53 protein-coding genes and 1 pseudogene are annotated in these 56,410 nt (G+C 63.4%); 23 read left to right on the forward strand and 31 right to left on the reverse strand.

Annotated elements, in window-relative coordinates; all coding sequences use genetic code 11:
• From katG to glyA, 3 genes are all read left to right on the forward strand, one after another.
• On the forward strand, window positions 1-2,042 hold a 2,042-nt coding region (gene katG / locus ACTJKX_RS29155), incomplete at its 5' end, for a catalase/peroxidase HPI (RefSeq protein ID WP_440727389.1).
• 429 nt (window positions 2,043-2,471) lie between these two features.
• Window positions 2,472-5,165 (forward strand): phosphoenolpyruvate carboxylase, encoded by a 2,694-nt coding sequence (locus tag ACTJKX_RS29160; protein WP_440727390.1) that lies wholly within the window; start codon window positions 2,472-2,474, stop codon window positions 5,163-5,165.
• A 45-nt stretch (window positions 5,166-5,210) separates the two neighbouring features.
• Window positions 5,211-6,515 carry a serine hydroxymethyltransferase gene (gene glyA / locus ACTJKX_RS29165; protein WP_440727391.1) on the forward strand — a complete coding sequence of 435 codons (1,305 nt, stop codon included), beginning with the start codon at window positions 5,211-5,213 and terminating at the stop codon, window positions 6,513-6,515.
• Between the two features lie 79 nt (window positions 6,516-6,594).
• Here the strand turns inward: glyA and ACTJKX_RS29170 are convergent, their stop codons facing one another.
• Together ACTJKX_RS29170 and ACTJKX_RS29175 are read right to left on the reverse strand one after the other, a co-directional pair.
• The gene (locus ACTJKX_RS29170) at window positions 6,595-7,716 is read right to left on the reverse strand and encodes an AbrB family transcriptional regulator (RefSeq protein ID WP_440727392.1); all 1,122 of its coding nucleotides are present in this window, start codon (window positions 7,714-7,716) and stop codon (window positions 6,595-6,597) included.
• Window positions 7,713-8,282, reverse strand: a complete 570-nt coding sequence (locus ACTJKX_RS29175) for a hydrolase (protein WP_440727393.1) — start codon at window positions 8,280-8,282, stop codon at window positions 7,713-7,715. The genes ACTJKX_RS29170 and ACTJKX_RS29175 overlap by 4 nt, the downstream gene beginning before the upstream one ends.
• Before the next feature lie 119 nt (window positions 8,283-8,401).
• Between ACTJKX_RS29175 and ACTJKX_RS29180 the strand changes: the two genes are divergently transcribed.
• Together ACTJKX_RS29180 and ACTJKX_RS29185 are read left to right on the forward strand one after the other, a co-directional pair.
• Window positions 8,402-9,016 (forward strand): TetR/AcrR family transcriptional regulator, encoded by a 615-nt coding sequence (locus tag ACTJKX_RS29180; RefSeq protein WP_394311995.1) that lies wholly within the window; start codon window positions 8,402-8,404, stop codon window positions 9,014-9,016.
• A gap of 150 nt (window positions 9,017-9,166) precedes the next feature.
• Window positions 9,167-10,024: a MipA/OmpV family protein gene (locus ACTJKX_RS29185; protein ID WP_440727394.1), complete on the forward strand. Its 858-nt coding sequence runs from the start codon at window positions 9,167-9,169 to the stop codon at window positions 10,022-10,024.
• 76 nt (window positions 10,025-10,100) lie between these two features.
• On the opposite strand, the gene arsH is transcribed toward ACTJKX_RS29185, so the two are convergent.
• From arsH to ACTJKX_RS29215, 6 genes and pseudogenes are all read right to left on the reverse strand, one after another.
• A complete protein-coding gene (gene arsH, locus ACTJKX_RS29190; RefSeq protein WP_440727395.1) occupies window positions 10,101-10,814 on the reverse strand; it encodes an arsenical resistance protein ArsH in 714 nt (237 codons plus the stop codon).
• On the reverse strand, window positions 10,811-11,866 hold the full coding sequence (arsB, locus tag ACTJKX_RS29195) for an ACR3 family arsenite efflux transporter (RefSeq protein ID WP_440727396.1): 1,056 nt from the start codon (window positions 11,864-11,866) through the stop codon (window positions 10,811-10,813). The genes arsH and arsB overlap by 4 nt, the downstream gene beginning before the upstream one ends.
• 1 nt (window position 11,867) lies before the next feature.
• Window positions 11,868-12,329 carry an arsenic resistance N-acetyltransferase ArsN2 gene (gene arsN2, locus ACTJKX_RS29200; RefSeq protein WP_440727437.1) on the reverse strand — a complete coding sequence of 154 codons (462 nt, stop codon included), beginning with the start codon at window positions 12,327-12,329 and terminating at the stop codon, window positions 11,868-11,870.
• Window positions 12,312-12,698 (reverse strand): annotated as a pseudogene (gene arsC / locus ACTJKX_RS29205) (arsenate reductase (glutaredoxin)); the annotation flags it as partial. The pseudogene arsC and the gene arsN2, both read right to left, overlap by 18 nt.
• A gap of 8 nt (window positions 12,699-12,706) precedes the next feature.
• Complete coding sequence (locus tag ACTJKX_RS29210; protein WP_440727397.1) at window positions 12,707-13,249, reverse strand: arsenate reductase ArsC; 543 nt, start codon at window positions 13,247-13,249, stop codon at window positions 12,707-12,709.
• Entirely contained in the window at window positions 13,242-13,604 is a 363-nt protein-coding gene (locus ACTJKX_RS29215) for an ArsR/SmtB family transcription factor (protein ID WP_367624330.1), read from the reverse strand. The genes ACTJKX_RS29210 and ACTJKX_RS29215 overlap by 8 nt, the downstream gene beginning before the upstream one ends.
• Window positions 13,605-13,651: 47 nt before the next feature.
• Between ACTJKX_RS29215 and ACTJKX_RS29220 the strand changes: the two genes are divergently transcribed.
• Window positions 13,652-14,179 carry a DUF6428 family protein gene (locus tag ACTJKX_RS29220; protein ID WP_440727398.1) on the forward strand — a complete coding sequence of 176 codons (528 nt, stop codon included), beginning with the start codon at window positions 13,652-13,654 and terminating at the stop codon, window positions 14,177-14,179.
• A 287-nt stretch (window positions 14,180-14,466) separates the two neighbouring features.
• On the opposite strand, the gene ACTJKX_RS29225 is transcribed toward ACTJKX_RS29220, so the two are convergent.
• From ACTJKX_RS29225 to ACTJKX_RS29275, 11 genes are all read right to left on the reverse strand, one after another.
• Window positions 14,467-16,023 carry a DUF4070 domain-containing protein gene (locus ACTJKX_RS29225; RefSeq protein ID WP_440727399.1) on the reverse strand — a complete coding sequence of 519 codons (1,557 nt, stop codon included), beginning with the start codon at window positions 16,021-16,023 and terminating at the stop codon, window positions 14,467-14,469.
• A gap of 114 nt (window positions 16,024-16,137) precedes the next feature.
• The gene (locus ACTJKX_RS29230) at window positions 16,138-17,400 is read right to left on the reverse strand and encodes a class I SAM-dependent methyltransferase (RefSeq protein ID WP_394312006.1); all 1,263 of its coding nucleotides are present in this window, start codon (window positions 17,398-17,400) and stop codon (window positions 16,138-16,140) included.
• 24 nt (window positions 17,401-17,424) lie between these two features.
• The gene (locus ACTJKX_RS29235; protein WP_149249678.1) at window positions 17,425-18,807 is read right to left on the reverse strand and encodes a sigma-54-dependent transcriptional regulator; all 1,383 of its coding nucleotides are present in this window, start codon (window positions 18,805-18,807) and stop codon (window positions 17,425-17,427) included.
• The gene (locus ACTJKX_RS29240; RefSeq protein WP_440727438.1) at window positions 18,782-20,584 is read right to left on the reverse strand and encodes an ATP-binding protein; all 1,803 of its coding nucleotides are present in this window, start codon (window positions 20,582-20,584) and stop codon (window positions 18,782-18,784) included. Before ACTJKX_RS29240 ends, ACTJKX_RS29235 begins: the two co-directional genes overlap by 26 nt.
• 2 nt (window positions 20,585-20,586) lie before the next feature.
• Window positions 20,587-20,982 carry an EamA family transporter gene (locus tag ACTJKX_RS29245; RefSeq protein ID WP_440727400.1) on the reverse strand — a complete coding sequence of 132 codons (396 nt, stop codon included), beginning with the start codon at window positions 20,980-20,982 and terminating at the stop codon, window positions 20,587-20,589.
• Window positions 20,979-22,115, reverse strand: a complete 1,137-nt coding sequence (locus ACTJKX_RS29250) for a GNAT family N-acetyltransferase (protein WP_367624336.1) — start codon at window positions 22,113-22,115, stop codon at window positions 20,979-20,981. The genes ACTJKX_RS29245 and ACTJKX_RS29250 overlap by 4 nt, the downstream gene beginning before the upstream one ends.
• Window positions 22,112-23,014 carry an alpha/beta hydrolase gene (locus ACTJKX_RS29255; protein ID WP_311945001.1) on the reverse strand — a complete coding sequence of 301 codons (903 nt, stop codon included), beginning with the start codon at window positions 23,012-23,014 and terminating at the stop codon, window positions 22,112-22,114. The genes ACTJKX_RS29250 and ACTJKX_RS29255 overlap by 4 nt, the downstream gene beginning before the upstream one ends.
• Window positions 23,011-23,373 carry an EamA family transporter gene (locus tag ACTJKX_RS29260; protein WP_311945002.1) on the reverse strand — a complete coding sequence of 121 codons (363 nt, stop codon included), beginning with the start codon at window positions 23,371-23,373 and terminating at the stop codon, window positions 23,011-23,013. Before ACTJKX_RS29260 ends, ACTJKX_RS29255 begins: the two co-directional genes overlap by 4 nt.
• On the reverse strand, window positions 23,370-24,284 hold the full coding sequence (locus tag ACTJKX_RS29265; RefSeq protein WP_311945004.1) for an arginase family protein: 915 nt from the start codon (window positions 24,282-24,284) through the stop codon (window positions 23,370-23,372). Before ACTJKX_RS29265 ends, ACTJKX_RS29260 begins: the two co-directional genes overlap by 4 nt.
• Window positions 24,281-24,997 (reverse strand): HAD-IB family phosphatase, encoded by a 717-nt coding sequence (locus tag ACTJKX_RS29270; RefSeq protein WP_394312009.1) that lies wholly within the window; start codon window positions 24,995-24,997, stop codon window positions 24,281-24,283. Before ACTJKX_RS29270 ends, ACTJKX_RS29265 begins: the two co-directional genes overlap by 4 nt.
• A complete protein-coding gene (locus tag ACTJKX_RS29275) occupies window positions 24,994-25,209 on the reverse strand; it encodes a hypothetical protein (protein ID WP_440727401.1) in 216 nt (71 codons plus the stop codon). The genes ACTJKX_RS29270 and ACTJKX_RS29275 overlap by 4 nt, the downstream gene beginning before the upstream one ends.
• A 223-nt stretch (window positions 25,210-25,432) precedes the next feature.
• Here ACTJKX_RS29275 and ACTJKX_RS29280 point away from each other — a divergent pair, with 223 nt between their 5' ends.
• Window positions 25,433-26,287 (forward strand): fatty acid desaturase family protein, encoded by an 855-nt coding sequence (locus ACTJKX_RS29280; protein WP_440727402.1) that lies wholly within the window; start codon window positions 25,433-25,435, stop codon window positions 26,285-26,287.
• A 62-nt stretch (window positions 26,288-26,349) separates the two neighbouring features.
• Entirely contained in the window at window positions 26,350-27,696 is a 1,347-nt protein-coding gene (locus tag ACTJKX_RS29285) for an aspartate aminotransferase family protein (RefSeq protein WP_311945123.1), read from the forward strand.
• A 66-nt stretch (window positions 27,697-27,762) separates the two neighbouring features.
• Here the strand turns inward: ACTJKX_RS29285 and ACTJKX_RS29290 are convergent, their stop codons facing one another.
• On the reverse strand, window positions 27,763-28,707 hold the full coding sequence (locus ACTJKX_RS29290) for an NAD(P)/FAD-dependent oxidoreductase (RefSeq protein ID WP_440727403.1): 945 nt from the start codon (window positions 28,705-28,707) through the stop codon (window positions 27,763-27,765).
• 204 nt (window positions 28,708-28,911) lie between these two features.
• On the opposite strand from ACTJKX_RS29290, the gene ACTJKX_RS29295 reads away from it, so the two are divergent.
• Window positions 28,912-29,376, forward strand: a complete 465-nt coding sequence (locus ACTJKX_RS29295) for an RrF2 family transcriptional regulator (protein WP_440727404.1) — start codon at window positions 28,912-28,914, stop codon at window positions 29,374-29,376.
• Between the two features lie 26 nt (window positions 29,377-29,402).
• Here ACTJKX_RS29295 and ACTJKX_RS29300 read toward each other — a convergent pair whose 3' ends face one another.
• On the reverse strand, window positions 29,403-29,876 hold the full coding sequence (locus ACTJKX_RS29300; RefSeq protein ID WP_440727439.1) for a winged helix-turn-helix transcriptional regulator: 474 nt from the start codon (window positions 29,874-29,876) through the stop codon (window positions 29,403-29,405).
• Between the two features lie 118 nt (window positions 29,877-29,994).
• Here ACTJKX_RS29300 and ACTJKX_RS29305 point away from each other — a divergent pair, with 118 nt between their 5' ends.
• Both ACTJKX_RS29305 and ACTJKX_RS29310 read left to right on the forward strand, forming a co-directional pair.
• On the forward strand, window positions 29,995-30,915 hold the full coding sequence (locus tag ACTJKX_RS29305) for an alpha/beta fold hydrolase (RefSeq protein ID WP_440727405.1): 921 nt from the start codon (window positions 29,995-29,997) through the stop codon (window positions 30,913-30,915).
• A 316-nt stretch (window positions 30,916-31,231) separates the two neighbouring features.
• Complete coding sequence (locus ACTJKX_RS29310) at window positions 31,232-31,531, forward strand: I78 family peptidase inhibitor (protein WP_440727406.1); 300 nt, start codon at window positions 31,232-31,234, stop codon at window positions 31,529-31,531.
• Between the two features lie 50 nt (window positions 31,532-31,581).
• Here ACTJKX_RS29310 and ACTJKX_RS29315 read toward each other — a convergent pair whose 3' ends face one another.
• Together ACTJKX_RS29315 and ACTJKX_RS29320 are read right to left on the reverse strand one after the other, a co-directional pair.
• Entirely contained in the window at window positions 31,582-31,830 is a 249-nt protein-coding gene (locus ACTJKX_RS29315; RefSeq protein WP_245196957.1) for a hypothetical protein, read from the reverse strand.
• A 41-nt stretch (window positions 31,831-31,871) separates the two neighbouring features.
• Entirely contained in the window at window positions 31,872-32,591 is a 720-nt protein-coding gene (locus ACTJKX_RS29320; protein WP_311945111.1) for a DUF3053 family protein, read from the reverse strand.
• 261 nt (window positions 32,592-32,852) lie between these two features.
• Between ACTJKX_RS29320 and ACTJKX_RS29325 the strand changes: the two genes are divergently transcribed.
• The gene (locus ACTJKX_RS29325) at window positions 32,853-34,280 is read left to right on the forward strand and encodes a CoA transferase (RefSeq protein ID WP_440727407.1); all 1,428 of its coding nucleotides are present in this window, start codon (window positions 32,853-32,855) and stop codon (window positions 34,278-34,280) included.
• Window positions 34,281-34,459: 179 nt separating this feature from the next.
• Here ACTJKX_RS29325 and ACTJKX_RS29330 read toward each other — a convergent pair whose 3' ends face one another.
• Window positions 34,460-34,666 (reverse strand): hypothetical protein, encoded by a 207-nt coding sequence (locus ACTJKX_RS29330; RefSeq protein ID WP_367624347.1) that lies wholly within the window; start codon window positions 34,664-34,666, stop codon window positions 34,460-34,462.
• 234 nt (window positions 34,667-34,900) lie between these two features.
• Window positions 34,901-36,529, reverse strand: coding sequence for a chaperonin GroEL (gene groL, locus ACTJKX_RS29335; protein WP_440727408.1), 1,629 nt, complete (start codon window positions 36,527-36,529; stop codon window positions 34,901-34,903).
• A gap of 736 nt (window positions 36,530-37,265) precedes the next feature.
• On the opposite strand from groL, the gene ACTJKX_RS29340 reads away from it, so the two are divergent.
• Both ACTJKX_RS29340 and ACTJKX_RS29345 read left to right on the forward strand, forming a co-directional pair.
• Window positions 37,266-37,730, forward strand: coding sequence for a hypothetical protein (locus ACTJKX_RS29340; RefSeq protein WP_440727409.1), 465 nt, complete (start codon window positions 37,266-37,268; stop codon window positions 37,728-37,730).
• Between the two features lie 133 nt (window positions 37,731-37,863).
• Entirely contained in the window at window positions 37,864-38,793 is a 930-nt protein-coding gene (locus ACTJKX_RS29345) for a cation diffusion facilitator family transporter (RefSeq protein ID WP_440727410.1), read from the forward strand.
• Between the two features lie 109 nt (window positions 38,794-38,902).
• On the opposite strand, the gene ACTJKX_RS29350 is transcribed toward ACTJKX_RS29345, so the two are convergent.
• Window positions 38,903-39,625 (reverse strand): class I SAM-dependent methyltransferase, encoded by a 723-nt coding sequence (locus ACTJKX_RS29350; protein WP_440727411.1) that lies wholly within the window; start codon window positions 39,623-39,625, stop codon window positions 38,903-38,905.
• Window positions 39,626-39,993: 368 nt separating this feature from the next.
• Between ACTJKX_RS29350 and ACTJKX_RS29355 the strand changes: the two genes are divergently transcribed.
• Window positions 39,994-41,253 (forward strand): NAD(P)/FAD-dependent oxidoreductase, encoded by a 1,260-nt coding sequence (locus ACTJKX_RS29355; protein WP_440727412.1) that lies wholly within the window; start codon window positions 39,994-39,996, stop codon window positions 41,251-41,253.
• 35 nt (window positions 41,254-41,288) lie between these two features.
• Here the strand turns inward: ACTJKX_RS29355 and ACTJKX_RS29360 are convergent, their stop codons facing one another.
• Entirely contained in the window at window positions 41,289-43,079 is a 1,791-nt protein-coding gene (locus ACTJKX_RS29360) for an ATP-binding response regulator (RefSeq protein WP_440727413.1), read from the reverse strand.
• Window positions 43,080-43,694, reverse strand: coding sequence for a response regulator transcription factor (locus ACTJKX_RS29365; RefSeq protein ID WP_311945098.1), 615 nt, complete (start codon window positions 43,692-43,694; stop codon window positions 43,080-43,082).
• Window positions 43,695-44,053: 359 nt separating this feature from the next.
• Here ACTJKX_RS29365 and ACTJKX_RS29370 point away from each other — a divergent pair, with 359 nt between their 5' ends.
• Entirely contained in the window at window positions 44,054-44,770 is a 717-nt protein-coding gene (locus tag ACTJKX_RS29370) for a response regulator transcription factor (protein WP_311945096.1), read from the forward strand.
• A gap of 60 nt (window positions 44,771-44,830) precedes the next feature.
• Here the strand turns inward: ACTJKX_RS29370 and ACTJKX_RS29375 are convergent, their stop codons facing one another.
• The 3 genes from ACTJKX_RS29375 to ACTJKX_RS29385 form a co-directional block, all read right to left on the reverse strand.
• Window positions 44,831-45,265 carry an SLOG family protein gene (locus tag ACTJKX_RS29375; protein ID WP_440727414.1) on the reverse strand — a complete coding sequence of 145 codons (435 nt, stop codon included), beginning with the start codon at window positions 45,263-45,265 and terminating at the stop codon, window positions 44,831-44,833.
• Between the two features lie 588 nt (window positions 45,266-45,853).
• Complete coding sequence (locus tag ACTJKX_RS29380) at window positions 45,854-46,456, reverse strand: TVP38/TMEM64 family protein (protein ID WP_440727415.1); 603 nt, start codon at window positions 46,454-46,456, stop codon at window positions 45,854-45,856.
• A gap of 375 nt (window positions 46,457-46,831) precedes the next feature.
• Window positions 46,832-47,515: a GntR family transcriptional regulator gene (locus ACTJKX_RS29385; protein WP_311945093.1), complete on the reverse strand. Its 684-nt coding sequence runs from the start codon at window positions 47,513-47,515 to the stop codon at window positions 46,832-46,834.
• A 188-nt stretch (window positions 47,516-47,703) separates the two neighbouring features.
• Here ACTJKX_RS29385 and ACTJKX_RS29390 point away from each other — a divergent pair, with 188 nt between their 5' ends.
• From ACTJKX_RS29390 to ACTJKX_RS29420, 7 genes are all read left to right on the forward strand, one after another.
• Window positions 47,704-48,828, forward strand: a complete 1,125-nt coding sequence (locus tag ACTJKX_RS29390) for a sugar ABC transporter substrate-binding protein (RefSeq protein WP_394312031.1) — start codon at window positions 47,704-47,706, stop codon at window positions 48,826-48,828.
• 149 nt (window positions 48,829-48,977) lie between these two features.
• On the forward strand, window positions 48,978-50,528 hold the full coding sequence (locus ACTJKX_RS29395) for a sugar ABC transporter ATP-binding protein (RefSeq protein ID WP_440727416.1): 1,551 nt from the start codon (window positions 48,978-48,980) through the stop codon (window positions 50,526-50,528).
• Window positions 50,525-52,600: an ABC transporter permease gene (locus ACTJKX_RS29400; protein WP_440727417.1), complete on the forward strand. Its 2,076-nt coding sequence runs from the start codon at window positions 50,525-50,527 to the stop codon at window positions 52,598-52,600. The genes ACTJKX_RS29395 and ACTJKX_RS29400 overlap by 4 nt, the downstream gene beginning before the upstream one ends.
• Window positions 52,601-52,625: 25 nt before the next feature.
• On the forward strand, window positions 52,626-53,405 hold the full coding sequence (locus ACTJKX_RS29405) for an SDR family oxidoreductase (RefSeq protein WP_440727418.1): 780 nt from the start codon (window positions 52,626-52,628) through the stop codon (window positions 53,403-53,405).
• Window positions 53,406-53,433: 28 nt separating this feature from the next.
• Window positions 53,434-54,378 carry a 3-hydroxyacyl-CoA dehydrogenase gene (locus ACTJKX_RS29410; protein ID WP_440727419.1) on the forward strand — a complete coding sequence of 315 codons (945 nt, stop codon included), beginning with the start codon at window positions 53,434-53,436 and terminating at the stop codon, window positions 54,376-54,378.
• A gap of 9 nt (window positions 54,379-54,387) precedes the next feature.
• Window positions 54,388-55,314, forward strand: coding sequence for a 3-keto-5-aminohexanoate cleavage protein (locus tag ACTJKX_RS29415; RefSeq protein WP_440727420.1), 927 nt, complete (start codon window positions 54,388-54,390; stop codon window positions 55,312-55,314).
• 55 nt (window positions 55,315-55,369) lie between these two features.
• Window positions 55,370-56,248 (forward strand): SMP-30/gluconolactonase/LRE family protein, encoded by an 879-nt coding sequence (locus tag ACTJKX_RS29420; protein ID WP_440727421.1) that lies wholly within the window; start codon window positions 55,370-55,372, stop codon window positions 56,246-56,248.
• The last annotated feature ends 162 nt before the right edge of the window (window positions 56,249-56,410 follow it).

Raw genomic sequence — 56,410 nt, forward strand, 5'->3', positions numbered from 1 at the left:
ACTATGCGCAGGAATTCAAGAAGCTCGACTTGGCGGCGCTGAAGCAGGACCTTTTTGCGCTGATGACGGATTCGCAGGAATGGTGGCCGGCCGATTTCGGCCATTACGGCCCGCTGTTCATCCGCATGGCCTGGCACAGCGCCGGCACCTACCGCACCGGCGACGGGCGCGGTGGCGCGGGTGCGGGCCAGCAGCGCTTCGCCCCGCTCAATTCCTGGCCCGACAACGTTAATCTCGACAAGGCCCGCCGCCTGCTCTGGCCGATCAAGCGCAAATACGGCAACGCGATCTCCTGGGCCGATTTGATGATCCTGACCGGCAATTGCGCGCTGGAATCGATGGGCTTCAAGACCTTCGGCTTTGCCGGCGGCCGCGAGGACGTGTGGGAGCCCGAAGAGGACGTCTACTGGGGCAGCGAGAACGTCTGGCTCGACGACAAGCGCTACAGCGGCGACCGCAATCTGGAGAACCCGCTGGCCGCCGTGCAGATGGGCCTGATCTATGTCAATCCGGAAGGCCCCAACGGCAATCCCGATCCGCTGGCGGCGGCGCGCGACATCCGCGAGACCTTCGCCCGCATGGCGATGAACGACGAGGAGACGGTGGCGCTGATTGCCGGCGGCCACACCTTCGGCAAGACCCATGGTGCCGGCGATGCCGCCAATGTCGGGCCGGAGCCGGAGGCGGCCGGCATCGAGCTGCAGGGCCTTGGCTGGCACAACCAGTTCGGCAGCGGCAAGGGGGGCGACACCATCGGCTCGGGGCTCGAGGTGACCTGGACCTCGACGCCGACCAAATGGAGCAACAACTTCTTCTGGAACCTGTTCGGCTATGACTGGGAGCTGACCAAGAGCCCGGCCGGTGCCCATCAGTGGCAGCCCAAGCATGGGGCGGGTGCCGGCTCGGTGCCGGATGCGCATGACCGCTCCAAGCGCCATGCTCCTTCCATGCTGACCACGGACCTGGCGCTGCGCTTCGACCCGGCCTATGAGAAGATCTCCCGGCATTTCTTCGAGAACCCGGACGCCTTCGCCGATGCCTTTGCCCGGGCCTGGTTCAAGCTGACCCATCGCGACATGGGTCCGCGCGCCCGCTATCTCGGCCCGGAGGTTCCGGCCGAGGAGCTGATCTGGCAGGATCCGCTGCCGGTCGTCGACCATGGCCTGATCGACGACAAGGACGCGGCCGAGCTCAAGGCCAGGATCCTGGCTTCGGGCCTGTCGACCGCCGAGCTGGTCTCCACCGCCTGGGCTTCGGCCTCGACCTTCCGCGGCTCCGACAAGAGGGGCGGGGCCAATGGTGCGCGCATCCGCCTGGCGCCGCAGAAGGACTGGGCGGTCAATCAGCCGGCGCAGCTGGCCAAGGTGCTCGGCGTGCTGGAGGAGATCCAGCAGGGCTTCAACGCGGCGCAGGCCGGTGGCAGACAAGTCTCGCTGGCCGATCTGATCGTGCTGGGCGGCAATGCCGCGGTCGAGCAGGCGGCCAGGCAGGCCGGGCAGGACGTGGCGGTGCCCTTCGCGCCGGGCCGCACCGATGCGAGCCAGGAACAGACGGATGTGGAATCCTTTGCCGTGCTGGAGCCGGTGGCGGACGGCTTCCGCAACTATCTGAAGACGACCTACAGCGTGCCGGCCGAGGGGCTGCTGGTCGACAGGGCCCAGCTCCTGGGCCTGACGGCGCCGGAACTGACCGTGCTGGTCGGCGGCCTTCGGGTGCTCGGCGCCAATGCCGGCGGCAGCCAGCACGGCGTGCTGACCGACCGGCCGGGGGTGTTGACCACCGACTTCTTTGTCAACCTGCTCGACATGGGCACGGCCTGGAAGGCGACCTCGGCAGCCGAGGACGTGTTCGAGGGTCGCGACCGCGCCACGGGCGAGGTGAAGTGGACCGGCACCCGCGCCGACCTGGTGTTCGGCTCCAACTCCCAGCTGCGCGCCCTGGCCGAGGTCTATGCCAGCGACGATGCCAAGGCCCGCTTCGTCGCCGACTTCGTCGCCGCCTGGACCAAGGTCATGAACGCCGATCGCTTCGATCTCGTCTGATCTTCGGGTAATCGGTGGTTTCAATCATGCGGGGGCGGCCTTGGCCGCCCCCGTTTTCTTTTGCAGGCTCGCCACACATCCTTCGCCTGCACGTCCGGACGGAGGCGACGGCCCGTCATTGCTCGGCAGGGCAATCGGTGTCATCCGGGCGGCCAGTCTTTCCACCACCCGAACGAGCAGGATTTCTACCCGTCCGGGCGTTTCCAACCGGGGCAAAACGCGGTCTGCTAAGCCAACCAAAAATCCCCAGAACCAAGCATTCGGGGGAACAGGCGAAAGGCCGGTATCGGGCCGCCTGCGGGATCGTGGCTAGAGCGTTTTGCGATGAGATGGGGTCACCTCGAATCGCAAAGGCGCGTCGAAACAAAGAGCGAGAGCAAACGAGCGGTCACACTCGAACGCGCTTTGCTCCAGCGAACGGGGGACGCCTTGGACGAGAGCAGGCCACTCAGTTTCCGCGAGGATGTACGCAGCCTGCTGTTCAGGCTGCTGCTATCCGTCGTTAGCGAACGCGAACCATCCCTGGCTGCGGTGCTGGTCGGCACCGAACCGCTGGATACGCTCGACAAGAAGCAACGCATCTGCGCCCTGCAGGCGACCGGGATCTGGTTCCAGCTGGTCACCATCGCCAACGAGCTGTTGGCCATGCGCGCCCGGCGTGAGCTCGAGCAGGTCGGCGGCGCCGACGAGATCGTCGGCTCCTTTTCCAATGTGATGGGGGAGATCGCCTCCGCCGGCTATCCGGCCGAGGAAGTGCAGGCCGCGCTCGATCAGTTGTGGGTCGGGCCGACGATGACGGCCCATCCGACCGAAGCCAAGCGCGTCACCGTTCTCGAGATCCACCGCCGCATCTATCGCAAGCTCACCGAACTGGAGCAGCATCGCTGGGCCCCGCGCGAGCGCGAGCAGCATGTCAACGATCTCGCGAGCGAGATCGAGCTGTTGTGGATGTCCGGCGAATTGCGGCTCGAACGCCCCTCGGTCGAGCGCGAAATCGCCTGGGGCCTCCACTTCTTCCGCGAGGTCATCTTCGAGGCGACACCCCGGATCTACGAGACGGCCCAGGAGGCGCTGGCACGCCACTATCCGGAATATGACCTCAAGGTGCCGTCCTTCCTGCATTTCGCCTCCTGGATCGGCGGCGATCGCGACGGCAACCCCAATGTCACGGCCAAGACCACGGCCTATGCGCTGGATGCCTGCCGCCAGGCCATCATCGGCTGGTACATTCAGCAGGTGCGCCGTCTGGTGACCTTGCTCAGCGTCAGCGCCAATGTCGTCGACATTCCCGAGGATTTCGGCAAGGCCCTCGAGCGCCTCCTGCGCTCGACGGGTGCCGCATCGGCCGTCATGGCCCGCAACCCGGGAGAGCCGCTGCGTCAGTTCGCGGCGGGCATGTTGGAGCGCCTGCGTGCCATGCGCAGCGAGTCCATGGCAGAGCCCTATGTTCGCGCGGACACCTTCAACGCCGATCTCAGCGAGCTGGAAAACGTCCTCGTCCGGCTTGGCGGCTCCCTGACGGCACGGCGCCTCATTCGTCCCCTGCGCCAGCAGGTCGAGAGTTTCGGCTTCCGGACCGTCTCGCTCGACATCCGGCAGAATTCCACCGTGGTCAATCGCGTGCTGGCCGAGCTGTTCGGCCAGATCGCGGGAGGCGACTCTCCGCAGCCGGAAACCGGCCCATGGAGCGCGCGCCTGCGGTCCGAACTGCAATCGGGCCGGAGACCGGTTTTTGACCGGGCAACCTTGTCCGACGAAGCCCGGGAATTGCTCGATCTCTTCGACGTCATCCGCGAGGCTTCTGCCGATCCGGGTGCAGGCGCGATCGGCGCCTTCATCCTGTCGATGACGCGCTCCTGTGACGACCTGCTCGCCGTCTATCTGCTGGCGCAATATAGCGGTCTAGCCACGGCCGCCGACGGCAGCGGCACCATCAATCTGCGGGTGGTGCCGCTGTTCGAGACCATCGCGGACCTGCGGGCTGCCCCCGACATTCTCGACCAGCTGCTGGGCCTTTCCATCGTGCGCCGATCGGTGCGCGAATTCGCCAACCGCCAGGAAGTGATGCTCGGCTATTCCGACTCGAACAAGGATGGCGGCTTCCTTGCGTCCAATTGGGAGCTGAGCAAGGCCCAGCGGCGCATCACCGCCCTCGGCGTCAAGCGCAAGGTCAAGATCAGCTTCTTCCATGGCCGCGGCGGTTCGGTCAGCCGCGGCGGGGCGCCGACCGGCCGAGCCATCGCGGCCCAGCCGGCCGGCACCATCGACGGCGTGATGCGCGTCACCGAGCAGGGCGAGGTGGTATCGTCGAAATTCGCCAATCGCGGCACCGGCCTCTACCAGCTCGAGATCCTGGCCGCGAGCGTGTTCGCGCATTCGGTCAAGTCGCGCAACGAGAGCCAGCTCAAGGACAACCCCGAGTTCAACGAGGCGCTGGAAGCGCTGACCGGCATGTCGCAGGCAACCTATTCCGGCCTGATCCGCGAGTCCGGCTTCATCGACTATTTCAACCAGGCGAGCCCGGTCGAGGAATTGTCGCTGCTCAAGATCGGCTCGCGCCCGGCTCGGCGTTTCGGGGCCCGTGACATTGCCGACCTGCGCGCCATCCCCTGGGTCTTCGCCTGGAGCCAGAACCGGCACCTGATCACCAATTGGTACGGCATCGGCAGCGCGCTCAACTCCTTTGTCGGCGTCCGCGGCGAGGCCGGGCTCGATCTCCTGCGCCAGATGTTCGAACGCTCGCGCTTCTTCCGTCTCGTCGTCGACGAGGTCGACAAGGGGCTCTACCAGACCGATATGGAGATCGGGCGTCTCTATGCCTCGCTGGTGCAGGACAGCGAGGTAGGCGAGCGCATCTACCGCAAGATCGCGGCCGAATATGAGCTGACCCGCAAGATGATCGCCGAGGTCAATGGCGGACTAGCCCTTTCGGAGCGGTTTCCCTCGTTCAAGCGTCATTTCGACCAGACCCGCCCGCAGATGGATGCGATCCACCGCCTGCAGGTCCAGCTCTTGCGCGAAGTCCGCGCCCAGGACGGCAAGTCCGCCAGCCCCAAGCGGGCGGTCAATGCCCTGCTGCTTTCGATCAACTGCATCTCGGCCGGGCTCGGTTGGACCGGCTGACGATGGTCATATCAGCGCCTTCGGGCGCCATAAGGGAGGAGTTTCATGGACAGCCCCGTTAGAACCGATAGCACGGATATCGGCCATTTCTTTCACGATACCCTGTCCAAGGCCGATCCGGCGGTCAGCGGTGCGATCGGTCGTGAGCTCCATCGCCAGCGCGAGGAAATCGAGCTGATCGCCTCGGAAAACATCGTCTCCAGGGCCGTGCTGGAAGCGCAGGGCTCGGTCCTCACCAACAAATATGCCGAGGGCTATCCGGGGCGGCGCTATTATGGCGGCTGCCAGCATGTCGACGAGGTCGAGGACCTTGCCCGCGAGCGGGCGCGGCAGATGTTCAACTGCAGCTTTGCCAATGTGCAGCCCAATTCCGGCAGCCAGGCGAACCAGGCGGTGTTCATGGCCCTGATGCAGCCGGGCGATACCTTTCTCGGCCTCAACCTCGCCGCCGGCGGCCATCTCACCCATGGCGCGCCGGTCAACCAGTCGGGCAAATGGTTCAACGTGGTTTCCTATGGCGTCGACCCGCAGACGCACCGCATCGACCTCGATCAGGTGCGCGACCTTGCCAGGACGCATCGGCCGAAAATTATCCTGGCCGGCGGCTCGGCCTATCCGCGCATTATCGATTTCAAGGCTTTCCGGGAGATCGCGGACGAGGTCGGCGCCAAGCTCTTCGTCGACATGGCGCATTTCGCCGGCCTGGTCGCCGGCGGCGTCCACCCCAACCCGCTCGACCATGCCCATGTGGTGACGACCACGACGCACAAGACCCTGCGCGGTCCGCGCGGCGGCATGGTGCTGTCGAATGACGAGGAGATCGGCAAGAAGATCAATTCGGCGGTCTTCCCCGGCCTGCAGGGCGGCCCGCTGATGCATGTCATCGCGGCCAAGGCCGTGGCCTTCGGCGAGGCGCTGACCCCTGCGTTCAAGACCTACGCCGCCAATGTCGTCGACAATGCCAGAGCCCTCGCCGACGCGCTGTCCTCCGGCGGTGTCGACATCGTGTCGGGTGGCACCGATACCCACCTGATGCTGGTGGACCTTACCCGCAAGAACCTCACCGGCAAGGCGGTGGAAGCGGCGCTCGGCCGGGCTCACATCACTTGCAACAAGAATGGCATTCCCTTCGATCCCCAGGGGCCGATGGTCACCTCCGGCGTGCGCCTGGGCACGCCAGCCTGCACGACACGCGGCTTCACGGTCGAGGAATTCAAGGAGGTCGCCCGCCTCACACTGGCGGTGATCGATGGTCTCGCCGCCAATGGCGAGGAGGGCAATGCTGCCGTGGAAGCCGGCGTGCGCCAGGAGGTGAGCGGCCTGCTCGCCCGCTTCCCCATCTATCAATGAGGCTTATGCGATACCCAGGCTCAGACGCACCCATCCCGGTTTTTGATTTGATTGGTTCGAGAACCGGGATGGCTACCAGTTAGTCGGGATCAACCGACCCCGCCTCGGAAGCCGTCCGGCCGAGCATTCCAACGGTCCATCGCGCCACACTGGGGCCGACGGCCAGCAGCACGATCATCCGAACCGTCTGCATGGCCATGACAAAGGCGGTATCGACATGGGTCGAGGCTGCGATGACCGCAGCGGCATCGACACCGCCCGGGCTGGTGGCGAGATAAGCCGTCAGCGGGTCGACATGCAGGAAGATCACCAGCAGGCAGGCCAGAAATCCGCAGAAGGCCATGAGAAGGATGGTCGCAGCCATGCTCGGTAGCAATGCCCGAGCGGCGGCAGCCAGGATCTCCGGCGTAAAGCGCAGGCCGGTGTTCCAGCCGATCAACGCGTAGCTTGCGATCAGTACGACCGGCGGCAGTTCAATTCGAACCCAGCCCAAGACGTTGAAAAGGGCGCCGAGTGCCATAGGGCCGAGGAGCATGCCCGCCGGTATGCGCAGGAAGCGGCCGATGCCGCCGCCGGCAAGTGCGATCGCGGCCGTGGCCAGGAGGTCGACGAACTCCATCGGCGGGAAAAAGCCGGTCACAAAGCGCCCGCCGCCTCCCTGCACGAAGAACAAGGCGACCAGCGATGCCGCCACGGCCACCAGCACCACGCGCAGATATTGCATGAAGGCGACGAGACGGAAATCGGCACCATAGGCCTCTGCCATCACCATCATCACGGTGGCGGCACCGGGCAGCATGCCCCAGACAGCCGTGCTGCCGGCAATGATGCGCAAGCGGCTCATGCTCCATCCGATCAGCGTGCTGGCGGCAACGCCCAAAGCAACCGTGATACAGAATATCGGCCATTGCCGGGCAAGGCTGGCGATGATCGTCGGATTGATCGCCTGGGCGATGAGGCATCCGATGATCATTTGTGCTGCCGCGGTCAGAGGGGAAGGAACTTTGACTGGTCCGCCAACCATCTGGAGCAGCACGCCGGCGACGAGGGGGCCGAGCATGAAGGCAGCAGGAAGCCTCAGAACCTGCAGCGCGGCCGCAAGCAGGATGGAACAGGCCAGCAATATGGCCCACCGCCGGCTCTGCGGCGCTGATTGCAGGGAGAGCCGGGCAAGGCCCGGCCGTGCACCCGGGCTTCTCATGGCTGCAGCACGATGTCGTCCGCCTTGGTCACGCGGGCGAGCAGTGGGAAGATGCGCTGGAAGGCGAAGGCGTGCATGTCGGTAGCGCGGCCCGCGCAGGCGTCCTCCACCAGCACGACGGCATAGCCGTGCTCATGGGCGGCGCGGGCTGTCGATTCCACACCGATATTGGTGGCGATGCCGCCGATGACCACAGTGGTGATGCCGCGGCGCCTCAGCTGCAAATCAAGCTCGGTGCCGTAGAAGGCGCCCCATTGGTGCTTGGTGACCCTGAGATCGGAGGGCTCTGCAAGTTCATCGGCCAGATCCGCCCAGTCTTCGGGAAATCCGCCGGGTGGTACTCTCATGGGCTGGTCGACGGGTGCCTTGAGGGCATCGCCGCGATCGGCAGAAAAGGCGACGTTGACGAGGATGACGGGCGCTCCGGCAGCGCGGAAAAGCCTGGCGAGCTGACGTCCCCGGGCGAGTACCTCCGAGCCCGAATAGGGCTCCGTGGGCGTACCGACAATGCCTTTTTGCAGATCGATAAGGACAAGGGCCGTTGTGCTGGCGGACAGAGCGGGCATGAAACCATCCTTTCGCGAAATTCTCGACTGACCTTCGCCGGGTTGCACGGCACAGGGAAGGTCGCTATCTATTTGAGGAATTACTCAAGCTTCATATCTATTTGAGGATGGACTCAAATTTGTCAAGTCAGAAACGCAAAACCTTGGCGCCCCAGCGCGAGGTCGGCCGGCAGCGCGTCGCCGAACTGCTGGAGGCGGCGGCGGAGGTGATCCAGGAGCGGGGCTTCGAGGCGACCACCATGGCGGAGATCGCCCTGCGCGCCGATGCCCGCATCGGTTCGCTCTATCGCTTCTTCCCCAGCAAGGACGCGGTGGCGGATGCGCTGATGGATCATTATGCAACGGTGCTTGCCGCTGCCTATGACGCCGTGCGCGATCAGGCAGCAGGCGCTACGCCGGAGCAGCTGGCGGACATCCTTATCGATCTCCTGGTGAAGCTTCATCCCCAGGCGCGAGCCGTTACGGCCCTGCTGGATTCCAGGACGGATTGGACGCAGATCCGCCTACGCTTCCGCGCCCAGGCTCTAGCCGGCGTACGTGCTGCGCTGATGGCCAACGCGCCAGGCCTGGCGGAGGCCGAAGCGGACGACATTGCCGCAGTCGTGCTCAACAATATGAAGACCATGGTCGGCATGATGCGCAAGGACGCGCCGACGACGCCAGGCGCGCCTGACCAGCTCAAATTGATGAACCGCCTCTATCTTGCGGCCAAGCTGACGCCGGTGCGGGCATGATGATCGACGGTCACGCCTGGCGTCGAACCGTTCTCCCTGCTGTGGCGCAATCACGTCATGCCCATGAAATCTTAAGGCTCTAGCCTAATTTTGCTTGTCAACACGACGGAACGCGCCGCAAGTACGATGCAATTTGAGGATGTCGCGTCCATGCGTTCGAGAGTATTGCCCGTTCTGGCTTTCCTTGGCCTTGCAGCCGGTACATTCATGCCCGGCTCGCAAGTGCATGCCGATGAACCTTCTCCCTATTCGGTGCTGAACTTTTCCTCACAGCCCGACGCTGGTCCGGACTGGATCGTGACGGTGGGGGTCGGGACGCAGTATGGACCGACCTATGAGGGCGCTTCGAAAACCAGCGTCACCGTGCTGCCCTCCGATTTCGACATCAGGCGAGCAGGGGAGGCACCCGGATGGGGCGCCCCCGATGACGCGTTCTCGTTTTCGGTGTTCGAAAGCCATGGCTTTGCCATCGGGCCCGCCGCCGATTTTCGTGGCGGCCGCTCGCGATCGGATGAGCGGGACCTCACCGGCGTGCATACGGTTCCCGCGACGCTGGATGCCGGTCTGTTCATGGAATATTGGCTGATCGAGAACCAACTCCGCGCCCGGGTGGAAGTGCGCCAGGCCTTGCGGGCGGGGCAGGGGCTGGTCGCCGATTTCTCGGCCGACTGGGTACAGCCCTATGACGCCTTCACCTTTTCCATCGGCCCACGCCTGTCGGTCGGCAACGGCACCTATATGCGCTCCTCCTTCGGTGTGACGGAGCGCGATGCCGTGCGCAACGGCCAGGTCGTACCCTACGACCCCTCAGCCGGCATCAAGGCCTATGGCGCCCTGGCCTCGATTTCCTACCAGTTTTCGCCGGCCTGGAAAGCGACGCTCTACGACAAGTTCGAACGCCTGACGGGCGATGCCGCCGACAGTCCGGTCGTGAAGCGTTTCGGTTCGATCAACCAGAACACGGTGGGCCTCAGCCTGAGCTATTCCTTCGGCCTGAAATTCCGATAGGCGGGCGCCAAGGAAGCCCTCAGCGCAAAGATCCGTGCCGCCCCGATGATGGTAGTCTGGCCAGCGCGGGGTTGAGTCATCGAACTTCCGTCAGTTTGAGACGGGCTTCCAGGGCTGCGTGTGCTTCCTTCCGCTCGCTGTAGCGGTCAGTGAGGTAATCCGAGGCATCGCGCGTCAGCAGGGTGAACTTGACCAGTTCTTCCATTACATCGACGACGCGTTCGTAATAGGATGAGGGCTTCATGCGACCGTCGGGCGTGAACTCCTCATAGGCCTTGGCGACCGAGGACTGGTTGGGGATGGTGATCATTCGCATCCAGCGGCCGAGGACGCGCATCTGGTTGACCGCATTGAAGGATTGCGAACCGCCTGAGACCTGCATGACGGCAAGCGTCTTGCCCTGGGTCGGGCGTACCGCTCCGATCGACAAGGGAATCCAATCGATCTGTGCCTTCATGATACCTGTCATGGCACCATGGCGCTCAGGGCTGCACCAGACCTGCCCCTCTGACCATTGCGACAGCTCCCGTAGTTCGCGGACCTTGGGATGATCTGCCGGCTCGGTGTCCGGCAGCGGCAAGCCATGCGGATCGAAGATCCGGGTCTCTGCGCCGAAATGCCTGAGGAGCCGTTCCGCTTCCAAGGTCAGCAACCTACTGTAGGAGCGTTCCCGCAGCGAGCCATAGAGCATCAGGATGCGTGGCGGATGTTCCGACACCTTCGGCCGCAGACGATCGAGTGAGGGGATTTGCACGCAATCAGCGGCGATGTTGGGCAGGTCGTTCGTCATCCATCGCGTCCTTCCGCTACGGCCGCGGAGGAACCCCGCTCATACCAAGGCTTGGACCGATTCACGATCCACACCACGGACAGCATCACCGGCACTTCGATCAGCACGCCGACGACGGTTGCCAGGGCGGCCCCCGAGTTGAAGCCGAACAGGCTGATGGCGGCGGCAACGGCAAGCTCGAAGAAGTTGGAGGCGCCGATCAGGGCCGAGGGGCCGGCGACGCAATGCTGCTCGCCTGCGATGCGATTGAGCACATAGGCAAGCCCCGCATTGAAATAGACCTGGATCAGGATCGGTACGGCAAGCAGCGCGATGACCAGGGGTTGAGCGATGATCTGTTCGCCCTGGAAGCCGAACAGCAGCACCAGCGTGGCGAGGAGCGCCAGCAGGGAGAGGGGGCCGATGCGCGCGAGAAAATGGTCGAGCCCCGCCTGGCCTCCGGTGGCCAGCAAGCGACGGCGAAACCACTGCGCCACCATCACCGGAATGACGATATAAAGCCCGACCGACAGGACGAGCGTGCCCCATGGCACGGCGATCGCCGAGAGGCCGAGCAGCAGGCCGACGATCGGCGCGAAGGCGACGACCATGATGGCATCGTTGAGCGCGACCTGGCTCAAGGTGAAATGCGGCTCGCCCTTGGTCAGGTTCGACCAGACGAACACCATGGCGGTGCAGGGCGCCGCAGCGAGGATGATCAGCCCGGCGATGTAGCTGTCGATCTGGACAGCCGGCAGATAGGGCCGGAACAGCCAGCCGATGAACAGCCAGCCGAGCAATGCCATGGAGAATGGCTTGATGGCCCAATTGATGAAGAGGGTGACGCCGATGCCCCGCCAGTGCCGGCCGACCTCGCGCAGGGCGGCGAAGTCGATCCTCAGCAGCATGGGGATGACCATCAGCCAGATCAGCACGGCGACCGGGAGATTGACCTTGGCGATCTCGGCGGCGCCGATGGTTTGGAAGGCCGCCGGCATCAAATGGCCGAGTGCAATGCCGGCGAGGATGCAAAGGGCAACCCAGAGCGTCAGGTAGCGTTCGAATGTGGACATGTCAGAAACTGATCTTGCGGGTCATGAGCACCGCGCTGGCGGGGCAAAGCGATGACGCCTGGCGTGTCGCCAGGATTGCGATGGGCGCAGCTGCCCGCTCTACCGGCTTGAAGCCGACGCGAGAGAAGAAATTAGATGCCGATGTCGTCAGGAGCCAGGCTCGCTTTGCACCAGCTTCATAAGCCCGGTAGAGCAGCAAGGGCACGATGTTGCGGCCGATCCCCGTTCCTCTCGCCTCCTGCGGTACCACGACCGATCGGATCAGAACCTCGTCGCCCTGCAACTCATAGCCGCCAAAGCCGACAGGCTGGCCGTCGAGTGTGTGATAGGCAAAGAATCTGCGGCCTGGCTCGGCGAGGTCGTCGACCGGTAGGTTTTCCGCCTGGAGGGCGGCGACAAAGGCCGGATTGGTCGGAGCTGCGGCGACGTCCTTCAGGAAGGGAACACCTTCCTCCTTTTCGATCCTCGAGCGTGCCATTGCTTGAGGAAGGAGATCAAGCGCGACGTCGGACGGTCGGCAGAGCTTCACGCCAAGTGGACTGACAACGATGGGCCGGTTGATCAGGATGGGGTGTGCGATCATCGCATCCAGGAGCTGATCGTCGGTCAGATCAGGCGAATCCAATCCGAGTTCCGCATAGGGCGTGCCCTTCTGCCGGATCAGCGCTCGCACGCCGATACCCATTCGCTCGACGAGCCGAGCCAGCAGGGCCCGTGAGGGAGGCGTTTTCAGATATTCGATGACATGGGGCTCAGTCCCCCATTGCCGGATCAAGGCCAGTGTGTTGCGCGAAGTGCCGCAATCGGGATTGTGATAGATAACGATATCCATGCTGGCCGTCATGCCGCGCTGTTGCGGGGCGAGGTTGCCCCTTCGGATTGGCCGATCTCGATGAGCTGCGCGCGCAGGGATGCCTGATCCAGGCTGGCGACTGGCAGAGCGGTGAAAGCATTGATGCGGTTTTTGAGAAAACGCAGCGCCGTGACGAACGCCGTTTCCTTCTCGATGTCGCTGCCCTCGACACGAGCCGGGTCCTCGATGCCCCAATGGGCCGACATCGGGTGCCCGGGCCAGACCGGACAGGTCTCGCCATGCGCGTCGTCGCAGACGGTGAAGACGAAATCCATCTGCGGCACATCAGGCCCGGAGAACTCGTCCCAGCTCTTCGAGCGCAGGCCTTCGATCGGATATCCAGCCCGTTCCAGGCAATGCAGTGCGAAATGATGGACGCTGCCCCTGGGCTTGCTGCCGGCCGAGAAGGCGTTGAAGCGGCCACGGCCATCCTTGCGCAGGATGCTCTCGGCCAGGATCGAGCGGGCCGAGTTGCCGGTGCACAGGAACAGCACATTGTAGATGTGCGAAGGCGCGTGCGGGTCAGGCATGGGGGATATCCTTTCGAGGAGCACAGCACGCCGAGAGCGAGGCGACGGCGGGATTGCAGACTTCCGGGTGGCCCTGACAGCAGTCACGCATGAGGAATTCGATCAGGCCGGAAAGCGCCGGATAGGCCGCGCTGTAGAGGATCGAACGTCCCTCACGGCGCGATTCAACCAGACCGGCCTGTTCGAGGTGGCTGAGGTGAAACGACATGCGCGAGGAGGAAGCGCCGTCCATGGCCTCGCCAATCGCGCCCGCCGCCAAGCCGCCCGGGCCAGCCGTCACCAGCAGCTTGACGATCCTCAGCCGCGTTTCCTGGGATAGGGCGGCGAAGGCATTGAGGGCTTGCTTTTCGTCCATGTTTATCTCAACATCTCAAGACTCATTGAAATGATGGATACACCAACATGAACGCTTCTGCCAGCCCATTGACGATCGAATTTGACGGCGATGCCTCGCTCGACGGTTTCCGAGCTGCGTTGAAGCCGCATGCCGGCAAGGGGCTGGTGCTGCATTATGGCGAGCGGACGATACGGCCCGGCTATCATGTCACCGAGGTCAAGGCGGGCTCGTTCGTCACCCTGGATTGTGGCGGCAATCCGGATGCCTGGCGAGAAACGATCCTGCAGGTCGAGGACATCGAGGCGACCGCCGACGGGGATTTCATGTCCGTCGCCAAATTCGAACGAATTCTGCAACGGGTCGCGGAAAGGCTGGAGCTCGAAGCGGATGCCCGGCTCACCTTCGAGGTGGGTCAGCCCGGCGAGCCCATGCGGATATTCGACGTCGGTGCACTTGAAATCACCGGCAGCGAGCGGGTCGTCCTGAAACTCGAGGCGCGCCGGGCGATTTGCAAGCCGCGCCATCGGCTCGACCAACGGGCCGGGACGACAGCGTGCTGCAGTTCGAATGCAGGTAAGGCGGGGTGCTGCTAGAGCGTTTTCCAGAAAAATCGATAGACTTTTCGACTAATAAAACGCCTAAAAACAAGGATTTGGAGCAAAATGACAATTCAGGGAGAAGTCGTTTTGTTCTAGGACTACAGTTGCCATCTTCACTCGAAAGGGATTTGGAGTATCAGCCTCCTGGCTGACATCTTGAAAACGAAGCGCTTGCTGGCGGATTGGAATGTCAGCCAGGAGGCTGACGCTCCGCATATCCCGTTCCCTTTAGACAAACGCAACTGTCGTGCTAGGCCGAGCGCAAGCTTGTTCCAGATTTTTCAGAACGAGTTGACGATCCGGCCGGCCCGCATGTCGGTGATCATGGTGTGGGCGTGGTAGTGCATGGCGCATTTGATCGCGTAGATCTGCATTACCACCGGTGAGCGCCGGCGTTTGAGCATCGTCCACAGGCGCTGGCGATAGACCCGGCGCAGTTCCTTCTGGGGTACCCGGCGCATCAGGCGCAGGAAGATGCCGGCGGCCTCGAGCAACCACATCAGGTTGAGCCTTGCCAAACGCAGCGGATGGCGGCGCAGATGCCGCAGCCTCGAGCGTTCGGGCCTGATGCGCTCGTCGAGATAGAGGGCATCCAGGCGATCGAAATAGGCCTGGGGCTGGTGAAGATCGGCCATTACGTCCAGATAGCCGTCGCGCAACGCCTCGCGGCTGAAATTGAGGGGGATGACATTGGTGCCGTAGGGCTGCCGGTCGGCGAGGTCGAGGCGGCCCTCCTTGGCGAGGCGGCTATAGAGCGGCGTCTTGGGAATGGCTGCGAGCATGCCCACCATGGCATTGACGATGCGCGAGTCCTTGATGAAGCGGCGCTGGGCCTCGAAGATGGTGGCATCGTCGCTGTCGAAGCCGAGGATCATGCCGCACCACACCTCGATGCCGCTGCGCTGGATGGTGTGGACCTTCTCCAGCATGGTGGCGCCCTTGCGCACGTTCTGCAGCTTCTTGGTTTCGCGCAGGGCCGCCTCGTTCGGCGTCTCGATGCCGATGAATACCACCCTGATATTGGCGTCGACCATCAGCTCCATCAGCTCGGCATCGTCGGCGAGGTCGATGGAGGCCTCGGTGACGAAGGTCATCGGATAGTCATGCGCGACCTGCCAGGCGATGACGTCACGCAGCACGTCCTTGATCGCCTTCTTGTTGCCGATCAGGTTGTCGTCGACGATGAAGGCGGTATCCATGCCTGTCGCCAGCAACGCCTCCAGTTCGGCGATGACTTGCCTGCTGGTCTTGATGCGCGGCTTGCGACCGAACACCACGATGATGTCGCAGAATTCGCAGGTGAACGGGCAGCCGCGCGAGAACTGCACGCTGCCGACGGCGTAGTCGTCCATCTTGAGAAGGTCGAAGCGCGGTACCGGCACCGTGCTCATGTCGGTTTTGTCGGCCTGTTCGTAGCGGCGGGCATGGCGGTTCTGGATCCAATCATCCAGAAAGCGCGGCCAGCTTTCCTCGGCCTCACCGACGAAGGTGACGTCGGCATCATCGCCGAAATAGTCCTCCCGCACGGTGATCCAGGGCCCGCCGACCGCCACGAAACAATTGTGGCGCTTGAGTTCGTCGAGGATCTCGCGCATGCGGAAACGCTGTACGATCATGCCGGTGAGGCCGATAATATCTGCCCGGGCGCAGAGCTCGTAGTCGATTGCTTTGACGTTTTCGTCGATCAGGGTCACGGTGTGTTCGGGTGGTGTCAGCGCTGCCAGCAAGGGCAGGCAGGCGACCGGCAGGTTGGCCTTGGCGTCGAACAGGGGTAGGGCATGTTCCAATCCCCAATAGGAAGCCTCGAAGCGCGGATTGATCAGCACGATATGGGCCATGGTCGTCACCGTTCAGTGGTGTTGAAGGATGTTCTTGCGGCTATTCCATCAGTTCGTTGCGTTCGAAGGTTTGCCCGGCGGCGAGCCGGGCGGGAGCAGTTGGCGCGCGCCGTCTCAGGCCGCGCTGTCGAGTTGCGTGTCTACATTTGTAAAATTGCCGGCGGCCGGTGGGTGCGCCGCGGCGATATAGTCGCGCGTCATCGGCAGGGCCTGGTTGGACTTGGCGAGCTGGATCTGGAACACCACGAGGTCTTCGCAGCGGAAGGCAACCTCGGCGGCGGCAAGGTAATATTCCCACATCCGGCAGAAACGAGCGTCGTAGAGCGCCTCGGCCTCGCTCCAGCGCGCCAGGAAGCGCTCGCGCCAGGCTCTCAGGGTTTCGGCGTAGTGCAAGCGCAGCACCTCCACATCGGTGACGATCAGCCCGGCGCGTTCGATGGCCGGCAGGATCTCCGAGAGCGAGGGAATATAGCCGCCGGGGAAGATGTATTTGTCGAGCCAGGGCGTGGTGAAGCCGGGTTCGGCCGAGCAGCCGATGGTGTGGAGCAGCATCACCCCATCATCGGCCAGGAGCCGGGCCGCCGTCCTGAAGTAGGTCTCGTAATGGGCAAGGCCGACATGCTCGAACATGCCGACGGAAACGATGCGGTCGAAATGCCCCTGGACGCTGCGATAATCGGTCAGGTCGAAATGGATGCGGCCTTCGGCGGCACCCTTGGGCCGCGCGCGGGCAAAGGCGAGTTGCTCTTCCGACAGGGTGACGCCGCGGACCTCGCTTGCACCCGCTTCGGCAATCGAGCAGGCGAGGCCACCCCAGCCTGAGCCGATGTCGAGCACCTTGTGCTGTGGCCCGATCCGCAGCTTGGCGATGATGTGTTGCTTCTTGGCAGCCTGAGCACCCTCCAGGCTCTGGCCCGGATATTCGAAATAGGCGCAGGAATATTGCCGGTCGGCATCCAGGAACAGATTGTAGAGGCGTCCGTCGAGATCGTAGTGATGGGCGACATTGCGCTTGGAACGGCTTGGCAGGTTGCGCAGCCGGAATCGACGCAGGGCGGCGCGGGTACGATCGATCAGGCGCGCGGGCAGGGGATGGGTCTGGTTCTGGCCCTCGCGCAGGATGAGATGGACGAAATCGTAGATCGAGCCCTGCTCGACCAGGAAGCGCTCGTCCATGTAGAGCTCGCCGAGCCGCATGTCGGGATCGGTCAGTAGAGCGATGACGCCAGCCCGGTCGGTCAGGCGGACGGTAACCGCTTCGCCACTGCCGTCACCGAAGGCGAGCCTGGTTCCGGCGGGCGTCACCACCGTCAGATTGCCGTGGCTGACGATCCTCGCAAAAGCCCAGCGCAGGATGCGGTCCAGGGTGGAAGCCATCTCATGATCTCCTATGGGGCGACGCTAGGAGCGCGGCCCGACCGTCTTGGAGACGGTGATGTCGTATTTCTTCAACCGGTGCCAAAGGCTGCGCTCATTGATCCCGAGCAGTTCGGCAGCGCGTACCTGCACGCCATCGGCCCGCTTCAGGGCCTCGACGATGAGACCGCGCTCGAAGGCGGCAGCTGCATCGTCGAGTTGAATGGGGAAGTCCTGCGCCGCGCCGTTACCTGGCTTTTCGGCGATGTAGGGCGGCAGGTCGGTGGCCGATATCACCGGGCCACGTGCCGAAATCAGCGAACGTTCCACGCAGTTCTGCAATTCGCGGATGTTGCCGGGCCAGCGATAGGCGGCCAGCACGCGCACTGCATCGGGACTGAAACGGATGTCGCGCTTGCCGAGCGTGGGCGCGAGGTCGTCGGCGAAAAGATCGAGAAACAGCGGAATGTCCTCGGCGCGTTCGCGCAGCGGGGGCAAGGCAATCGGGAAAACGGCGAGGCGGTAATAAAGGTCCTCGCGGAACTTGTTCTCAGCCACCATCTGGGTGAGGTCGCGATTGGTCGCGGCGATGATGCGCACGTCCGCCGTGCGCGACCCCGTCGCGCCCACCGGTTCATATTGACGCTCCTGCAGCACGCGCAGGATCTTGGCCTGCAGGTTCAGCGGCATGTCACCAACCTCATCGAGGAAGAGCGTGCCGCCCTCGGCCTGGGCGAAGCGGCCGACGCGGTTGCTGACCGCGCCGGTGAAGCTGCCCTTCACATGACCGAAGAACTCGCTTTCCAGCAGCGCTTCGGGAATGGCGGCGCAATTGACTGCGACGAAGGGCTTGCGCTGGCGCGGGCTGTTGAAGTGGATGGCGCGCGCCACCACTTCCTTGCCCGAACCGCTTTCGCCGGTGAGCAGCACGGTGGTGCGCTGTTCGCACACTTCGCTGACCGCGCGCAGCACCTTCTGGAAGGCCGGAGACTTGCCCACCAGCGTGTCGAACTTGTAGCGCCCCGCCAATTCCTGGCGTAGCCGTTCATTGTCGCGCAGGGCCTCGTGAAGGCGCAGCGCGTTGGCGAGGGTCGTCGCCAGTTCCTCCTGCTCGATCGGCTTGTCGATATAGTCGAAGGCGCCATCCTTGATGGCCTGGACCGCGTCGCGCACCGTCGAATAGGCCGTCATGATCACCACCGGCATCGAGGGATGGCGACGGTGAATCTCGGCCAGCAATTCCTGCCCGCTCATGCCGGGCATGCGCAGATCGCTGAGCACGAGGTCGACGGGTTCTTGCTCCAGCCGCTCGAGCGCGGCAGCACCGCTGCTGGCGGTGAGCGGGCGGTAGCCCAGCCCCTCCAGCACGCCGCTCAGCACGTCGAGCAGCTTCACCTCGTCGTCAACGAGCAGGATCGTTTGGGACATCGCCTGCCCTCCGTTGGGATGCGGGTATCACGAGTTCGAAAATGGCGCCGCCATGCGCAGCGTTGCGGGCCTCGATCCAGCCGCCATGGCCCTCGGCAACTGCGAAGACGCGGGCGAGGCCGAGGCCGGTGCCGCTGTCCTTGGTGGTGACGAAGGGATCAAAGATGCGGTCGATCAGGGTTGGCGGGATGCCCGGGCCATTATCGGCAAAGATGAAATGCACCTCGTCTCCTTCGCTGGCGATGCGGATATCGAGGCGCGGGCGAACGGCAAGGCCGGGTGCCGTCGCCAGTTCGGGCATTCCTTCCATGGCTTGCAGGGCATTGAGCACCAGGTTGAGGCAGGCCTGGATCATCTGGTCGCGATCGACATGGATGCGGGCACCGCCGCTTTCATCCTCGACGTTGACAAGGATTTTCTGATGCTCGATCTCGCTCTGGCAACTGCCGAGAACCCGGTCGATCAGATCGACGGGAGCCAGGTCCATCATGCGCTGCGGCGGCCGGGCAAAGGCCAGGAAGTCGCGGATGAGCTGGTCGATGCGGCGGACTTCGTCGATGACATAACCGAGGCGCCGCGTTTCCACCTCGGTCAGATTGGCACCGTTCTGCAGGAGTTCGGCGGACGTCTTGATGATGCCGAGCGGATTGCGCACCTCATGGGCGAGGCCGGCGGCGACCTCGCCGAGCGTGGTCATGCGCTCGCGCCGTCTGAGCTTGGCCTCCATCTTGCGCAGACCCTCCAGCTGCTGGGCCATCGAGTTGAAGGCGGTGGAAAGCTGGCCGAGCTCGTCATGGCGGCGCGTCGGCACGCGTTGGGTGAAATCGCCCTTCGCGATGGCGTTGACGCCTTCCGCAAGGCGGATGACCGGGCTGGTGAGCAGGCGCGACATGATCAACCCGGCACCGAGCGACAGCAGCATGCCGAAGGCGAAGATGGCGATGAACAGGTTCTTGCTCGTCACCCAGTCGGCAATACCCGACTCCGAACTGAGGCCGCAAAACAGCACGCCGATGAGATTGTTGCCGTCACGGATCGGCGCATAGATGCCGATGGAGGTATCCTCGCCGTCGATGTCGGCGGATGTATACTCGTCAGCGGCGTTGCCGGCGACTTCGGCCAGCGTTGCCGGGGGCAACGCCACTGAGGTTTGGCCGCCGGAGGCGTAGACCTGCGTGAACTGACCGTTGACCTTGTAGTAGAGGCGGACGGTCAGCGACGACAGCGCTCCCATATTGGCGACGAAGCTCTGGTCGACCAGCGTGCCGATCAGCACATGGTAGCGCTGGCCCTGATAGTCGAAGGTGCTGGAACCCGCTGCCATCAGGGTCGGCGTACCGTCGATCACGTCGAGATAGAGCTTCTGCCCCTCGCCGAAGGGCACGCTGGTGATGTTGGTGGCGGGCTTGGAGGAGAAAACGACCCTGCCTTCATTGTCGGAGATCAGCAGGAGGTCGTAGCCGAGCGCGTTGATCATATGCGACACTGCCGGTGGCATCTCGCGCGACTGCCCGGTGACGAGAGCGGTCAGGCTGCCATTCTCGGCGAGCACGTCGGCGATGCTGGCGGTTTCCCGACGCTGGTCGAGAATGTTGGCCACGAAGAAGTGCGAGGTCTGGAACAGCCAGGCCTCGACATTGTCCTCGAAGGTGGTGGAGACGACCTGCGTGGCGAATTTGGTCGCGATCAGCATCGGGATGACGCTGATGATCACGAACACGCCGACGAGCTTCCAGCGTATCGACCGGCTCCACCATTTATAGAGAACGGTGAGCATCGTCACCCGTCGCCTCCTCCCATGACGACCACCCCTGCGACGATCAGGCCGATGCCGACCAGGCGCCAGGGTGTGAGCTCTTCACCAAAGACGTAGTGGGAGGCGATGGCAACCACCAGCATCACCACGGCGGTGAGGGGAAAGCCGAAGCTGAGCGGAATGCGATCGAGGATGACCATCCAGGCCGAGAAGGCCCCGAGATAGCCGAAGACACCGACGATGACCCAGGGATTGCTTGCTGCTTGCATGAGCCAGGCCAGGTCGAAGGGCAGATGGGCCAGCGCTTCGCCGCCGATCTTGAGGGCAAGCTGCGAGGTGGTCTCGAACACGAGCAGGAGCAGCCACGCGAACAGGGTATTGCGGTAGTCCGGGCGCATGGCGGATATCGCGTTGGTCATGCCGCTTCCTTCACGAGATTGGCGATCGCGGGATCGAAACGGTCCAACCGCACGAATTTGGCGACGACTTGCAATATGGTGTTAATTGCCGCGTTGCGATGGCGGAAATATTGCCAATTGGGCTGCAAGCGGCAGCCGAGCCGCAGCTTGGGGCCGTAGAAGGCCTGGCCGCTCTGGTAGACGGGGATGCCGCGCTCGATGCAATAGCGGACATTGTGCAGCCAGCTGTTGAAGTAGAGATTGAATTTCGGAACGACGGCGTAGTTCATGCCGATATATTTGTCGATCAGGCGATCCGCGGTCTCGATCACGAAATTGAAGGCGACCAGCTCGTCGTCGTGCCAGTAGAGGAAGACACTGGCCTCCGGGGCGAGAAAGCGCAGCAGCTGCGGGAAATAGTCCGGCGGCAGATATTCGAACTGCAGGTCGCTGTGGGCGACGGTCTGCTCATAGAGAGCCGACACTTCGCCGACCACGTGGTCGATATTACGGCGCTGCTCGACCCGGATATCCTTGAAGGCCTTGAGCTTGCGCCGCATATCCTTGCGGGTGGCCTTGCTCAGGCTCTCGAGATAGCCGTCGAAACTGCCGTAAGGCAGGTCGAGCACGGCCGTGGGCAGGCCGGGCAGACGCGTGAAGCCGCTCGGCGCGAGCGCGCCTCGCCATAGGCCGTCGTCCCGGGCAGGAGCATCCTTGATGCCGAGCAGGCCGTAGCGCTTGGCCGCCCCGAATTCCTGCAGCGCGGTGACGATGCGCCTGAGCAAGGCCGGGCGGTCATAGGCCGGCACCTCCGGCGCGAAGCCGAGATGGCAGATCTCGGCAACCGGCGAGCCGAAGGCAATCAGGCGCAGCGACAGCAGGGCCGGCAGCAGGCGATGGACCTGGTTGGTGATCCGCTTCAGGACGCCCTGCACGGTGGTGTCGAGGCGATATTCGGTGCCGAAGGCTGGCACCACGGCGACCAGGCGGCCATTGTCGCGGATGGCCGCGTAGTACCAGGTGAAACCGGGCGGGCCAGCTTCCTCGCAGGCGCGATAGAAGGCCCAGTTCTCCGGGTCGGACGGAAAGCAGCGGTTCCAGTCCGCGCTGTCGAAGGCGGTGATCGAGTTTTCGACGACGGCGGTGAGCGTCATGATCGTCCTCGATTGAGCGCCAGGCTCAGGCTGGGAGCAGCAAGCCGGCGGGGCTCGGTACGCTTGAGAAAACCGACGGAATGATCGATCACCAGCTCACGTTCCTGGTCGAGCGTGATCATGTGGTAGCTGTTCTCCAGCAGGATCTTCTCGACATTGCCGCCAAGATTGGCCGCCAGGTAATTGGCATTGCGGATGCTGGTGACGTCGTCCTCGCGGGCATGCAGGACCAGGACCGGCATGCGCAAGGCGGGCAGGCGCGGTTTCAGGTCCCGGATGAGATAGAGAAGCTGGGCAAGGCTGCGGCCGGGCATATAAAGCAGGCCCGCCTCTTCGCTGCGGCCGGACTCCATGGCGGCCTGCACCCTGGCCCGCAGCCTGTCGTCCTTGATGCCGTAGGGAAAATTCTCGCGGAAGCGGAAGAAGCGCCCGAGCCCGAGCAGGATGGCCCCATGCAAAAGCACACTGCCGCGCGGCACGCTCCAGCCGTCATAGAACATAGTCGGCGAATAGAGCAGGCAGCCGGCCACCCGGTCGGACCGGTGGGATGCCACCAGTAGGGCTAGCAGCGCGCCCATCGACAAGCCGCCGACGAACACGGCGTCGTGGTCCTGGCGGATCCGGTCGAAGGCTTCGAGCGCGCTGGCGAGCCAGTCCTTCCAGCCGGTCGCGGTGAGGTCGGCCTCGCTGCCGCAATGGCCCGCAAGCTGCACGCCGTAGACCGAATAGCCGGCCCTCACGAGACCCTTGGCGACCAGCTTCAACTCGGCCGGCGTGCCGGTGAGCCCATGGATCAACAGGATGGCAGTCGGGCCGCCGGCATAGTGAAAGGCATGGGGCTGGGCGGGAGCCGGCGAGCTTTCGGCCTCCGACTTGCCGATAGGGGTATGGACGTTCATGTCGAGGTCCCCACAATGGCGACGCCTACGGCGATGAGAGCGGTTCCAAGCCAGCGCCGGCGCGATACCGGTTCCTTGAGAATGAAGCGGCTGGCGAGTGCAATGCCGCAATAGGAGAGGCTCGCCAGCGGGAAGGCCACGCTCAGCGGCATGCGCGACAGCACGAACAGCCAGGCGCCGATCTCGATGGCGTAGGTCGCCACGCCCAGCCAGATCAACGGCGTCGTCGTGACCTTGAGCCAGACCGGCCGCGAGGAATCCCCGCCCGTGACGCCGTCGAGGCCCGCCTTGAAGCAGAGCTGGCCGACGACGTCGCACAGGATCGTGCCGAAGAGGACCAGAAGGGCGAAACCGTTCATAGGGCAGCCTCGAAGGCGGCGATCAGCCGCTCGTTGGTATGGGCATTGACGGAGAGATCGGGTTCGGCGTCGGAACGCGGCTGGTCGAGCCGGGCCTCGATGAGCTTGAAGGGATTGCGGTGGCGGATCGGCGCGTATTCGCCGCAGATATCGGCGCCGACCACGCTGAAATTGGCTGCCAGGCGTCGGATGGCTTCGATCAGGCGTTGCAGCGGCAGTCCACCCTGGTCCCAATTGGTCACGGCTTCCGTCGGCGGCAGCACGTCCTTGTCGATGGTGATCCAGATCCGCTCGGTCGGCACACGCTCCATCAGGGCGCAAAGGAAGTCGCCCCAGTCCTGGTCCACCAGATTGTGCCAGCGGATCAGCCCGTCGGCGGCGACATGCCCGGCGCCGCTGCGGACGGCCTTGCGTGTTTCCGAGGGACCATGCCACCAGGGGAAGAGTTCCAGCCGTCCATTCGATAGAGCCTCCAGATTGGCGCCCTTGCGATCTGGACGCACGAGATCGTCGCTGCAGGGGCCGATGGTGACGACGCGCTGGACATGCGGCAGGGCGAGCGCTTCGTTGACCCAGGATCCGCAATGGCGGCGGGGCATGGTCCAGCACCAGTCGGGGTGATTGTCGAAATGGAGTACGGTCAGCGGCCCCGGAGCCGAGGCGATGAAACTGGCGGTGAGGTGGTGGAAATCACCCGAACCCACCAGCGTCAGCGCCGGTCTCGACGAGGCCGGCAGGCTGGCCCAGAAGCTCTCGAAGGCGGCATAGGCCTGGCGGCGTGCCCATAGACGCAGGGCCGGCCCAAGCGAGCGCAGGTCATGCAGGACAGCCTGGCCGGACTGCAGGCGCCGGGCGACCGGCCCCTGGCCGGGTAGGCTGCCGTCGAGATCCAGGACCCGGATCGGCATCATGGCAGCACCCTGCCGGGGATGCCGGCTTCCAGCAGGGCGGCTTGCTTTTCCTGTCCGAGAAAGGCGCCGCTGGGTGCGTGTGTGGGAAGGTCGGCCAAGCCGGCCGCGCCGAGGTTTGGCAGCCGCTCGGCCAGGAGCCGGGTGACCTCGGCAAAATCCGCATAGGGCAGGTGCACGATGCCGTTGGCCTGGCAGTGCTCCCGCAGGCCTGCCTTGGCAAAGACGAGATCGACGACCCCGGCCGCGCAGTAGTCGGAACGTCCGTCGCCGATCAGGATGGTGGTGTGCGTCTCCGCGGTGCCGGCCGAACGCACGGCTTCGCATTTGCAGGTTCCGGCCGCCGAATGACAGGCCGAGGAGGCATACGGGCTGAGCATGGCATGACGATCCTCGGCCAGGAACATCAGGCGATTGGCGATAACCGGCAGGTCGCCCAGGCCGACGCGCGACAGGATGCGCCGGATGGCGTAATCGAGGCCGTCGCTGACGATGATCGGCTCGATGTCATGGTCTCGGCAGAAGGCGACGAAATCGACGAAACCAGGATCGATGTCGACGGCGTCGAGCAGATGATCGAGGGCAGGGCGGCTGCAATGCAGCAGCGCCACCTGGCGGGCCATGCAAACGGCGGAGCCGATCAGGCCCGCCTGCCATTGGGCTTCGATGTCGCGCCAGCCAGGTGCCGCAAAGGCTTCCAGCAGCACGTCGGTCACGTCGCTTGTCGCAATCGTTCCATCAAAGTCGCAATATATCCGATACGCCATTTCACGATCCGCCGGCAGAAGGTTTTGCCCTCTTCATCGCAAGATGCATGCCAGTCGGCTTTCTTGGGATCGCAGGCGTCCTCGTCCGCTTTTCTCTCGCTTCTCAAAGCAGTTGTTACGGCTTGTGGCGGCGAATGAGCGCAGGCGAGGGCACGGATCACCGGCCTTCCTCCAAATTGCGAGCTACAAGTTTTGTAGCTCGCGTCAGGAAATGTCGCGGCGCTGGCCGCCCTCCCATTCGCGGCTATGGCGCGCAACACGTCGAAAGTCGTGGCGGAATGCGGGCATTCCAGGCTTTGGCGGTCTTGGCACGTTCCTTGCGGTTGGTGTGGCAGCCGCTCTGTGGGTCGCCGCAACCAGGCGACCGAACCAGGAACGTTCAAGATGCGCATTCTGCACTATTCAAAATGGGACTGGGTACCCGTCGTACTCGGGACCGCTCATTTCCTCGCCGTGATCGGGTTGTTCGTCGCCTTCCCGCATTTGTCCTGGTGGAGCTTCATCTGCCTGGCGCTGGTCTATTCGCTATCGATATCCTGGAATATCAATAGTATATCCCACAACTTCATTCATAATCCGTTCTTCGCCAGTCAGACCCTGAACGTCGTCTTCAGCTTCATGCTGTCGATCACGCTCGGCTTTTCGCAGGCCATGTATAACTTCGTCCATATGCGCCATCACAGCGGCAATATGGACAGGCCCGATGAAGCCGGAAAAACCATCGATTACCTGTCGATCTACAAGCATGGCCATGACGGCAAGCCCGAAAATGTCTGGGCCTATACCTTCCTCAGCTATTTTCGCGATGACCCGGCCGAGATCCTCCGGGCCATGGCGCTCAGGCGCCCGGGGGAGGCCCGGCAGGCCAAGTTGGAACTTGTTGTGATGATCGGCTTTTATGTGGTGCTGGCGCTGCTCGACTGGCGCTTCATCGTCTGCATGCTGCCGTTCAACTATCTGGGCCAGTGCCTGTCATCCCTCAACGGCTATTACGAGCATTTCGGCGGCGACCCGGAAAAGCCGCTGGCCTGGGGCGTGAGCACCTATGAAAAGGTCTACAACTGGACCTGGATGAACAATGGCTATCACGCCGAGCATCATTACCGGCCCAAGGTCCATTGGACCAAGATGCCCGAGCTCCACCGCACCATTGCCTCGGAGCAGGAGCAAGCCGGCACGCGGGTGATCCGCCCGCCGCATCCCCTTGGCTTCCTCGACGCCGATCTGGCCCAGCACTGACGCACGCCCGTCGGCTCCCACGTGACGCGCCCGCCAAAACCCTCCTCAAGCGAGACAATCCCGTGAATTACATCAGCCCTTCCCTCACGCGTACCACCACCAGCGCCTCCCTGTTCGAAACGGCGCGCCATGTCATTCCTGGTGGCGTGAACTCGACCGCCCGGGCCCAATGGTCAGGCTGGCTGCCTTATCCCCTGTTCGTCGAAAAGGGCGAAGGATCGCGGCTCGCCGATGTCGACGGCAATCACTACATCGACTATCTCCTCGGGCTTGGCCCGATGATCCTGGGACATCGCCCGCCCAAGGTAACCCGTGCCGTCGTGGAGTTCATCGAGCAGCGCGGCACCGTCTTCGCTTTGCCGACGGCCGACGAGGCGGTCCTGGCCGAGAAGATCGTGGCCGCGGTCCCCGGTGTCGAGCAGGTGCGCCTGTGCAATACCGGCACCGAGGCGGTGCTCTATGCCACCCGACTGGCGCGGGCCTTCACCAGGAAGCGCAAGATCATTCGCTTCGAGGGCATGTATCATGGCTTTTCGGATGGAGTGTATTGGAGCAAGCATCCGCCGATCGACAAGGCTGGACCCGATCACAGCCCCAAGGCGGTGGCGCAGGGTCCCGGCATGCCGCGCGGGGTGGAAGAGAACCTGATCATCCTGCCCTGGAACGATGCACAGGTGCTGGCCGACGTTCTGGTCAGGCATGGCGAGGAGATCGCCGGCATCATCACCGAGCCGGTGATGTGCAACACCGGCTGCATCCTGCCCAAGCCCGGCTATCTGGAGGCGATGCGCGATCTCGCCACCCGGCATGACGTCGTGCTGATCTTCGACGAGGTCATCACCGGTTTCCGGCTCGGCCTCGGCGGCGCCCAGGCGCGGTTCGGCATCCGGCCTGACCTGTCGGTGTTCGCCAAGGGGCTCGGCGGTGGCTTCCCGGTAGCGGCGCTCGGCGGCCGCAAGGAGATCATGAGCCTGGTCGCCGACGGTACCGTGTCGATGGCGGGCACCTATACGGCCAACGGCATTGCGGTCGCCGCCGCCAATGCGGCGCTGGACGAACTCGGTCGGGACGGGACCTATGAACAACTGGACGCCATCTCGGACGAATTGAGAACCGGCCTCGACCTCGTCCTGAAGCAGGCCGGGCTGCCTGCCTATACGGTCGGTCTCGGCCCCCTGATGCAAGTGTGGTTCGCCGACAAGCCGATCCACAATTATCGCGACGCCGAGCGCCATGCCGACCAGGACCTGTTCCGGCGCTGGTTCGAGGGCATGCTGGAGCGCGGCGTGCTCTTCCATCCCGGCGCTTATGAGAATCTGTTCGTGTCCACGGCTCATAGCCGCGAGGACATCGCCGTGACACTGGCGGCCGCCAGGGATGTCGCCGACAGCCTCGCGCGGACGATGTGATCATTCCGGTCGCACGGTGGCTTGCATCCGGTGGACGGTCGCTTGCATTCTGCCCGACGCGTCGGATCAGCCTTGCGTCGTGCTCTCGAAGACAAGGGAGCGGTGCGCCGACACGCCCGCCATCACGCCGGCAGCCGAAGCCATCGTGGCATTCGCCATCATGCTGGTGACGTCGCCGGCGGCAAAGACGCCTTCGATGCTGGTACGCTTCTGGTCGTCGACGCTGATGAGGGGACCGAGAGGACCGTCTTCGATACGGCAGCCCAGTTGCTCCGCCAGCGGCGAGGTCAGACAGGTTCGCGGCGCGGTGAAGATGGCCTCGACCGGCATTGTCAGGCCATCGGCGGAGCGGACCGCCTCGATCGCCGTGCCCCGGCCGAGGATCTCGACGATCGGGTTGCGCTCGACCGCGATGTTGCGGGCGTGGAACAGGGGCAGAAGGTCCTCGTCGGGCTCGAATCGGCCCTGGGTGAAATAGGCCGTCGGCCCCCAATCCGACACCAGCACGGCCTGGTGCGCCGACATCGGATGGTTGGCGATGACACCGAGGCGGCGCTCCGCAACTTCAAAGCCGTGGCAATAGGGACAGCTGAAGATAGACAGGCCCCAGCGCTCGCGCATGCCTGCGATCTCCGGCAGTTCGTCCCCGACGCCGGTCGCCAGGATCAGCCGTCGGCCACGTATGATGCCTTTTCCTCCAAGTTCGATTTCGAAGAACGCCCCGCTCCGGCGTGCCTGCTCGGCCTGGCCGGCGAGGAAGCCGAAAGTCGGATAGGCGGAGAGCTGGGAGAGGGCGGTGCCGATGATCTCGCGCGGCGGGCGTCCATCCTGGCCGAGAAAGCCATGGGCGCTCTCCACGAAGCGGTTTCGCGGCAGGCCGGCATCGATGAGCAGCACCCGGCGTCGAGCGCGGGCGAGCTGCATCGCCGCGGAAACGCCGGCAAAACTGCCGCCGATAATGATGACGTCGTGAGGGGAATGGTTGGCACGGTCGAGAGGCGACACAGTCATTGAAGTACCTTGAGTCCGGTGTTGAGAAACCTTTGCTGGCACGCCTGCCAGATACGTATCATTGAAAGTTACATGATAGTTCGGCCGGCGAAGAACGCAACTTTTATTGTTACGAGATTCAATTCCGGTTATCACGGATAGCGGTAACCCATCATCGCCACGGTGCAGCGGCCGGTCGGAGATGCTGAAAGGAAAGGGGACCGAATGGCTCGCGACAGTCGGCTGTCACGCATGCTCCATGTGCTGCTTCATATCGATCAGGCCGAACGCGGGTTGACCTCGGACGAGATCGGCCGGATGCTCGACACCAATCCTGTCGTGATCCGCCGCACCATGGCGGGCCTGCGGGAGCAGGGCTATGTGACCTCGGAGAAGGGCCATGGCGGGGGCTGGAAACTGGCCCGACCTCTGGATCAGTTCACCTTGCGCGATGTCTATGCCGCCATCGGCGAACCGCCCATCTTCGCCTTCGGCCTCGCCGAGGACCATGCACAATGCCTGGTCGAGCAGGCGGTCAATGCCCGCCTCGACGATGCGCTCGGCAAGGCGCGCCAGTTGTTGCTCGATCAGTTTGCCAAGGTAACGCTGGCGGATCTCTCCGCCGATTTCCAGGTACGCCTGGCCGCTCATGGCGAACGCCGGTGCGATGCGCATCGGCAGGAGCGCTAGAAAGGTCTATTGCGCGGGAGGAGGGGTCAGCCCGCCTTCTCTGCATCCATCCGTCCCGGTGGGCTTCGGACGAATGTGTCCTGTGCGCCCAGCACGCGTCCGTCCTGGGCGCGAAGTTCGAGCCTGCGCACGGGGAGGGCGGTCTTCTTGTCCACCAGCAGTACATGCGCTTCGTCAGGCTCGAAGAAGAAATCCTCCCCCCATTGCCGCAGGGCGACCAGAACCAGGAACAGGCCGCGGCCCTTCTCGGTCAGAACATATTCGTGATGGGGGCCGCCATCGCTGGCAGGCACCAGATCCATGATGCCATGGCTCACCAGATTGCGCAGCCGCACCGACAGAATGTTCTTGGCCAAGCCTAGATTCTTCTGAAACTCGCCGAACCGGCGCAGGCCGTCAAAGGCGTCACGCACGATCAGCAGCGACCACCAATCGCCGATCGCATCCAGCGGCCGGGCGACGCCGCACAGGGATTCCTGGTGGCTTATTCTCTTGGCCATGACATTCGTCCACCATTCTCGTCCGCGCTCTCGTTTCGGAATATAGCGGTTGCAAATTAAAACCACAAGGTTTATCGAATCCATGGTTTCAATCTAAAACCATGGATTCGACATTCTCATGATCGAGGCAGAGGCCACCTTCGATAGGACCTTTCCGTTCGCCCCGCACTTCACTGACGTGGCCGGCTTTCGAATGCATTATGTCGATGAAGGACCCGGCGATGGCGAGCCCATCTTGTGCCTGCATGGCGAGCCGACCTGGGGCTATCTTTTCCGCAATCTGATTCCTGTGCTGAGCCGGACGCATCGCGTGGTCGTTCCCGATCACATGGGTTTCGGCAAGAGCGAGACGCCGCAAGGGCGCAGCTATTGGCTGCAGGATCACATCGACAATCTCGAGCGCTTCGTTCTTGCCCTCGATCTCGGCAACATCACTCTCGTCATGCATGATTTCGGCGGCCCCGTCGGCATGGGACTTGCTGCGAGGCAACCGCAACGGATCCGGCGGATCATCTCGGCCAATGGGCCGACACCCTTCGGGCAGGCCGATCTGGTCGAACGCCTCACGGCCAATGCGCAGGTGTTGCCCTGGTTCCAGTGGATTGCGAGAGCCCATGCCGGGGGTGTGCTGACAGGGATGCTTGGCCAGCTCGGCTTCAACATTTTGAGCACGTTGAAGCTGAACGGCTTCGAGAACAATACCATTGTCACCGACGCTTGGCTCTCAGCCTATGGTGCTCCTTTTTCGGAGCCGGCCGAATGCCTGGGTGCAATCGGCTGGGCTGAGGGCTTCGCCCTGGGTATCCACCGCTTCGAGCAGCCCAGCCCGGCTGCCATCGAGATCATTCGCGACAAGCCTGCTTTGGCGATCTGGGGGGAGGCGGACCGCACGCTCCAGGCCGGGCATTTCCTGCCCTTGTTCTCCGAGCTTTTCCCTCGGGCGCCCATCGAGCGGCTGAAGGGAGTGGGACACTATTGCTTCGAAGATGCGCCGGACACCCTTGCCGATCTGATCGGCAATTTCATTTGCCGGTCGTGAGATCGCGCAGCAGTCGCGCGGTGACCACCCTGCAGTCCTATGGCTTAGCCGAGTGCGTAGGGTCTCCGCCGCGCGGGTGAGTGTCCACGCATGCGGGATGATCGGCTTGCCATATCGAGGCCATGCCTCCAGGCTAGAACGTCAGGATAGTTCCTTGATTCTTAGAATAAAAAATCCATGTAATGTATTGAGATATATGAATTAATATATGATTTCTGCTGGATCGCGTCGGTGGTGAGACGGCCGACCCTCAATCCGGCAAGACAGCATCCGATCGTTTTTTCAACGATCCGATACCCGCCATGAGGAATTCGTCATGCCTGTCGGCCAGTATAAACTCCTCCTGCCATTCCTACCCTTTGCCATGCTTGCTCTGGCGGCTTGCGCCTCCAATGCCGCACGGCCGGGACAGCCTCCAGCCTGTGTGGCGGAGGCGGCGCAACACCTGGTGGGTCGGCCCAAGCCAACCGATGATGTGGCCAGGAAACTGACCGGCGCCCAGATCGTACGCCAGATCAAGCCAGGCCAGGCCGTCACCTTCGATTTTCGTCCGGACCGGGTCACCATCACCACCAACCCGGCGACCGGGCGGGTGGTCAGCGCCGGTTGCGGTTGATTGAAGATCGCCCTTCCATCCTTTCGGAAGGGCACCGAGGCGATGGCCGGTTACATCCAGCTCCGGCCGTCGCCGCTGGAGCAGCCATAAGGCGGCAAGCGGTCGCCGAAACGCTTTTGCAGCTGATAGCACCCCCATTTGCGCAGGGCCATCGGCATGCGGCTGTTGAGCTCGATGCCGACTTCGTCGAGCGGGTCCTTGGCGGCCGTCACATAGTCGTACCAGCGATAGCCGGCCGTGCCGACGATGGCGATGACGGCCACCACCACGATCATGATGAGTTTTCGCAAGATCAGCATATTGAATACCTATGGCCTGATGAAATCGAAGGAGGGCTGGCTCAGTTTCCCGTGCCGAGCATGGAAGAACGGAATTTCTGTTGGAGGGCCATCACGGCCTGCCCCTTGGCGTTGAAATCGTTGAGCAGAGGCTGCAGGGACGCCAGGGTCTTCTGATCCTTGGCAGTGATCATCATGCCGGTGACTTCGAGCTTGTCCTTGTGGCTTGCGATGAAATCGGAGAGCTGCAACGCGGCGGCAATCATGTCCTGGACCGGCGGCAGCATCTGCTTGACGCTGCTGGCCACGTTCGTCACGTCCCGCTCATAAGCCTTGTCGAAAACGGCCTTGAGATCTTCGGGCTGCTTGAGCTGCGCCTTGGCGTCATTGGCCTTGGCAAGGGCCTGGTCGATGGCACCACCAAGCTCGCCGATGAGATTTTGTACGGCGACCAGATCCTCGCGTCGCGACGCCAGATCGCTCATCGAACGGATGGAGCCCTTCGCCATGATGGCGCTGAAGCGCTGCTGCAGATTGCCTGGCTCACCGGTCGGGCCTGCCGCAAAGTCGGTGATGATGGCATAGTCCTTGACGTAGGGGCCGAAGGCGTCCTTCTGATTGCCGCTCAATTGCGGCACATGAGCGCCCGGCTTGTCGAGGATGCGGGTCTGCAGGAATTCGATGAATTCCTTGCGCTGGCTGGGTTCCTGGTCACCGCAGGCCGAAAGGGCAAGGCAGAGCAGAATCCCCAGAAAGGCCAAGGGGCGGGCAAACGAGTTCATACTGTCGATTCCAGGCAATTCGAATTGAGTGATTTGAAGAGAAATTCCAGAAAGAACATTGAAATCATAGCAATTTCACCCTCTGGAGGCGGCGCGGACACGGTCGAGGGAGAGGAGGCAGGGCAAGCGTACCTAGCACGCCATGTCATTCATTCAAGCTTTGTGCGCTACCAGTTCGGCTTTCAGGTTTCAGCACCGGGCGACGCCTGAGCCCTGACGTCTGCTGAGTTGTTCATCGAACAAGATCATATTGAGGCCTCCATGCACGACGACATCGCCGCGACATCGCTTTCCTCGACGGTTTCCGCTCCTGCGGCATGTTTCCTCAGCGAAATCTGGCGCGCGGTCGGCGGGGATCCGGCACATCTCCGCCATCTGGCGATAAACGGTACCGGCGCTCTGCCCTCGATATTCCACGTCACCGATCTCGCCAGCGCTGCCGTGGCGGCCGCTGGCCTCGCCGTCGCCGAGTTGGTATCGCTGCAACTGGGCAGGTTCCCTGCCGTGCAGGTCGATCGACGGCTGGCCTCATTCTGGTTCCTTACCTCGCTCCGGCCTCAGGGCTGGTCGATGCCGCCGCAATGGGATGCCTTAGCCGGCGATTATCAGGCGGCGGATGGCTGGATCCGGCTGCATACGAACGCCCCGCATCACCGCGATGCGGCCCTCGCCGTCCTGAAGACGCCAGCGGATCGCGAGGCGGTGGCTGCCGTGGTGAAGCAATGGCCGGCCGTGGCCCTGGAGACAGCCATCGTCGCCGGTAATGGCTGTGCCGCCGCCATGTACACGCTCGAACAATGGGTCGATCACCCGCAGGGAAGGGCCGTCAATGCGGAGCCGCTGCTGCATCGCAGCAGCAGCATCGGCGGCAACCGACTGCGTGCGACATTGTCGGCTGGCCGGCCCTTGCAGGGCATCCGCGTGCTGGACTTGACGCGCATTCTTGCCGGGCCCGTCGCGACACGCTTCCTCGCGGGCTTTGGGGCCGAGGTCCTGCGCATCGATCCTCCTGGGTGGGAAGAGCCGGTCACCGTACCGGAGGTGGTGCTCGGCAAACGCTGTGCCCGGCTCGACCTGAAAAACCCGGATGATCTGCATGCGCTGGAACGGTTGCTCACACGAGCGGACATACTCGTTCACGGCTATCGGCCCGATGCCCTTGCCCGCCTCGGGCTTGGTTCCGCGCGCCGGCGCCAGCTCAATCCCGGGCTGATCGACGTCTGCCTGGACGCCTATGGCTGGAGCGGGCCGTGGCAGGGCCGCCGGGGCTATGACAGCCTGATCCAGATGAGCACGGGGATTGCCGACGCAGGCAGGCGGGCGGCAGGGCGCGATCGTCCGACACCACTGCCGGGACAGGCGCTCGACCATGCCACGGGCTATATCCTGGCGGCAGCGGCCATCCGCGGCCTAGTGGAGCAACTGCAGACGGGGCAGGGATGCGAGGTGCGGGGATCGCTGGCTCGGACCGCACGCCTCGTGGTTTCAAATGGAAACCAGTCAGTCGCTATGGAAGCGCCGGCATCCGAGCAACCCTCCGACTGGTCCGAAATTGTCGAGCAGACAGGCTGGGGGCCGGCCCGGCGCATCCGCCCGCCGGTCGTGATCGCGGATAATCCCATGGCTTGGGACTTACCCGCATCGAAGCTGGGATCGTCTGCGGCGGCTTGGCTCGCCGACAAAGCCTGACGCATCAGCAGCACTGCGTTCGTGCCCGAACCCATGGCACCGAAGATCCTGTTTCTAAAGCGTTTTGCGATTTGGCGGAATCACCAAGAATCGCAAAGACGCCTTAGCCAATCCTTTGGATTGGCCTTGGGAACAAGGAGTTAGAGCAAATAGGCGTTCACACTTGATCGCGCTTTGCTCTAAGGCCGGGCCAGCGAGGCGCGCTTGTGCGCCGGATGGTTCCAATAGGTCGTCTGGCCCTGATAGGCCGAGACGCCGGCAATGGCCGTCGTCACCATGGCCACCGCGAGTGTCGCGACGATGCAGGCGGCGAAACAGTACTGGCGACGGGCAATCCTCCGGCCAGCCTTCCCGGCCTGGGATTGTCCCTCGATAAGGTCCAGCAACGTTTCTTTCCGCACCAAGATCTCGCCCTCGAACTGTCGACATGACGTAACGACAAGGCAGAACGCGACAGGGCTCGTCAGTGCGATTTCGCACATTGCGATCATCTCCCGATCACAATGGCTGGAAAAGCAGCCGGGACCAGTCTGCGGGCGACGTTTTGGACGGCACTGCCTCAGGGCCAGCAAAGGCGCGAGTTCCCCTGGTAGCCTATCCTGGCTGCGATATCACGGCCCTTAAAAGCCCATGCCACCGCCGCCCGGCATGGCCGGTGGCGCCTCCTTGCCGGGCAGTTCAGCCACAAGCGCCTCGGTGGTGATCAGCAAGGCAGCGATCGACGCTGCACCCTGCAGGGCCGTCCGCACCACTTTGGCTGGATCGATCACCCCGGCCCGGACGAGATCCTGATATTCGCCCGTATAGGCATTGTAGCCCCAATTATAGCTGTCCTTTTCCAGAAGCTTGCCGATGATGATGCTGGCGTCGGCACCGGCATTCGCCGCGATTTGCCGAGCCGGCACTTCGATTGCACGTCTGACGATGTCGACACCGGTTTTTTGGTCGCTATTGCCCGGTTTCAAGCTGCCCAGGGCGCCGAGCGAGCGCAGCAGGGCCACGCCACCGCCGGGCAGGATGCCTTCCTCCACGGCCGCGCGGGTTGCGTGAAGCGCATCGTCGACCCGGTCCTTGCGCTCCTTGACCTCGACTTCGGTGGCGCCCCCCACCCGGATCACCGCCACGCCGCCCGCCAACTTGGCCAGGCGCTCCTGCAGCTTCTCCCGGTCGTAGTCGGAGCTGGTCTCCTCGATCTGGGCGCGGATCTGGCCGAGGCGGGCCTGGATCTCCGCTTTCTTGCCGGCGCCGTCGACGATGGTGGTACTTTCCTTCTCGATCACCACCTTCTTGGCCTGCCCAAGCATTGGCAGCCCGACATTCTCCAGCTTGATGCCGAGATCCTCGCTGACGACCTCCCCGCCGGTGAGAATGGCAATGTCCTCGAGCATGGCCTTGCGGCGGTCGCCGAAGCCGGGCGCCTTGACGGCGGCGATCTTCAGCCCGCCGCGCAGCTTGTTGACCACCAGGGTGGCGAGGGCCTCGCCTTCCACATCCTCGGCGATGATCAGCAAGGGGCGGCCGCTTTGCACGACGGCTTCGAGCAAGGGGAGCAATGCTTGAAGACTGGAGAGCTTCTTTTCATGGATCAGGATATAGGGGTCTTCGAGGTCGGCTCGCATCTTCTCGGCATTGGTGACGAAATAGGGCGAGATGTAGCCCCGATCGAATTGCATGCCCTCCACCACCTCGAGTTCGGTAGCCAGCGCGGTTGCTTCCTCGACGGTGATCACGCCCTCATTGCCGACCTTCTTCATCGCCTTGGCGAGGAATTCGCCGATCTCCGCGTCCCCGTTGGCCGAAATCGTGCCGACCTGGGCGATCTCGTCGTTCTTGGTGACCTTGCGGGCATGCGTTTTGAGATCGGCGACCACCGCGTCCACCGCCATGTCGATGCCTCGCTTGAGATCCATCGGGTTCATGCCGGCCGCCACCGCCTTGGCGCCTTCGCGGACGATGGCCTGGGCGAGAACCGTGGCGGTGGTAGTACCGTCACCGGCCGCATCGGACGTCTTGGCGGCGACCTCGCGGACCAGTTGCGCGCCCATATTCTCGAACTTGTCGGCGAGTTCGATTTCCTTGGCGACGGTGACGCCGTCCTTAGTGATGCGGGGGGCACCGAAGCTCTTTTCGATGACGACATTGCGCCCCTTGGGACCGAGCGTCACCTTGACCGCATCTGCAAGCAGGTCGAGGCCCTTCAACATCTTCTCGCGCGCTTCGGATGAGAACTTCACGTCCTTGGCAGCCATGACAATTCCTCCCTGGAATGGCTCGACCTTCGGCAAGACTGCGCTTTTGTGCGCTAACTTGTTGCTTTGACGCGGTTTTGCGACTTGGGAAATATCTTCATCGCATCGCGACATGCCCGAGCATGTTGCGATTTCTCCGAATCGATCTTTTCCACATTCCCTGTTTCGGCGTGTCTTGTTGATGGAGAAGTCTATCAACTTTTTGGGGGAAACGCTTCAGTCTGGATATTGTTCTCGTTCAGTCGTTCCGTGGCGACCTTGTCTGTTCTGGCTCTCGAATTCCTGGTGGCGGAGGAGCAGGCGAGCGGGATCGTCCTCAGTTGCCGGAAGGCAAAGCCGAAGGTGCAATGATCCTGCAGGGAACGCGGTATGACGATCTGTCGACGGGGAGAAGGCGGGATATTTCGCATTTCAACCGATCTGGCGGTTTGCCAAGCACGATCGAGGGTGTAATGCTGCCCGCATTCCACGACTCGCAAGCAACATACATTCCCGAATGAAACCCCCGTCCAAGCCTTTCTTCGTCGAGGTCAGGCGTTCGCGATCGATTCCGGCCCAGGCCTCTCCACCCGCGCGACCGACGTCGTCTTGGGAGGACGCGCCCGAGCCTGCCGGTGCGCGATCCAAGGCCTGGCAACATGCCGAGCAGTTCTTTCAGCCTCGAGCCGCCGAGCCCGGGCCGTCAGAGCAGGAGCCCCTCGCTCCTGTTGAGCCTGTGCCCATTCCGGCCCAGGCCGTGGTCGAGCCCAAGGACGAGACTGCCCATGTCGAGGCGCGCGACGGGAAGGGCGATAAGAACACCGTCAAACGCAGTCGCAAAATGGCGAAAGCCCCGCTGCTGCCGCCGGAGGAAGCAAGGGTTATTCCGGTAAGGAAGGCACGCAGGAGCAAGGCATCGCAGGAAGAGCATCCCTCGGTGCATTCCCAGCTGGCTCCTGATGTGGCCCCCGGGAACGATCAGGAACCGCCGTCTTCCAATCTGCCGGAAGAAGTCAAGACTGCTCCGCGCAAGAAAGTTCCCGCCTCGGAAACACCGCTGGACGAGGTTTCCTCCGAGAATGCGGCCGAAGCGGGTGCGCGCAGGCCTTTGTCGGCTCGCGCCGCTCGCTCCGCTGCCAAACCCGCGGAACGCTGGACCTGCCGGTTGCGGCATGTCCGCCGGAATCTGGGCTCTGGCCGTATCGGGCAACTGCGTCCGTAGCCCCGGAGGGGCATCGCCTTTTGACCGGGATGGCTGATACGAGTTATCGGCCTGGCAGGTCGCGCCGACCTGTGCCGATGCCGACATGGCTTGGCGGTGTGCTAGGTCTTGGCCGTTCGGCAGCGCGGGGGTGATGGTGCATACGGAACAGGGCATTCTCAAAGTCTCGATCGCCGTCACCATTTTCGTAGCCGGGTTCGGCGTGGTGTTCGGCCTGCTTTCTGGTTCCTTCTCCATCGTCTTCGACGGCGTCTATATGCTGGTCGACGCCAGCATGAGCGGCCTGGCGCTGATTGTGGCGAGCCTGATCGCCACCAATTCGTCCCCGGCCACAGCCGTGGGAAAGCTGCATGAGCGCTTCACCATGGGCTTCTGGCATCTGGAGCCGATGGTTCTCGGCCTCAACGGCGCCATGCTCATCGGGGCGGCCATTTATGCGATGATCAATGCCATCGGTAGTCTGATGGTCGGCGGCAGGGATCTCCAATTCGGATATGCCATCCTCTATGCCGCCGTGGCCTTGGCTGCCTGCATCGCCATGGCGGTGGTCGAAACCCGGATGAACCGGAGCATCCGCTCCGATTTCGTGGCGCTCGATGCCAAGGCCTGGATCATGTCAGCCTCGATCACCGGGGCGCTGCTTCTGGCTTTCTGCATCGGCTATGCGATCGAGGGCACCCGTTTCGATTGGCTCACTCCCTATGTCGATCCCGCCGTCCTGCTTCTGCTCTGCCTGGTCATCATTCCTCTGCCGGTTTCGACCGTCAGGCAGGCCCTGTCCGAGATCCTCCTGGTAACGCCGACGTCCCTCAAGGACCATGTCGACGCCGTCGCCAAGATCTTCGTCACCAAATACGGCTTTCTGACGCACAAAGCCTATGTCGCGAAGGTCGGCCGAGGTCGGCAGATCGAGCTCTATTTCATCGTGCCGTCCGGCCGGCCAGCCACACGCTTGGAGGAATGGGACCGCATCCGTGACGAGATCGGCGAAGCGATCGGCGGCGAAAGCCGGGATCGCTGGTTGACCATCGCCTTTACCACGGATGTCGAATGGGCCGTGTAGAACGGGCAGAGGATACCAGCGCCGCCTCTGCGAGAGCTGATCATATCTATAATTATAGTTTTATATCAATCAATTACATTGATATAATAATATTTTAGGTTGGATTTTCTCAAGCCAGGATCTTTGCCTTGAGCCAAAGGAAAAGCGGCAGGCGAGCCCATTGCCCGAGGCGGTCTGCATTCTCCATATCGGGAATGGGCTCGCGCAGGGCCGTAATCGCCAGGCCCGCCCGCGAGAGGGCAGCGACATAATTCTCAAGCGGTTGCGACCAGCCGGCAAAGTGCATGCGAAGTCCGTCATGCTCTTCTTCGCCTTCGAAGCGAACCCGGCCGTAATAGCTGCCTTCCAGGATGAAGGGCGCATCCGGCTCAGGGCCTGCGAAGCGGCCACGGTCCCGGAAGGGATGCACCAGCGATATCAGGAACTCGCCGCTCGGCTTGAGGACACGCCGGGCTTCGGCAACGGCCGCCGGTACATCCTCGACATCCATCAAGACATTATAGGCCATCACCAGATCGAAGCTGGCCGCGGCAAACGGTAGTTTTGCAGCTCCTGCAACGGCGTAGGCGTCGGCTGATTCCGCCTGCCGCGCGGCATCGACCATCGGCGCCACGGCGTCCGTTGCCGTCACGTGGTAGCCCAGCTTGCGCAGTTCGCGACTGACCCGGCCTTCACCGCAGCCTATCTCCAGAGCCTTGCCTTGCCCGGCACCGATGAAGGCAAGCAATGACTGGCGATAGGCCCAGAAAGCGTCATGGCCCGGCGATCGCGCCCAGGCGATCCACTGTTCGGCAATACGCGTCCAATGGGCCTCGTCCGCTGAACGGTCCATTTCGTCTCACTCCGATCAGATTGTGCTGATTCGAAGGAGCGAGCCTAGAGCAAAGTGCATTCAGGCGGGAAGGGCTGCACCTAACCCGCTGTTTCGGCACTTCTTTGTGCTCGATGACGGTCCATCGACACCCCCGGACAACCGCGCAGGCCTGGCGAATGATCCGTGCGGTTCTCTGCCCTTCTCGCAGACCAAGCGTCAAAGCAGCGCGGTTGCCGCATCATGCGACGAAATTGCTTGCGGGCACGACAGCGCTTGGCGCAAGGACAATCGGGAAACGGCCGGCCGTCATGGACTCCACGATGCAGCGGTCAAGTCTTGGCCACGAATCAGATCTTGGCCGCGAAATTGCTTGGGGGCAGCGGTCCATGGTTCAGGTCATCAGGCAATCGGGCGACGTATTGGTGCTCGGTGCCGGTATCGTCGGCGTCTCGGTTGCTCTGCATCTTCAGAAACTGGGGCGATCCGTCGTTCTCGTCGACCGCCGTCCTCCAGGCGAGGAAACCAGCTACGGCAATGCGGGCCTGATCGAACGGGCCAGCGTCATTCCCTATGGCTTTCCACGTGAGCTCTCGACGATTCTCCACTATGGGCTGAATCTATCTGCGGATGTGCGCTACCATTGGCGCTTCCTGCCCAAGGCCCTACCGTGGCTCGCGCGCTTCTGGTGGGAGTCCTCGCCCAAGCGGCTGCGCCGGGCTGCCCTCGATATGCTGCCCCTGATCGAGCATTCGGTGGAGGAGCACGCCAGGCTGATGGCCGATGCCGGTATTTCCGAGCAATTGCGACCGACCGGCTGGATGGAGGCCTATCGCAGCACCGCGGCCTTCGAGAAGGCCTGTTCGGCGGCCAGGCAGCTCGACGAATTCGGCTTGCGCTACGACCTCCTTGCCGCTTCCGCACTGCGAGAGAGGGAACCGAGCCTGGCGGGTGTATTCGCGGGTGCGGTGCATTGGCGCGATCCCGCCACGATTGCCGATCCTGGCCGGCTGGTGAAGGAGTATGCTGCACTTTTCGCCCGCAATGGCGGCAGCTTCGTCGAGGCCGACGCGACAGCCCTGCGGCAGGAAGAGGGCGGCTGGAGTCTGGAGACGCCGGAGCACCACTATCACGGCCGCGAAGCCGTCGTTGCCCTTGGGCCATGGTCGGACCGGCTCTACACGAAATTCGGCTATCGCGTGCCGCTTGCGGTCAAGCGCGGCTATCACGTGCATTTCAATCCGGCACCCGGCGCCGTCCTCAATCGGCCGATCGTCGACATCGAGCGTGGCTATCTGCTGGCGCCGATGACCCGGGGCATCCGGCTGACGACGGGAATCGAGTTCGCCGCACGCGATCACGCGCCGACGCCGGTACAGCTCGACCGGACCGAGCCGCATGCCCGCGAGGTATTTCCACTCGCGCAACGTGTCGAGGCTGCGCCCTGGATGGGATCGCGCCCCTGCCTGCCGGACATGCGTCCCGTGATCGGCCCGGCTCCACGCCACAAGGGCCTGTGGTTCGCCTTTGGCCACAACCATCATGGCCTGACGCTCGGTCCCGCCACGGGGCGACTGCTGTCGGAAATGATGGCGGGATTGCCCACTTTTGCCGATCCGACGCCCTTTGCAATGAACCGGTTCGGCTGAAAGACATAGGGAGTGCAGGCCGGCACCAGCGCCGTTCAGCCATGGGCCCGCTTTGCTCGAGGCGGCAAGGTACTGCGGATCTTGGCGAAGAGGGCGGCTGGCAGAACCGGCTTGTGCAGCAGGGGGATACCGCTGGCTTCCGCTTCGCGCAGCCGCTCGGGCGCGGTGTCGCCGGTGATGAGGATGGCGGGCAGGTCGGGGATCCGTTCCCGGAGGATGGCAATCGCTTCCGCACCAGTTCGCTGCTCGCGCAGGCGGTAATCGCAGATCACCAGATCCGGTGCCATGCGGTCGAGGCAAAGCCGCGCCTGCTCGATGCCTTCCACGGCCTCGCACCGCGCGCCCCAGGTTTTCAGCAGGCGCAACATGCCCTCACGAACGGCTTCGTCGTCGTCGATCACGAGGATCCGGCACGGTGTGCCCAGCGTCGTGTGGTCGTTCGCGAACGCGGACGGCTCGGGATCGGCCTGCATGCCGGACTGCCCGGCTGCAAGAGGCAGAATAAGAGCGAATTTGCTGCCGCGGCCAACCACCGAGCGCAATCGCAATTCATGATTGGCGGCCCGGGCGAGACGCTCGGTGATAGCCAATCCCAGGCCGAGCCCCTTGCGGCGATCGCGCTCGGGATTGCCGAGCTGATGAAATTCTCGAAAAATTTCCTGCTGGTTGTCGGCCGCGATGCCGATGCCGCTGTCCCAGACCTCGACATGGACCTGGTCGGAGCGGCGCCGGCAGCCGATCAACACACCGCCGCGTTCGGTGTAGCGAATGGCGTTGGAGATCAGGTTGCGCAGGATCAGCTCCACCAGTGCGGGGTCTGATTCCACCATGACATCGGTATCGCGCTGACGGTAGACGATGCCTTTTTCATCCGCCGACGGGGCAAGTTCGGTACCGATCCTGTTGAGCAGGGGCTGGAGTTCGAAACAGCGCTTGCTCACCGTGACCACGCCGGCTTCGAGCCGCGAGAAATCGAGCAGCGTGTTGAGCATGTCGCCCGAAGCACTCGAGGCGGCGCGGGCATTGTCCAGGATCTCGCGTTGCTGCGCCGTCAACTGGCCACGGGCGAGCACTTCCAGGAACAGGCCCTGGGCATGGATGGGTTGGCGCAGATCGTGGCTGGCGGCAGCCAGGAATTTCGATTTGGCCTGGTTTGCGGTTTCGGCCTCGAGGCGGGCGGCCTGGGCGATTGCTGTCTCCTGGCGCAGGCGCTCTACCAATTCGTTGTTCTCGAACCGCAGCTCCGCCAATTTCTGGAAGGTCTGCGACGCGCTGCGCGCCGAAGCGATGATGGCGATGCAGAACAATATGCTGCCAATCGCCATGCCCCAATACATGGGATCGCCGAGCGTGACCAATTTGAGGGAGAGCATGGCGATGAACACGACCGAATAGCCGACAAAGGCCGGCAGCACGGGCGCCATGAAGGAGAGGGAGCCAGCCTGGATGCCGGCCATGAAGCACAGAAGCAGGGCGATGGCGAGGGGGGAAGCCTGATCAAAGGCGATCCAGGGCAATATGCCCCGCAGGACGCCGATCGCCGTGGCAAGCAGGACGGCATAGCGCTGGTAGCGACCGGCCTCGGCAACAGGATCCGGACTGTCACGGAAGCGGTTGGCGAGCAGGCGCAGAAAAGGCACGGGAAGAAAAGCGCAGACTGCCCAGATCGCCAAGGGAAGCACGGGGGCATTCAGGGCGAAGATGACGGCCATCGCCGCATTGCCGATGCCGCCGATGATGAAGGCAAACGGAGCCGTGCCAAGCATGAAGCGAAGCTGCTCCGCAGCGATGCGGGCGGGAACCGGCTTGAACAGGAGCGCTGCCATTCAGCGTATCAGGCCGCGTTCGCGGGCCGTGGCCACCGCCTCCGCCCGGCTCGCCACGTCGAAAGCCGCCAGCAGGGCCTGGACGTGCACGCGTACCGTGTTTTCCGACAGGTTGAGGTGGCGCCCGATCACTTTGTTGGAATAGCCCCGGCCCAATTGGTCGAGAACCTCGTATTGGCGCGGCGTGAGCTGGGCCTGGCTTCTGGCGAGCGGATGAGCGATCTCGCTGGGGGCCGTCTCTCCTCGCAGGGCACTTTCGACGGTCGCGACGATACGATCGGTCGGCTCGGCCTTGGACAGGAAAGCCGCCGCGCCCTTGGCGAGGGCCTCCGCCCGAGTGCCGACATCGTCATGCGAGGTGAGGATGATCACAGGTGCGCCTGGCCAGCGTCGCCTGAACACGGCCAATCCTTCCATGCCGCTCAGGCCGGGCATCTCGATATCGAGCAATACCGCATGAGGCCGTATCTGGTCCTCGGCAATGGCCTGGGCGATCGAGGCGGCCTCGCGGATCATGGCGTGCGGCAGCCCTTGCTCGAGCACCAGGCGCAAGCCGGCGCGCAGGAGCGAGTGATCGTCGATCAGGAGTAAGTGCAGCGGCGATGGGGCGTGCATGACACCCTACTTTAGGCTAGTTGCCGACCTTAGACCATTAGTCCATGCAGACTAGTCCAAGACAGACTATGGAAAATGAGCTAAGAGTTTTCTAAAGTCGCTTTGACCAACGGGTTGGAGTTGAGTGGAGCAACTTGGCGGGATTGGTCTCACGACGAGCTTGCCGGCCGATTGCGGCTAAGGCGCTTGCCGCAAGAGAATCGGATGGTTGAGGTTTTCACCTCGTCGATCTATCGCCGATCCGGGCCAAGCGGGCTGCATTCCCAATGGTAGCCAGCGTGACAGGGGGCGCACTATGTACTTCGGCAATTCGCTGCCGAAGTTCTCATGGTCCATTTTCTTGCTGAAAGACTCCTCCCGTGGAACCGATCCCCACTTCCCATGCTCCCGAACACGACCGGCAGGGCGCGCCGTGGACGATTGCCGTCATCGATGACAAGCAACTCACCCGCAGCTGTCTGATACACAGCCTCGTCTCTGCTGCCCCTGCCTTTTCTGCCCTGGGATATGCCAGCCTGGCGGATTGGCACCAGAGTGAGGAAGGCTACGGCCCGTGCATTGTCCTGTTTTGCGTCACGGGTCAGAAGGCAACCGAGGCGGTCGTGGGGCTCGATCTCGATTTTGTGGCCCAACATTGCGGCGACGTTCGGGTGATCGTGGTTTCCGACATTGAGGATCCCCGGCTGGTCGTGGCGGCTCTCGGCAAGGGGGCACGGGGCTATATCGGCATGAGCTCCAGCCTCGATGTTGCCCTGGCGGCTATACGCCTGGTGGCGGCAGGTGGCATCTTCGTCCCGGCAAGCGGCCTGCTGCCGTCGAAGTCACGGGCTGGTTTCAGCGGAGAGGAAAGCCAGGACGAAGGCGTGTCTCGGCAGGCGGCCTTCACACCCAAGCAACTGGCGGTGATCCAGCGATTGCGCCAGGGCGAGTCCAACAAGATCATCGCCTACAAGCTCAATATGGAGGAATGCACCGTCAAGGTGCATATCCGCAACATCATGCAGAAGATCCGGGCGCGCAATCGCACGGAAATCGCCTATATGACCAACGATCTTTTTGACGGCGACGCCCACTGATCCAATCGGAAGGGGCAACCGAGTTCGGTTCCGGTCGCCGGGATCGGGGCATTGTAGGCTTCAGAAGGTAACTGCTTCGACGATGCGGACACCGGATCGTCGGGCACGCGCCACCAGATCTGCGCAATCCTTGCCGCCCGGAAAAGCAATCACCACGAAGGGCTCGTAGAAATTGAGCATGTGCTCGTTGCGCAGCGGTCCCGCGGATGTGCCATATCTGAGCCAGGACGCGCGCTCGACAATCGACCTGACCCGATGGGCGACGGCCCACTTGGTTGCCAGCAGGTCGGCGCCACGCTTGCCGGCATGAACGATACGAAATTCCCCCTCATCCGCCAGCAGGCGGTCCAGAATGGCGAAGACGCGTTGCTCGTCGATGGTCTCGTCATCACCACAGACGAGCACGGTTCTGGGCTTGCCTGGCGGCAGGCGCGGAATCTCCTCGCCGGAAGGCTGCAGCAGCGAGAGATGTCTGTTGTGCATGTCGATCGTCATGAGTGCCACCGCCCGGACCTGTGACCGCTTTGAAACGCGGTTTCTCTATTCTTCTTCGCGTTGATGCATTTTCTTGAGCAGAATTTCCCCGATCTCCCGGGGGGATGTCGCGGGTCCTGCCGTGATCCTCGATACCGAACCTGCATGTTGGCCGAAGACCGGCCTGTATCTGGTTCAGGTCAAACCTCTCGGCCCTTCCTTGCCAGCCATTAGATCAGCCACCGGCGTGACAGGGGTGTGATCCGATTGTCCGGAGCCCACTACCGCATGATAAGGCAAGGCGAGCGAAGGCGAGCCTCGTCGTGAAAGTGCCCCATCAGCGCCCAACTCTCATGCCACTCTGGCGGTGTCACCGAGATCTGATCTCTGTCATTCACCCCCTCCATTGGTATCCGCCGCCCTTGCTGAGTATCGCCGACGCCCTCATTCACTCTCTGACATCCATCATACTCGCCCTGGCAGCCATCCGCGTGACGGGCATCATGGCCCTGGCATTGGCCGGCTTGCTGGTGGTGGGCGTAGTAGCCACCACAATCCGGCGAAGAAGGCGCGGTTGAGGCACCGGCCGTCAGCATCCGCGATTGAGCGTTACCGAATCCGCTCTTCGGCCGCCGGTTCGCGCTGATAGGTCGCCAGGACTTGCCGCAGCTTGCGCCCCAGCAACAGAAGAGCCGCCAGGCCGGCGCAAAGGCCTAAGCCGAAAGTGACGATCTGCAGCGTCGACAGCTGTCCATCGAGGCTCGCGCGCAGTCCCGCACCGGCAGCGACCTGCAGGGCGATGCCGGGCAGAATGCCAAGCCCGGTCGCGATCAGGAACGGGCCGAAGGCGGTCGAAGTCGAGCCGAACACGAAGCTCACCATGCTTGATGGCGCAATCGGCGCGAAACGGCATAAAAGCACGATACGCCAGCCACTTATCCGAACAGCTTCACGAAGCGGCTCGAGCAGGCGCCAGCGCCGGGCGAGCCGGTGCCCGTAGCGGCGGCCAACGGCGAGGCCGAGCCAGTAAGCCACGGATGCGCCGAGGATGGATCCGATCAGGGCAAGCGGGATGCCGTATAGACCATAGGCAGAGCCGGCCACGATGCAAAGCGCGGGCCGGGGCAGCAGCGAGACGGCACTGACGAAGAAGAGCAGCAGCATCAAGGCCGCTCCCCACTCGCCGGCAAAGCTCAATAGATCCGCCTGCATGCCCAAACCAGTCCCGGTGTCGTTCGCCGTTCATATCGTGTCTCGGGCAGGATGCAACCTCGATGGCTTTTGCTCAAGAGACATTCACGCGGCCTGTGGCCGGATGTGAAAGCGATGCCGGCATCCAGGCAGCATGCCGATCATGCCTCGTGCCAACAAAGAACCCGGCGTGTCGGGCGCCGGGTCAAAAGTTGGTTGCTATGCCGCCGATTTGCGGCATGGGTGCACACTATTGTCAGACGATGTGACACGGACGTGAAAGCACCGATGCCAAGGCGCCTTGCAATCCCAAGATCTTGTCCGAATTCGAAAAGTAACATTGAAACAAAGGGTTATGGTCAGAAAGAGGCCGATTCCTCCATCGAACGCCGCCGGTCAGAGAATGGTTTCGAGAATATCGGCCGCGTCGCCGATATCGGCCTGGACGGCGCGAACCGCACCATCCCGATCTCCCGATCGCAGTGCGTCGACGAGGATACGGTGGTGTTTATTCGAGACGACGAAATTGCCGCGTTCCTGCAGCAGGTTGAAATAGGGGCTGACCTGCAGCCAGAGGGTCTCGATGATGCCGAACAGTGTCTCCGAGCCGCTCGCCTGGTAGATCTCGAAATGCAGCGCCCGGTTGGCGCGCAGATAGATCTTCCGGGCTTCCTTGTTCGGCTTGATGTTGTCCATCTCTTCGACCAGTTCGTCCAGCCGGGCGAGTGTTGCGGGCTGGAGGTTGGGCGCGGCCCAGGATACCGCCAATCCTTCGATTTCCAGGCGAGTGCGCGTCAGGTCGGCCAATCGTTCTCGGGTCAGATGCGGAATGCCGAGGCTTCGCCCGGCGACCACGGTAAGGGCCTTTTCCGCCGTCAGGCGTAGAATGGCCTCGCGCACCGGCATGGCGCTGACGCCGAAGGCATCCGCCAGCCACTGGATGGTAATCGACTGGCCGGGCGCCAGATCGCCATTGAGGATCAGTTCCTTGGCCTGGCGATAGACGTCCTCCTGCATCGTGGCGCGCTGCACGCGGACGACCGAGAGCGGTTCTCGCGCCTTGGACCTGATTTCGCTCATGACACCTCCGCGTTGCAATCCCGGGACGGGATTCTCGTCTTGTAGGTCGGTTCGCCGTTCCAAGAAAGCGTCACCGGGCTTGCTAAAATTCTGATCTTTGATTTATGATCAAAAGTAGCCCACAGAAGCTGACTTATCAACGAGTCGAAGTGCCCGCCGCAACGAAGCGGGCTGACAGGGAGGGAAGAATGGGACTGGTGAAGCGCGGTGCTGCCCTGCTGGGCGCGGGACTGCTCGGCCTATGCGCCCTTGGCGGGCAGGCCGAAGCCAAGGACAAATACAAGATCTATCTGTCGATGAGCTATATTGGCAATGATTGGCAGGGCGAGGCCGCCAACATGGTCAAGGCCATGGCCGCCAGCAAGGAGATGGCCGACAAGGTCGATCTCCAGGTTCAGGTCGCCGGCCCCAATGCCCAGCGCCAGATCCAGCAGATCAACGCCATGGTCCAGGCCGGTGCCAAGGCCATCGTTGTTTTCCCGATCTCGCCCACGGCCTTGAATGCGGCAGTGAAGAATGCCTGCGGCAAGGGCGTGGTGGTGATCGCCTATGATGGCGAGATCACCGAGCCCTGCGCCTACAACGTCACGATCGACCAAAGCGAGGCAGGGCGGGTCACGGCCGAATGGCTGGCCAAGAAACTGAACGGCAAGGGCAACATCATCGCCATCACCGGCGTGCCCGGCACCTCGGTCGATACGCTGCGCACCAAGGCAGCCAAGGAGGTGTTTGCCAAATATCCCGACATCAAGATCGTCAACGAAGCCGTCGGCATGTGGAGCCAGGCGGTGGCTCGCACCGAATTGTCCAAGATCATGGCCACCCGTAAATGGGACGAGATCGACGGGCTGTGGATGCAGGTGGGCTGCTATACCGCCAATACCATGCAGATCGAGGCCGGCGCGACCCCCGATAAGCTCAAGCCCTGTGCCGGCGAGGGCTCGAATGGCGGCCGCATCCAGATGCTGCCGGTGGGCACCGAGGTCGAAGGCGCCAACGGCACATATACCCCGATGGCTGCGCCCCGAATTTCCTATGCCTCGCCGCCTTACTCGGGTGGCCTGGCCCTGAAGCTTGCCGTCGCCAAGCTCGATGGCAAGGACATTCCCAAGCACACGGTGCTGCCTTTGCCGATCGTGACGAACGAGACGATCAAGCTCTGCCAGGAAGGCAGCTGGGCCGAGATGAAGGCCGGCTGCAATGCCTTCAAGCCCTCTCTGGTTTCCAATCCCGGCTGGTTCGCCTCGATCTATTCGGCCGAAACGCCCGAGCTCGGGCTGTCGGCGGCGCTGGTCGGACAGCCCGAGAATTGAAGGCAGGGCGGTCCGCGCCCTCGTCCAAATCCGAGACTCTCCTTCTCCTCTTGCGGGAGAGGGAGAGACACACCTTGTTGGTCTCGATGTGAGCCTCCCGGTCAGGATGAGGCGCGCAGATACCGCAAATGAGTTCAGGACCGGCTCGCATGTCATCCCCATCCGTTCAGACGGCTTTGCCGAAAACGGCGGTCGCGGCCCGCGATATCAGCCGTTCCTTCGGGCCGACCATCGCCGTCGACGGCGTCTCCTTCGAGGTCAGCGCCGGCGAGACCCATGCCCTGCTGGGCGAGAACGGCGCCGGCAAGTCGACGCTCGTCAAATTGCTGTCCGGCCTGATCCTGCCGAGTTCGGGCCATTTCGAGATCTTCGGCCAGCAGGCCATGCTTGGCAGCCCGCGCGCGGCCCATCGGCTCGGCATCCAGACCGCCTTCCAGGAATTGACCATCGTCAAGGACCTGACGGTGCTCGACAACATGCTGCTGCCTTATCCGCCGACCCTGCTCGGCCAGATCCGCCGCGCCGAGGCCCGCCGCCAGGTGGCTGAACATCTGGACGCGATCGGCCTTGCGGCGATCGACCTCGACACCGACCTGCGCGATCTCGATCTCAATTTGCGCCAGAAGATCGAGATTGCGCGCGCCTTGTTTCGCCGCCCCAGGATCCTCCTTCTCGACGAGCCGACCTCCACGCTCTCCGGCCGGGACATCGACTGGCTGGGCGGCCTGATCGACGGGCTGAAGCGCGATGGCGTCACGGTCGTCTTCATTTCCCACCGCATGGCAGAGGTGAGGGCCTTCTGCGATCGCGTCACGGTCCTGCGTGGCGGCAAGCATATCGCCACCGCCAGCCTCGCCGATGTCGCCGACGAGGACCTGATCGGCATGATCGCCGGCCGGGAGCTCGGCCGCTCCTTCCCGCCCAAGCCGCCGGTGCCCGCGCCGACCGGCGATCCCGTGCTTTCGGTAAACGGCCTCAATACTCACAAGAGGCTCGAAAGCGTCGGCTTCGACCTGCGCGCAGGTGAGATCCTCGGCGTCGCCGGCCTCCAGGGCATGGGCCAGCTCGAGCTTTTCTCGGCCCTGTTCGGCATGGAGGAATATCGCGGCGAGATCCGCATCGACGGACAGCCGGTGACGCTGACTTCCCCGCGCGACGCCATCGAGGCGCGCATCGGCATCAGCCTGGTTCCCGAGGACCGCAAGACCGAAGCCCTCTTCCTCAAGCTCGACGGGCAGCGCAACGTCTCCCTGCCGGTGATCGAGCGCTATACCAGGTTCGGCCTGATCGACGAGGCCGGCGAGGAGAGGGATGTCGCCCGGGTCTTCGGCCGGCTCAACGTGCAGATGCGCGCGCTGTGGACCAGCGTGAAGTCCTTCTCTGGCGGCAATCAGCAGAAGATCGCCATCGCCAAATGGCTGTTCGCGCAAAGCCGCGTGCTGCTGCTGTTCGATCCGACCCGCGGCATCGACGTCGGGACCAAGCATGAGATCTACGCCTTGATCCAGCAATATGCCGCCGCGGGCGGCGCCGTCCTGTTCCATTCCACCGAGATCGCCGAGCTCGACCATCTCGCCCATCGCGTCCTCGTGCTCTATCGCGGCAAGGTCGCGGCCGATCTCACCGGCCCCGCGATTTCCGAGGACGCCATTCTGCGCGCCACGCTCGGCAGCGCTGCCACGATCCGGGAGGCATCATGAGCGCGGCCCAAGCCGATATGTCCCTCAAGCCGTCGCCGTCCAGGCGCGCGGTCCTGCGTTGGGGGCGCCATCGAGGCACGCTGATCGCCATCGCGGCTTTCCTGGTCTGCCTCGGGCTGATCCGCCTCGTCAGCGGATCCCTCAACTATTACGACATCTCGACCATCGCCACGGGCGGGGCGACGCTGGCAACGGCCGCGATCGGCCAGACCGTCGTGGTCTTGTCGGGCGGGTTCGACCTGTCGGCCGCCGCCGTGATCTCGCTGGTGAACGTCACACTGGCGAGCCACATGCAGGACGATCCATCCAGCATCCTCCTATGGTCCTGCGCCGGCATCGCCATCGGGGCTGCGGCGGGTGCCTTCAACGGCTTCTTCATCGCCTTCCTGCGTCTCCAGCCGATCGTGGTGACGCTTGCGACCATGTTCATCCTGCAGGGCGTGACGCTGCTGGTGATGGACAAGCCGGGCGGACAGCTTCCCGCCGGGTTCAGTGCCTTCTTCACGGCGGACGTCATCCCCGACTGGCTGCCGGGCCCGGTTCTGATGCTCGTCCTCCTGGTGCTGGGCTGGTTTCTCCTCAAGAACACCATCTTCGGCAAGGCGATCTATGCCATCGGCTCGGACCGGGACGCGGCGCGGGCGGCGGGCCTCGACACCCGCCTGTGCGAGTTCTTCGTCTATGTCCTGGCCGGCGGGCTCTACGGTTTGGCCGGCGTGTTCATCAGCGCGCAGACCGGCTCGGGCGACCCGCTGGTCGGCAATCCCATGCTGCTGCAGATGTTTGCGGCGGTGGTGGTGGGCGGCACCTTGCTGGGCGGCGGGCGCGGCGGACCGGTCGGCACCATCTTCGGCGCCTATGTGCTGATGATGGTGGTCAACATCCTGCTCGTCCTCAACGTGCCGGCCTTCTATTCCTCCGTGGTCGAGGGCACCATCCTGATCCTGGCGGTGTTGGGCGCTTCGATCACCCGCACCTCGGTGCTCGCCTCGACCTTGCGCCTCGGCGGCCATCGCCTGTCGGCCTGGCGTCAGGGGCGTCTGCCTCGGCAGCTGACCCTGACGGAAACGCGGCTGCGGCTGCCGGACGAGCCCGCTCGAGCCGCACGATCTCAAGTCGCACGTCCCAGCTTCTGGATCCGCCGCCAGGAGGATCTGCGCACCGTCCTGCCGGCCTTTGCCTGCTTTGCGATCGTTCTCGTCGTCAGCCAGTTCGTGCTCGGCAGCACCCTGCTGTCATGGGGCTACTACAATTCGCTGATCGTGCTGGCGAGCTTCCTGGCCATTCTCGCGCTCGGGCAGGGCAGCGTGATCCTCACCGGTGGCCTCGACCTCTCGCTGCCGTGGACGATCGCCTTCTGCGGCATCGTCAGCGCCGGCCTGATGAAGGGATCTGACAGCGCCATGCTCTATGCCTTGCCGCTGGCTCTGGGGATCGGCACGTTCATCGGCCTCATGAACGGTCTCGGCATCGTGGCCCTCGGCCTGTCGCCGATCGTGATGACCCTGGCGATGAACGGCATCCTGCAAGGCTTTGCGCTCGTCTATTCCGGCGGCACGCCCGACGGCTTTTCGGCGCCCGGCCTGCGCTGGATCATGACCGGCCAGGTGATGGGCGTGACACCGATCGTCCCCCTCGTCATCCTGTTCGTGCTCGTTGCCACGATCCTGCTGGGTCGCACGGCCTTCGGCCGGCGTGTCTACGCCATCGGCAACGGCATGCGTGCCGCCGAGCTTTCGGGCGTTCCCGTCGGGGCGACCCTCGTCAAGGTCTATATGCTGTCGGGTTTCTGCGCGGCGCTCGTGGGCTGCCTCCTCGCCGGCTTCTCCGGCCAGGCAAGCCTGGGCATGGGCGATGACTATCTCCTGCCTTCCATCGCCGTCGCCGTGGTGGGCGGCACACTGATCACCGGCGGGCGAGGGCGCTATATCGGCATGATCGGTGGAGTGCTGCTGCTGACGGCCTTGCAGACCCTGCTCGCCGGTACCACGCTTCCCTATGCCACACGCGCAATTCTCTATGGCGTGGTTGTGCTTTGCGCGGTTATTACATTGCGCGAGAAAAATACCTGAACATATTGCCATACAAGGAAATATCATGACTGGAATTGTCCTCAAGCCCGGTCTTCGGGTTCTCGTCACCGCCGGAGCTTCCGGCATCGGCCGCGCCATCGCCGACCTCCTGATCGACAACGGCGCCAGGGTGCATGTGTGCGATGTCGCCGAGCATCATCTTGCCGATTTCCGCAGCGCCCATCCCGGACACGGCGCCAGCCTGTGCGACGTCTCCGACGAGGAGGCGGTGGCCAGGCTGTTCGATGAGGTAAAAGTGGGCCTCGGCGGCCTCGACGCGCTCATCAACAATGCCGGCATTGCCGGGCCGACAGGCGGCGTGGAGGAGATCGCGCCCGCTGACTGGCGCCGCACCATCGACATCTGCCTCACTGGGCAGTTCCTGTGCACCCATCATGGCGTGCCCCTGCTCAAGCAGGCCGGCGAGGGTGCCATCGTCAACCTGTCCTCGGCGGCGGGGCGCTATGGTTATGCCTATCGCACGCCCTATTCGGCCGCCAAATGGGGGGTGATCGGCTTCACCCAGAGCCTTGCCAAGGAACTCGGTCCCTCCGGCATTCGCGTCAACGCCATCCTGCCCGGCATCATCCGTGGCCCGCGCATGGAGGGGGTGATCCGCGACCGCGCCGCGCAGGTCGGCGTGCCCTATGAGGCGATGGAGAAGCAGTATCTCGATCGCATCTCGCTGCGCCGCATGACGGGCCCGGAGGATGTTGCGGCCATGGTCCTCTTCCTGCTGTCGCCGGCCGGCATCAACATCTCCGGCCAGTCCCTGGGCGTCGACGGCAACGTCGAATCCCTGTGAGCGCCCCCTCTCAGTCGGGAACATCCCCATGAAGACAGCCATCATCGGATCCGGGTTCATCGGCCGCGCCTGGGCCATCACCTTCGCCAGGGCCGGCCACGAAGTCAGGCTCTGGGACAAGGACGCCGACGCCCTGCCGAAAGCCCTGGCCTTCATCGAGGAGATGCTGCCGGATCTGGCCGCCAACGACCTACTGGGAGGTTCGGAACAGGCCGAGGTCAAGGCGCGCATCCATATCGAGGCGGATCTTGCAGTGGCGCTCGATGACGTCGATCACGTCCAGGAAAATGCGCCCGAACAGGTCGAACTGAAGCGTACTCTGTTCGCCGATCTCGACAGGCTGGCACCCGCCGAGGCGGTGCTGGCAAGCTCGACCTCGGCGATCCTGCCTTCCGCCTTCATGGAGCACCTGCCCGGCCGCCAGCGCTGCCTGGTCTGCCATCCCATCAATCCGCCCTATCTTGTACCGGCGGTGGAGGTCTGTCCCTCGCCCTGGACCTCGCAGGAGGCCATGGCCAAGGCTGCCGACTTCATGCGTAGCTGCGGCCAGTCGCCTCTGGTGATGAAGCGCGAGATCGACGGCTTCATCATGAACCGCCTGCAGGGGGCCCTGCTCGAGGAAGCGTTCCGCCTGGTTGCCGACGATATCGCCAGCGTCGAGGACATCGATATCGGCCTGCGCGACGGGCTGGCCTTGCGCTGGTCCTTCATGGGGCCGTTCGAGACGATCGACCTCAACGCGCCCGGGGGCGTGCGTGACTATGCCGAGCGCTACCAGGGCATCTACGCCAACATCTTCCCGTCGGTGCAGTACCGCGTCGATTGGGCCGGCCCCGTGATGGAGCGCATCGAAGCCGAGCGTAGCGCCGTTCTGCCACGCGACAAGCTCGGCGAACGCCAGAAATGGCGCGACCGCCAGTTGATGGCTCTGCGCGCCCACAAGCGCAAAGCCGCCAAGGACATTGGAAAGTGAGTAGACGATATGGCCCGCAATAAAGTCATCATCACCTGCGCCGTAACGGGCGCCATCCACACACCGTCAATGTCGCCCCATCTGCCGGTGACGCCAGAAGAGATCGCCGATGCGGCTGTCGGCGCCGCCGAAGCCGGCGCGGCGATCGTGCATCTGCACGCCCGCAATCCGGTAACGGGTGAGCCCGACCAGACGCCGGAGGCCTTTGCGCGGTTCCTGCCCCAGATCAAGCAGCGCTCGAACTGCGTCATCAACCTGACCACCGGCGGCGCCCCGACCATGAGTATCGAGGAACGCGTGCGGCCGGCAGCGACCTTCGCGCCGGAAGTCGCCTCGCTCAATCTCGGCTCCATGAATTTCGGCCTGTTCGGCATGCTCGATCGCTTCACCGATCTCAAGCACGAGTGGGAGCGGACTTATCTCGCCAACAAGGACATCATCTTCCGCAACACCTTCGGGCAGATCGAGCACATCCTGACCACCTGCGCGGGCAACGACACCCGCTTCGAATTCGAATGCTACGACACGGCGCATCTCTACAACCTCAAATATTTCTTCGATCGCGGCCTGGTGAAGGCGCCGTTGTTCATCCAGACCGTGTTCGGCCTGCAGGGCGGCATCGGCGGCCATCCCGACGACGTCCTGCACATGAAGCGCACGGCCGACCGCCTGTTCGGCGACCAGTATCGCTGGTCGGTTCTCGGTGCCGGGCGCAACCAGTTCAACATTGCGGCGATGGCGGCCGCGATGGGCGGCAATGCCCGCGTCGGGCTGGAGGATTCGCTCTGGAACGGGCCGGGCGTGCTCGCCCGCTCCAATGCGGAGCAGGTCACCCGGGTCCGCCAGATCATCGAAGGTCTCGGCCTCGCCGTGGCGACCCCGGATGAGGCCCGCGAAATGCTGGGCCTGAAAGGCGGCCACGCCGTGAATTTCTGAGGCAGGCCGCCGGGAGGCTGAAAACCAAAGAACGGTTGAAGGAGAGGGAACAAGCATGCGTATCGAAGTCCTGCTGGATGTGAAGACCACGTTGGGGGAGGGGCCGCTCTGGGATGTCGAGCAGCAGCGGCTCTACTGGATCGACAGTTTCGACGGCCGCGTCTTCCGTGCCACCGCCGACGGCCGGGAACTGCGGGCCTGGGACGTGCCGCAGAAGATCGGCTCGATGGCGTTGCGCAAAGACGGTTCGGGCGCCGTCGTCTCGCTGGCGCGCGGCTTCCACCTCCTCGACTTCAAGACCGGGGACGTCGAGCTCATCCACGATCCCGAGCCGGATCTGCCCAACAATCGCATCAATGACGGCAAGGTCGACAAGCGCGGCCGCTTCGTCGCCGGCTCCATGGATACGATGGAGGAGGGGCCGAACGGCGCACTCTACAGCCTGTCGACGGATTTCAAAGTCACCAAGCTCGATTCCGGCATCATCTGCTCGAACGGGCCGTGCTGGAGCCCGGACGGCACTATCTTCTATTTCACCGACACCTGGTCCGGCGAGATCTCGGCCTATGACTATGACCAGGATACGGGCGGCGTATCGAACCGGCGGACTTTCGCCAAGGTCGATGGCTCGGGCGGTGGCGCGGCCGACGGTTCGACGGTGGATGCGGAGGGCTGCCTGTGGAATGCCCTGGTCTATGACGGCAAGCTGGTGCGCTACCGGCCCGACGGCTCCGTCGACCGGGTGATCGAGATGCCGGTCAAGAAGGTGACGAGCGTGATGTTCGGCGGCCCCGATCTCGACGTGCTCTATGTGACCTCGATGGCCAAGCCGCCCTTGCCGCGCTTCCCGGGTGACGGCGTGCTGCGAGGCAGCCTGTTCGCCATCCATGATTTGGGCATAAGGGGCATTCCCGAACCGCGCTTCGGCGGGTGAAGGGATCGGAAAACGGAGGGACGGGACGGCCCCAACCAGCAGCTTTCGCCGCAAGCCAGGGCCGGCGCGCCTCGTTGCCGGCGAGTGTCGTTTTCTTGGCTGGCGGCCAGCTTGCTGAAGTTAAGGACGAGGATGATCCCGCGCCGATAAGCTGGCCCAGCC

Origin of the sequence: Labrys sp. 22185, assembly GCF_052045555.1 — a bacterium.
Classification (GTDB): Bacteria; Pseudomonadota; Alphaproteobacteria; order Rhizobiales; family Labraceae; genus Labrys; species Labrys neptuniae.

Bases quoted from the DNA above. Each gene is read 5' to 3' on its own strand.
- glyA (WP_440727391.1), top strand. From the start codon at position 5,211: ATGGACAGCCCCGTTAGAACCGATAGCACGGATATCGGCCATTTCTTT.
- ACTJKX_RS29170 (WP_440727392.1), bottom strand. From the start codon at position 7,716: ATGAGAAGCCCGGGTGCACGGCCGGGCCTTGCCCGGCTCTCCCTGCAA.
- ACTJKX_RS29175 (WP_440727393.1), bottom strand. From the start codon at position 8,282: ATGCCCGCTCTGTCCGCCAGCACAACGGCCCTTGTCCTTATCGATCTG.
- ACTJKX_RS29185 (WP_440727394.1), top strand. From the start codon at position 9,167: ATGCGTTCGAGAGTATTGCCCGTTCTGGCTTTCCTTGGCCTTGCAGCC.
- arsH (WP_440727395.1), bottom strand. From the start codon at position 10,814: ATGACGAACGACCTGCCCAACATCGCCGCTGATTGCGTGCAAATCCCC.
- arsB (WP_440727396.1), bottom strand. From the start codon at position 11,866: ATGTCCACATTCGAACGCTACCTGACGCTCTGGGTTGCCCTTTGCATC.
- ACTJKX_RS29210 (WP_440727397.1), bottom strand. From the start codon at position 13,249: ATGCCTGACCCGCACGCGCCTTCGCACATCTACAATGTGCTGTTCCTG.
- ACTJKX_RS29215 (WP_367624330.1), bottom strand. From the start codon at position 13,604: ATGGACGAAAAGCAAGCCCTCAATGCCTTCGCCGCCCTATCCCAGGAA.
- ACTJKX_RS29220 (WP_440727398.1), top strand. From the start codon at position 13,652: ATGAACGCTTCTGCCAGCCCATTGACGATCGAATTTGACGGCGATGCC.
- ACTJKX_RS29225 (WP_440727399.1), bottom strand. From the start codon at position 16,023: ATGGCCCATATCGTGCTGATCAATCCGCGCTTCGAGGCTTCCTATTGG.
- ACTJKX_RS29230 (WP_394312006.1), bottom strand. From the start codon at position 17,400: ATGGCTTCCACCCTGGACCGCATCCTGCGCTGGGCTTTTGCGAGGATC.
- ACTJKX_RS29235 (WP_149249678.1), bottom strand. From the start codon at position 18,807: ATGTCCCAAACGATCCTGCTCGTTGACGACGAGGTGAAGCTGCTCGAC.
- ACTJKX_RS29240 (WP_440727438.1), bottom strand. From the start codon at position 20,584: ATGCTCACCGTTCTCTATAAATGGTGGAGCCGGTCGATACGCTGGAAG.
- ACTJKX_RS29245 (WP_440727400.1), bottom strand. From the start codon at position 20,982: ATGACCAACGCGATATCCGCCATGCGCCCGGACTACCGCAATACCCTG.
- ACTJKX_RS29250 (WP_367624336.1), bottom strand. From the start codon at position 22,115: ATGACGCTCACCGCCGTCGTCGAAAACTCGATCACCGCCTTCGACAGC.
- ACTJKX_RS29255 (WP_311945001.1), bottom strand. From the start codon at position 23,014: ATGAACGTCCATACCCCTATCGGCAAGTCGGAGGCCGAAAGCTCGCCG.
- ACTJKX_RS29260 (WP_311945002.1), bottom strand. From the start codon at position 23,373: ATGAACGGTTTCGCCCTTCTGGTCCTCTTCGGCACGATCCTGTGCGAC.
- ACTJKX_RS29265 (WP_311945004.1), bottom strand. From the start codon at position 24,284: ATGATGCCGATCCGGGTCCTGGATCTCGACGGCAGCCTACCCGGCCAG.
- ACTJKX_RS29280 (WP_440727402.1), top strand. From the start codon at position 25,433: ATGCGCATTCTGCACTATTCAAAATGGGACTGGGTACCCGTCGTACTC.
- ACTJKX_RS29290 (WP_440727403.1), bottom strand. From the start codon at position 28,707: ATGACTGTGTCGCCTCTCGACCGTGCCAACCATTCCCCTCACGACGTC.
- ACTJKX_RS29295 (WP_440727404.1), top strand. From the start codon at position 28,912: ATGGCTCGCGACAGTCGGCTGTCACGCATGCTCCATGTGCTGCTTCAT.
- ACTJKX_RS29300 (WP_440727439.1), bottom strand. From the start codon at position 29,876: ATGGCCAAGAGAATAAGCCACCAGGAATCCCTGTGCGGCGTCGCCCGG.
- ACTJKX_RS29305 (WP_440727405.1), top strand. From the start codon at position 29,995: ATGATCGAGGCAGAGGCCACCTTCGATAGGACCTTTCCGTTCGCCCCG.
- ACTJKX_RS29310 (WP_440727406.1), top strand. From the start codon at position 31,232: ATGCCTGTCGGCCAGTATAAACTCCTCCTGCCATTCCTACCCTTTGCC.
- ACTJKX_RS29315 (WP_245196957.1), bottom strand. From the start codon at position 31,830: ATGCTGATCTTGCGAAAACTCATCATGATCGTGGTGGTGGCCGTCATC.
- ACTJKX_RS29320 (WP_311945111.1), bottom strand. From the start codon at position 32,591: ATGAACTCGTTTGCCCGCCCCTTGGCCTTTCTGGGGATTCTGCTCTGC.
- ACTJKX_RS29325 (WP_440727407.1), top strand. From the start codon at position 32,853: ATGCACGACGACATCGCCGCGACATCGCTTTCCTCGACGGTTTCCGCT.
- groL (WP_440727408.1), bottom strand. From the start codon at position 36,529: ATGGCTGCCAAGGACGTGAAGTTCTCATCCGAAGCGCGCGAGAAGATG.
- ACTJKX_RS29345 (WP_440727410.1), top strand. From the start codon at position 37,864: ATGGTGCATACGGAACAGGGCATTCTCAAAGTCTCGATCGCCGTCACC.
- ACTJKX_RS29350 (WP_440727411.1), bottom strand. From the start codon at position 39,625: ATGGACCGTTCAGCGGACGAGGCCCATTGGACGCGTATTGCCGAACAG.
- ACTJKX_RS29355 (WP_440727412.1), top strand. From the start codon at position 39,994: ATGGTTCAGGTCATCAGGCAATCGGGCGACGTATTGGTGCTCGGTGCC.
- ACTJKX_RS29360 (WP_440727413.1), bottom strand. From the start codon at position 43,079: ATGGCAGCGCTCCTGTTCAAGCCGGTTCCCGCCCGCATCGCTGCGGAG.
- ACTJKX_RS29365 (WP_311945098.1), bottom strand. From the start codon at position 43,694: ATGCACGCCCCATCGCCGCTGCACTTACTCCTGATCGACGATCACTCG.
- ACTJKX_RS29375 (WP_440727414.1), bottom strand. From the start codon at position 45,265: ATGACGATCGACATGCACAACAGACATCTCTCGCTGCTGCAGCCTTCC.
- ACTJKX_RS29380 (WP_440727415.1), bottom strand. From the start codon at position 46,456: ATGCAGGCGGATCTATTGAGCTTTGCCGGCGAGTGGGGAGCGGCCTTG.
- ACTJKX_RS29385 (WP_311945093.1), bottom strand. From the start codon at position 47,515: ATGAGCGAAATCAGGTCCAAGGCGCGAGAACCGCTCTCGGTCGTCCGC.
- ACTJKX_RS29390 (WP_394312031.1), top strand. From the start codon at position 47,704: ATGGGACTGGTGAAGCGCGGTGCTGCCCTGCTGGGCGCGGGACTGCTC.
- ACTJKX_RS29395 (WP_440727416.1), top strand. From the start codon at position 48,978: ATGTCATCCCCATCCGTTCAGACGGCTTTGCCGAAAACGGCGGTCGCG.
- ACTJKX_RS29400 (WP_440727417.1), top strand. From the start codon at position 50,525: ATGAGCGCGGCCCAAGCCGATATGTCCCTCAAGCCGTCGCCGTCCAGG.
- ACTJKX_RS29405 (WP_440727418.1), top strand. From the start codon at position 52,626: ATGACTGGAATTGTCCTCAAGCCCGGTCTTCGGGTTCTCGTCACCGCC.
- ACTJKX_RS29410 (WP_440727419.1), top strand. From the start codon at position 53,434: ATGAAGACAGCCATCATCGGATCCGGGTTCATCGGCCGCGCCTGGGCC.
- ACTJKX_RS29415 (WP_440727420.1), top strand. From the start codon at position 54,388: ATGGCCCGCAATAAAGTCATCATCACCTGCGCCGTAACGGGCGCCATC.
- ACTJKX_RS29420 (WP_440727421.1), top strand. From the start codon at position 55,370: ATGCGTATCGAAGTCCTGCTGGATGTGAAGACCACGTTGGGGGAGGGG.